The sequence below is a fragment of the Cecembia rubra genome, assembly GCF_003014575.1.
Classification (GTDB): Bacteria; Bacteroidota; Bacteroidia; order Cytophagales; family Cyclobacteriaceae; genus Cecembia_A; species Cecembia_A rubra.
In genome coordinates, this window is sequence record NZ_PYGF01000017.1 from 1 (window position 1) to 57671 (window position 57671).

At 38.9% G+C, this 57671-nt stretch carries 53 protein-coding genes (1 of these 53 running past the window's edge); 34 read left to right on the plus strand and 19 right to left on the minus strand.

The features are described 5' to 3' along the window. Nucleotides 1–752 precede the first annotated feature (752 nt). Both CLV48_RS19120 and CLV48_RS19125 read left to right on the plus strand, forming a co-directional pair. Complete coding sequence (locus tag CLV48_RS19120; protein WP_106568905.1) at nt 753–2186, plus strand: aldehyde dehydrogenase family protein; 1434 nt, start codon at nt 753–755, stop codon at nt 2184–2186. A 19-nt stretch (nt 2187–2205) separates the two neighbouring features. Continuing rightward, nucleotides 2206–3339 (plus strand): DmpA family aminopeptidase, encoded by a 1134-nt coding sequence (locus CLV48_RS19125; RefSeq protein WP_106568906.1) that lies wholly within the window; start codon nt 2206–2208, stop codon nt 3337–3339. 2 nt (nt 3340–3341) lie between these two features. Here the strand turns inward: CLV48_RS19125 and CLV48_RS19130 are convergent, their stop codons facing one another. The 4 genes from CLV48_RS19130 to lysA all read right to left on the minus strand — a co-directional run bounded on the left by CLV48_RS19130 (nt 3342) and on the right by lysA (nt 9484). After that, nucleotides 3342–4871, minus strand: a complete 1530-nt coding sequence (locus tag CLV48_RS19130; protein ID WP_106568907.1) for a cryptochrome/photolyase family protein — start codon at nt 4869–4871, stop codon at nt 3342–3344. Between the two features lie 74 nt (nt 4872–4945). Further along, complete coding sequence (locus tag CLV48_RS19135; protein WP_106568908.1) at nt 4946–5974, minus strand: PorP/SprF family type IX secretion system membrane protein; 1029 nt, start codon at nt 5972–5974, stop codon at nt 4946–4948. 4 nt (nt 5975–5978) lie between these two features. Continuing rightward, nucleotides 5979–7811 carry a T9SS type B sorting domain-containing protein gene (locus tag CLV48_RS19140; protein WP_245889618.1) on the minus strand — a complete coding sequence of 611 codons (1833 nt, stop codon included), beginning with the start codon at nt 7809–7811 and terminating at the stop codon, nt 5979–5981. A 440-nt stretch (nt 7812–8251) separates the two neighbouring features. Continuing rightward, on the minus strand, nt 8252–9484 hold the full coding sequence (lysA, locus tag CLV48_RS19150; RefSeq protein WP_106568911.1) for a diaminopimelate decarboxylase: 1233 nt from the start codon (nt 9482–9484) through the stop codon (nt 8252–8254). 234 nt (nt 9485–9718) lie between these two features. Between lysA and CLV48_RS19155 the strand changes: the two genes are divergently transcribed. Genes CLV48_RS19155 through CLV48_RS19165 form a run of 3 tightly spaced genes read left to right on the plus strand, consistent with a single transcriptional unit; the run spans nt 9719 to nt 13343 of the window. Beyond that, a complete protein-coding gene (locus tag CLV48_RS19155; RefSeq protein WP_106568967.1) occupies nt 9719–11407 on the plus strand; it encodes a sensor histidine kinase in 1689 nt (562 codons plus the stop codon). Next, nucleotides 11404–12096 carry a response regulator transcription factor gene (locus CLV48_RS19160; RefSeq protein ID WP_106568912.1) on the plus strand — a complete coding sequence of 231 codons (693 nt, stop codon included), beginning with the start codon at nt 11404–11406 and terminating at the stop codon, nt 12094–12096. Before CLV48_RS19155 ends, CLV48_RS19160 begins: the two co-directional genes overlap by 4 nt. Beyond that, entirely contained in the window at nt 12093–13343 is a 1251-nt protein-coding gene (locus CLV48_RS19165; protein WP_106568913.1) for a hypothetical protein, read from the plus strand. Before CLV48_RS19160 ends, CLV48_RS19165 begins: the two co-directional genes overlap by 4 nt. Here the strand turns inward: CLV48_RS19165 and CLV48_RS19170 are convergent. Beyond that, on the minus strand, nt 13330–14184 hold the full coding sequence (locus tag CLV48_RS19170; RefSeq protein WP_106568914.1) for a hypothetical protein: 855 nt from the start codon (nt 14182–14184) through the stop codon (nt 13330–13332). The genes CLV48_RS19165 and CLV48_RS19170 overlap by 14 nt on opposite strands. A gap of 206 nt (nt 14185–14390) precedes the next feature. Beyond that, complete coding sequence (gene rlmH / locus CLV48_RS19175) at nt 14391–14864, minus strand: 23S rRNA (pseudouridine(1915)-N(3))-methyltransferase RlmH (RefSeq protein ID WP_106568915.1); 474 nt, start codon at nt 14862–14864, stop codon at nt 14391–14393. Between the two features lie 218 nt (nt 14865–15082). On the opposite strand from rlmH, the gene CLV48_RS19180 reads away from it, so the two are divergent. Beyond that, nucleotides 15083–15583 carry a fasciclin domain-containing protein gene (locus CLV48_RS19180; protein ID WP_106568916.1) on the plus strand — a complete coding sequence of 167 codons (501 nt, stop codon included), beginning with the start codon at nt 15083–15085 and terminating at the stop codon, nt 15581–15583. Nucleotides 15584–15627: 44 nt separating this feature from the next. Here the strand turns inward: CLV48_RS19180 and CLV48_RS19185 are convergent, their stop codons facing one another. Further along, nucleotides 15628–16101, minus strand: a complete 474-nt coding sequence (locus CLV48_RS19185) for a YcxB family protein (protein ID WP_106568917.1) — start codon at nt 16099–16101, stop codon at nt 15628–15630. Nucleotides 16102–16271: 170 nt separating this feature from the next. On the opposite strand from CLV48_RS19185, the gene CLV48_RS19190 reads away from it, so the two are divergent. Then, nucleotides 16272–16502: a hypothetical protein gene (locus CLV48_RS19190; RefSeq protein ID WP_106568968.1), complete on the plus strand. Its 231-nt coding sequence runs from the start codon at nt 16272–16274 to the stop codon at nt 16500–16502. On the opposite strand, the gene CLV48_RS19195 is transcribed toward CLV48_RS19190, so the two are convergent. Continuing rightward, entirely contained in the window at nt 16499–16918 is a 420-nt protein-coding gene (locus CLV48_RS19195; RefSeq protein ID WP_106568918.1) for a Fur family transcriptional regulator, read from the minus strand. The genes CLV48_RS19190 and CLV48_RS19195 overlap by 4 nt on opposite strands. Nucleotides 16919–17089: 171 nt before the next feature. Beyond that, on the minus strand, nt 17090–19627 hold the full coding sequence (locus CLV48_RS19200; protein ID WP_106568919.1) for a zinc-dependent metalloprotease: 2538 nt from the start codon (nt 19625–19627) through the stop codon (nt 17090–17092). Nucleotides 19628–19742: 115 nt separating this feature from the next. Here CLV48_RS19200 and CLV48_RS19205 point away from each other — a divergent pair, with 115 nt between their 5' ends. Further along, complete coding sequence (locus CLV48_RS19205; protein WP_106568920.1) at nt 19743–20864, plus strand: NAD(P)/FAD-dependent oxidoreductase; 1122 nt, start codon at nt 19743–19745, stop codon at nt 20862–20864. Here the strand turns inward: CLV48_RS19205 and CLV48_RS19210 are convergent, their stop codons facing one another. Further along, nucleotides 20865–21755: a UbiA family prenyltransferase gene (locus CLV48_RS19210; RefSeq protein WP_106568921.1), complete on the minus strand. Its 891-nt coding sequence runs from the start codon at nt 21753–21755 to the stop codon at nt 20865–20867. An 89-nt stretch (nt 21756–21844) separates the two neighbouring features. On the opposite strand from CLV48_RS19210, the gene CLV48_RS19215 reads away from it, so the two are divergent. Genes CLV48_RS19215 through CLV48_RS19225 form a run of 3 tightly spaced genes read left to right on the plus strand, consistent with a single transcriptional unit; the run spans nt 21845 to nt 24513 of the window. Then, entirely contained in the window at nt 21845–22924 is a 1080-nt protein-coding gene (locus CLV48_RS19215; RefSeq protein WP_106568922.1) for a type III polyketide synthase, read from the plus strand. Continuing rightward, on the plus strand, nt 22921–23628 hold the full coding sequence (locus CLV48_RS19220) for a methyltransferase domain-containing protein (protein WP_106568923.1): 708 nt from the start codon (nt 22921–22923) through the stop codon (nt 23626–23628). Before CLV48_RS19215 ends, CLV48_RS19220 begins: the two co-directional genes overlap by 4 nt. 39 nt (nt 23629–23667) lie before the next feature. Beyond that, nucleotides 23668–24513: a mechanosensitive ion channel family protein gene (locus CLV48_RS19225; RefSeq protein ID WP_106568924.1), complete on the plus strand. Its 846-nt coding sequence runs from the start codon at nt 23668–23670 to the stop codon at nt 24511–24513. Nucleotides 24514–24554: 41 nt separating this feature from the next. Here CLV48_RS19225 and CLV48_RS19230 read toward each other — a convergent pair whose 3' ends face one another. The 3 genes from CLV48_RS19230 to CLV48_RS19240 are packed head-to-tail and all read right to left on the minus strand — an operon-like array spanning nt 24555 to nt 26378. Next, on the minus strand, nt 24555–24734 hold the full coding sequence (locus CLV48_RS19230; protein WP_106568925.1) for a hypothetical protein: 180 nt from the start codon (nt 24732–24734) through the stop codon (nt 24555–24557). Next, entirely contained in the window at nt 24734–25930 is a 1197-nt protein-coding gene (locus tag CLV48_RS19235; protein WP_106568926.1) for a GTP-binding protein, read from the minus strand. The genes CLV48_RS19230 and CLV48_RS19235 overlap by 1 nt, the downstream gene beginning before the upstream one ends. A gap of 1 nt (nt 25931) precedes the next feature. Next, the gene (locus CLV48_RS19240) at nt 25932–26378 is read right to left on the minus strand and encodes a hypothetical protein (protein WP_106568927.1); all 447 of its coding nucleotides are present in this window, start codon (nt 26376–26378) and stop codon (nt 25932–25934) included. 360 nt (nt 26379–26738) lie between these two features. On the opposite strand from CLV48_RS19240, the gene CLV48_RS19245 reads away from it, so the two are divergent. The 5 genes from CLV48_RS19245 to CLV48_RS19265 all read left to right on the plus strand — a co-directional run bounded on the left by CLV48_RS19245 (nt 26739) and on the right by CLV48_RS19265 (nt 30583). Then, the gene (locus CLV48_RS19245) at nt 26739–28307 is read left to right on the plus strand and encodes a MutS-related protein (protein ID WP_342748310.1); all 1569 of its coding nucleotides are present in this window, start codon (nt 26739–26741) and stop codon (nt 28305–28307) included. Nucleotides 28308–28376: 69 nt separating this feature from the next. Beyond that, nucleotides 28377–28529 carry a lmo0937 family membrane protein gene (locus tag CLV48_RS19250; protein WP_106568929.1) on the plus strand — a complete coding sequence of 51 codons (153 nt, stop codon included), beginning with the start codon at nt 28377–28379 and terminating at the stop codon, nt 28527–28529. 113 nt (nt 28530–28642) lie between these two features. Then, entirely contained in the window at nt 28643–29782 is a 1140-nt protein-coding gene (locus tag CLV48_RS19255; protein WP_106568969.1) for a 5-(carboxyamino)imidazole ribonucleotide synthase, read from the plus strand. 5 nt (nt 29783–29787) lie between these two features. Next, nucleotides 29788–30303: a 5-(carboxyamino)imidazole ribonucleotide mutase gene (gene purE / locus CLV48_RS19260; protein ID WP_106568930.1), complete on the plus strand. Its 516-nt coding sequence runs from the start codon at nt 29788–29790 to the stop codon at nt 30301–30303. Nucleotides 30304–30388: 85 nt separating this feature from the next. After that, nucleotides 30389–30583 carry a hypothetical protein gene (locus CLV48_RS19265; RefSeq protein ID WP_106568931.1) on the plus strand — a complete coding sequence of 65 codons (195 nt, stop codon included), beginning with the start codon at nt 30389–30391 and terminating at the stop codon, nt 30581–30583. 139 nt (nt 30584–30722) lie between these two features. On the opposite strand, the gene CLV48_RS19270 is transcribed toward CLV48_RS19265, so the two are convergent. Next, nucleotides 30723–31085, minus strand: coding sequence for a DUF3127 domain-containing protein (locus CLV48_RS19270; RefSeq protein WP_106568932.1), 363 nt, complete (start codon nt 31083–31085; stop codon nt 30723–30725). 390 nt (nt 31086–31475) lie between these two features. Here CLV48_RS19270 and CLV48_RS19275 point away from each other — a divergent pair, with 390 nt between their 5' ends. After that, nucleotides 31476–32078, plus strand: coding sequence for an RNA polymerase sigma factor (locus CLV48_RS19275; RefSeq protein ID WP_106568933.1), 603 nt, complete (start codon nt 31476–31478; stop codon nt 32076–32078). Beyond that, nucleotides 32053–32295, plus strand: coding sequence for an anti-sigma factor (locus tag CLV48_RS19280; protein WP_106568934.1), 243 nt, complete (start codon nt 32053–32055; stop codon nt 32293–32295). The genes CLV48_RS19275 and CLV48_RS19280 overlap by 26 nt, the downstream gene beginning before the upstream one ends. 38 nt (nt 32296–32333) lie before the next feature. Here CLV48_RS19280 and CLV48_RS19285 read toward each other — a convergent pair whose 3' ends face one another. Then, nucleotides 32334–33206, minus strand: coding sequence for an alpha/beta hydrolase (locus CLV48_RS19285; RefSeq protein ID WP_106568935.1), 873 nt, complete (start codon nt 33204–33206; stop codon nt 32334–32336). A 114-nt stretch (nt 33207–33320) separates the two neighbouring features. Between CLV48_RS19285 and nth the strand changes: the two genes are divergently transcribed. The 3 genes from nth to CLV48_RS19300 are packed head-to-tail and all read left to right on the plus strand — an operon-like array spanning nt 33321 to nt 37012. Further along, nucleotides 33321–34007: an endonuclease III gene (gene nth, locus CLV48_RS19290; RefSeq protein ID WP_106568936.1), complete on the plus strand. Its 687-nt coding sequence runs from the start codon at nt 33321–33323 to the stop codon at nt 34005–34007. After that, nucleotides 34007–35788 carry an asparagine synthase (glutamine-hydrolyzing) gene (asnB, locus tag CLV48_RS19295; RefSeq protein ID WP_106568937.1) on the plus strand — a complete coding sequence of 594 codons (1782 nt, stop codon included), beginning with the start codon at nt 34007–34009 and terminating at the stop codon, nt 35786–35788. The genes nth and asnB overlap by 1 nt, the downstream gene beginning before the upstream one ends. Then, on the plus strand, nt 35789–37012 hold the full coding sequence (locus tag CLV48_RS19300; protein ID WP_106568938.1) for a glycosyltransferase family 4 protein: 1224 nt from the start codon (nt 35789–35791) through the stop codon (nt 37010–37012). Here the strand turns inward: CLV48_RS19300 and gldB are convergent. Beyond that, the gene (gldB, locus tag CLV48_RS19305; RefSeq protein ID WP_106568939.1) at nt 36981–37985 is read right to left on the minus strand and encodes a gliding motility lipoprotein GldB; all 1005 of its coding nucleotides are present in this window, start codon (nt 37983–37985) and stop codon (nt 36981–36983) included. The genes CLV48_RS19300 and gldB overlap by 32 nt on opposite strands. A 297-nt stretch (nt 37986–38282) precedes the next feature. Between gldB and CLV48_RS19310 the strand changes: the two genes are divergently transcribed. The 10 genes from CLV48_RS19310 to CLV48_RS19355 all read left to right on the plus strand — a co-directional run bounded on the left by CLV48_RS19310 (nt 38283) and on the right by CLV48_RS19355 (nt 51625). Continuing rightward, nucleotides 38283–39239 (plus strand): fasciclin domain-containing protein, encoded by a 957-nt coding sequence (locus tag CLV48_RS19310; RefSeq protein ID WP_106568940.1) that lies wholly within the window; start codon nt 38283–38285, stop codon nt 39237–39239. 82 nt (nt 39240–39321) lie between these two features. Continuing rightward, the gene (locus CLV48_RS19315; RefSeq protein ID WP_106568941.1) at nt 39322–40326 is read left to right on the plus strand and encodes a radical SAM/SPASM domain-containing protein; all 1005 of its coding nucleotides are present in this window, start codon (nt 39322–39324) and stop codon (nt 40324–40326) included. 243 nt (nt 40327–40569) lie between these two features. Further along, nucleotides 40570–43203: an SLBB domain-containing protein gene (locus CLV48_RS19320; RefSeq protein WP_106568942.1), complete on the plus strand. Its 2634-nt coding sequence runs from the start codon at nt 40570–40572 to the stop codon at nt 43201–43203. Next, complete coding sequence (locus tag CLV48_RS19325; RefSeq protein ID WP_106568943.1) at nt 43203–44276, plus strand: GumC domain-containing protein; 1074 nt, start codon at nt 43203–43205, stop codon at nt 44274–44276. Before CLV48_RS19320 ends, CLV48_RS19325 begins: the two co-directional genes overlap by 1 nt. Nucleotides 44277–44288: 12 nt before the next feature. Next, nucleotides 44289–45605 (plus strand): oligosaccharide flippase family protein, encoded by a 1317-nt coding sequence (locus CLV48_RS19330; protein ID WP_106568944.1) that lies wholly within the window; start codon nt 44289–44291, stop codon nt 45603–45605. Then, on the plus strand, nt 45562–46500 hold the full coding sequence (locus CLV48_RS19335; RefSeq protein WP_106568970.1) for a glycosyltransferase family 2 protein: 939 nt from the start codon (nt 45562–45564) through the stop codon (nt 46498–46500). Before CLV48_RS19330 ends, CLV48_RS19335 begins: the two co-directional genes overlap by 44 nt. Next, nucleotides 46491–47879 carry an O-antigen ligase family protein gene (locus tag CLV48_RS19340; RefSeq protein WP_106568945.1) on the plus strand — a complete coding sequence of 463 codons (1389 nt, stop codon included), beginning with the start codon at nt 46491–46493 and terminating at the stop codon, nt 47877–47879. Before CLV48_RS19335 ends, CLV48_RS19340 begins: the two co-directional genes overlap by 10 nt. A gap of 4 nt (nt 47880–47883) precedes the next feature. Next, nucleotides 47884–49035: a glycosyltransferase family 4 protein gene (locus tag CLV48_RS19345; RefSeq protein WP_106568946.1), complete on the plus strand. Its 1152-nt coding sequence runs from the start codon at nt 47884–47886 to the stop codon at nt 49033–49035. A 296-nt stretch (nt 49036–49331) separates the two neighbouring features. Then, a complete protein-coding gene (locus CLV48_RS19350; protein WP_106568947.1) occupies nt 49332–50495 on the plus strand; it encodes a glycosyltransferase family 4 protein in 1164 nt (387 codons plus the stop codon). After that, nucleotides 50465–51625 (plus strand): glycosyltransferase, encoded by a 1161-nt coding sequence (locus CLV48_RS19355; RefSeq protein ID WP_106568948.1) that lies wholly within the window; start codon nt 50465–50467, stop codon nt 51623–51625. The genes CLV48_RS19350 and CLV48_RS19355 overlap by 31 nt, the downstream gene beginning before the upstream one ends. On the opposite strand, the gene thpR is transcribed toward CLV48_RS19355, so the two are convergent. Then, nucleotides 51609–52160, minus strand: coding sequence for an RNA 2',3'-cyclic phosphodiesterase (gene thpR / locus CLV48_RS19360; protein WP_106568949.1), 552 nt, complete (start codon nt 52158–52160; stop codon nt 51609–51611). The genes CLV48_RS19355 and thpR overlap by 17 nt on opposite strands. A gap of 128 nt (nt 52161–52288) precedes the next feature. Between thpR and CLV48_RS19365 the strand changes: the two genes are divergently transcribed. Beyond that, nucleotides 52289–53200, plus strand: coding sequence for a universal stress protein (locus CLV48_RS19365; protein ID WP_106568950.1), 912 nt, complete (start codon nt 52289–52291; stop codon nt 53198–53200). On the opposite strand, the gene CLV48_RS19370 is transcribed toward CLV48_RS19365, so the two are convergent. Beyond that, nucleotides 53197–54123, minus strand: coding sequence for a class I SAM-dependent methyltransferase (locus CLV48_RS19370; RefSeq protein WP_106568951.1), 927 nt, complete (start codon nt 54121–54123; stop codon nt 53197–53199). The two genes, CLV48_RS19365 and CLV48_RS19370, sit on opposite strands and share 4 nt — an antisense overlap. Beyond that, nucleotides 54113–55483, minus strand: a complete 1371-nt coding sequence (locus CLV48_RS19375; protein WP_106568952.1) for an exopolysaccharide biosynthesis polyprenyl glycosylphosphotransferase — start codon at nt 55481–55483, stop codon at nt 54113–54115. The genes CLV48_RS19370 and CLV48_RS19375 overlap by 11 nt, the downstream gene beginning before the upstream one ends. A gap of 201 nt (nt 55484–55684) precedes the next feature. Between CLV48_RS19375 and CLV48_RS19380 the strand changes: the two genes are divergently transcribed. Together CLV48_RS19380 and CLV48_RS19385 are read left to right on the plus strand one after the other, a co-directional pair. Further along, entirely contained in the window at nt 55685–56356 is a 672-nt protein-coding gene (locus tag CLV48_RS19380; protein ID WP_106568953.1) for a class I SAM-dependent methyltransferase, read from the plus strand. A gap of 427 nt (nt 56357–56783) precedes the next feature. Beyond that, nucleotides 56784–57671, plus strand: the beginning of a protein-coding gene (locus CLV48_RS19385) for a ligand-binding sensor domain-containing protein (protein WP_146140125.1). The gene runs 1788 nt beyond the window's last position; only the first 888 of its 2676 coding nucleotides appear in the window; it begins with the start codon at nt 56784–56786; the stop codon falls past the right edge of the window.

The following is a 57671-nucleotide window of genomic DNA, read 5'->3' on the forward strand; positions in this document are numbered from 1 at the left end:
GGCAGCTGCTGGCCCTCAACCATCAGCGGCATAAACAATGCCGACAAAATCAAAATCCTAAAAATCCTTTCCATCTTTCTATTCGGTTTATTTGACTTGAAATCCCGACAGGTCAATTGAATTTTTTCCTGCTTAAAAATGAGGGGATATTACATCGAGTTATTTTTTGGCCTTCAGTAAAACTTCCTCATTTAATCGGTTTTTAGATTTATGTTTTACATTTTTTTCACAAGTATTTGATAATCAAATTTGTCAAATACTTAATTATGCCGTAAACATACATCTTTTTGTTTTTCATGTCAAGAAAAAGAAAGAAATATTTTGATTTATAAAGCAATTTTTTTTATTTGAAATACATTTTATTTGTTTCTAAGTTAATTTCTGCAGGTGGTTTTTTATCAAAAAATCCCAAAATTTAAAAAAATACGTGTTTTGAATAGATTGAAAGCCTATGGGAAAGGTGCAAAAAAATAAAGGAGCGTTTAGCTCCTTTTGGTTTTACTAAGTTTTTCACTTTTAACTTTTGTGAGGTATTCTTTAATCAACCTCATCTTCTGATTATCTCCCAAAATCCCTTGGGGAATAATCCTTTCCAAACTCCACTGCATAATAATTTTAATTTGGGGCGATGCAATTATAACGGGTGAAAATTGCTAATGGTTTAAATTAAGCTTTACAATTTGCTGAAACTTTTTCAGCTTTCAAAATATGTGCTTAATTTAATCATCCATAAACCCTTTAATTTTCAAACGATGCAAAAGGAAAATATAGATATAAATGCCACACTCATTGATCAGGTTTTTGAAATGCAAAAAGCACAGGCCATTAAAATGAGAATGAGCTCAGTAAATCAGCGCATAATTTTATTGAAAAAATTATTGGATTGGATAAAAAGCCATCAAGTTGATATCAGGAGAGCAATCCATGCTGATTTCAAAAAGCCATATCCTGAAATTGATATTTCGGAAATTTTTGTGGTTACCTCAGAGATCAAACATGCCATCAATCACTTGGAAGCTTGGATGAAACCCAAAAAGGTGAGCACACCTATCACCATGCTGGGAAGCAGTTCCTATATCCATTATGAACCCAAGGGGGTAAGTTTGATCATCGCTCCATGGAATTATCCCTTTAATTTGGCCTTGGGACCATTGGTCTCTGCCCTATCTGCAGGCTGTACAGCAATAATCAAACCATCTGAGATAACACCTCATACTTCGGCATTGATTAGACGATTGGTAGATGAAACTTTTGACAAATCTCAAGTCGCTGTATTTGAAGGAGAAATTGATACTGCACAGAAATTATTGGAAAAACCTTTTGACCATATTTTCTTTACCGGAAGTCCTGCAGTGGGTAAGATCATCATGAAAGCTGCAGCAGAAAATCTTTCTTCTGTCACTTTGGAATTGGGGGGCAAATCTCCCGCTATAGTCGATAAACAAGCAGACCTGACAGATGCAGCTACCAAAATCGTTTGGGGTAAATTTGTCAATTGTGGCCAGACTTGCATCGCTCCAGATTATGTTTTGGTCCACCAATCAGTCCAAATCCCATTTTTGGAAGAATTGAAGGCCCAAATCCAAAAAATGTATGATCCTTCCGAAAAAGGCATTGAAAAATCAAAAGACTATGCAAGAATTGTCAGCACCAAGCATCTCAAAAGACTAAAACATCTCATGGCAGATGCGGAATTAAAAGGTGCCCAATTGTTTTTTGGAGGATATGTGAATGAAGATGATAATTTCTTTGAACCTACTGTAATTACAAATGTGACTGATGAAATGGAAGTACTTCAAGAAGAAATTTTCGGTCCAATCTTACCAATAAAACCATATGATGATATTGAAGAAGCATTGGGTTATATCAACTCAAAGCCTAAACCGCTTGCTCTCTATGTATTTTCCAAAGACGAAAAACAAATCCAAGAAGTATTCAAAAATACATCTTCAGGGGGAGTTGTTGCCAATGACTGTGTTCTGCATTTCCTTCAAAACGAACTTCCTTTCGGGGGCGTAAACAACAGTGGAATAGGAAAAGCACATGGCCATTTTGGCTTTTTGGCCTTCAGTAATGAAAAAGCAGTATTAAAACAGCGGATTGGTTTTACGGCCTCCAAACCACTTTTCCCTCCCTATGGATTCACCTCCAAAAAAATCATCCAAAGTATACTTAAATGGTTATAACTAACCAAATACTAAAATAATGCTTCAAAAATCCTTTATTATCTTCTTCATTTCGCTTTCCATGAGCATTCAAGTCTATGCCCAACAAAGGGCCCGTGACCTCGGCATTCAAATTGGAGTTTTTCATCCAGGCCCTTTAAATAGTATCACGGATGTAAACCAAGTCACTGTTGGCCATAAAACCAAAATAATTGGAGAAGATATCCGAACAGGAGTAACAGCAATATTACCCCATGAAGGAAATTTATTTCAATTGAAAGTTCCTGCGGCAGTATTTGTTGGAAATGGTTTCGGAAAACTGGCAGGAAGTACCCAGATTGAAGAATTGGGAAATATAGAAAGTCCAATTATTTTGACCAATACTTTAGGTGTAAGTGCAGGCATACAAGGAATCATCTCTTTTATTCTTAAGCAGGATGGAAATGAGCAAGTACAGTCCGTCAATGCAATTGTTGGAGAAACAAACGATGGTTATTTGAATGATATCCGTGGAATGCATATTTCCAAAGAAGATGTGATGGAAGCGATTTTCGATGCAAAGTCAGGTATGGTTCAAGAAGGTAATGTAGGGGCTGGAACAGGAACGGTTTGCTTCGGATTTAAAGGAGGCATAGGCACGTCTTCCAGGGTTATTCCAACTGCTTTAGGCGGATATACGGTTGGAGTTTTGGTTCAGACCAATTTCGGCGGAGTACTCCAGATCAATGGTGTTCCTATTGGAGAAGAGCTAGGACAATACAGTTTCAAAAATCAATTGGAAACTGCAGACGGTTCCTGCATGATCATCATTGCCACTGATGCGCCTGTCAATGAAAGAAATTTGAAAAGAATGGCCCAAAGAGCCATGATGGGGCTTGCTAAAACCGGAGGAATTGCTTCCAATGGTTCAGGTGATTATGTGCTTGCCTTTTCCAATAATCCAAATAATCTCATACCACATGAATCGAAAAATCTTCAGTTAGAAGAAAAAAAATATCTCAGAAATGATGATATGACGGCACTTTTCCTTGCCACCATTGAAGCCACAGAAGAAGCCATCATCAATTCTCTTTTCGCTGCCCATGACATGAAAGGTAAAAATGGAAGAACAATTAATGCAATTCCCAAAGAAAAGGTTTTAGAGATTATGAAATCCTACAATAGAATTCGTTAAGATCAAAGGTCCTCCAGATTGGCCAGGTATACTTCTGCCTGATCTAAGATTTCCTTCCTTCCGTTCATCTTTTCCCAAGTACGGTACATCATACCAATCCTCGGATTCTTGGCCAATTTATCCTGATTCCTATGATAAAAATGCCAATAAAGAGTATTAAACGGACAAGCATTATCCCCTACTTTCTTTTGTTTATCATACTGGCAGGAACTACAATAATCGCTCATTTTGTCTATGTAGTTGGCTGAACATACATAGGGTTTGGTCCCTACGATTCCTCCATCCGCAAATTGGCTCATTCCACGGGTATTGGTGATTTCTACCCATTCAATGGCATCTATATAAACACCCAAATACCATTGGTCTACCTGATCGGGATCTATTCCAGCCAATAAAGCAAAATTACCTGTTACCATTAACCGTTGGATATGATGGGCATAAGCTTTTTCTAAAGACTGACCTATGGCGTGCTTCATACAGTTCATTTTGGTTCTTCCAGTCCAAAAAAAATCAGGGAGCTTCCTTTTATGTGTCAAATAGTTTAATTGAGCATATTCCGGCATTTTGGCCCAGTAAATGCCCCTCATATACTCTCTCCATCCGATTACCTGCCTGATAAACCCTTCTACTTGGGCTATATTTATTCTATCCTGATGCTCTAACCAGTATTTTTCAACTTTTTGGACTATTTCCAATGGAGAGATCATTTTGGTATTGAGTGAAAAACTCATTCGACTGTGAAAAAGAAAAGGATCACCTGTATACATGGCATCCTGGTACTTACCAAAATGGGGCAGCAAATATTGACAGAAATGCTCCAGAAGTTTCAAACTCTCTTCCCTGCTTACAGGCCATTCAAAATGCGTGGGTTCTATTTTTCCAATAGTCTTTATCCCTTCACTTTGGATCATGTGGATCAATTGAGATACGTCTTTTGCATAGGTAGGAGCGGGAAGGAGAAGTAAAGGGTCTTTCAGCTTATTCCTATTTTCCTGATCGTAATTCCATCTCCCTGTGAGAGGAGCTTCTCCATCCATCAGGATGTTGAATTTTTTTCTCATTTCCCTGTAGAAGGACTCCATTAGATAGCTCTTCTTACCATTAAAAAAATTGGCAAGATACTCCCTCTTTGTGAGAAAATGCTCTGTATCATATGCCCAGGACTGAATTCCTGATTCAATACAAAAATCACTGAGTTGCTTATCCAACCGGTATTCATCCGGAAATTGATATTCAAAAAGCTCAATATTTTCTTCAATGATGATCCTTTTGAGATTTTTTACCAAATCCTGTTGGTTGGCCAGATCATCCAACGTTATGTATAGGACTTTATGCCCTTCCTGTTTTAGAAAATCAGCAAAATTCCGCATGGCAAGGAAAAAAGCGACAATCTTTTGAATATGATGCCTCACATAATCCGTCTCTTGCCGGATCTCCATCATCAAGTACAATGTATCATCATTCTTATCCTTGAACCAACTATGATTGGAATTGAGTTGGTCACCTAAAATCAATCTTAACGTTTTGGGCATGGAAAAAGGGATTATGACATCATAATCCCTTTTACACTCCTTTGTTCAAAAAATCTAAATAAAAATAGCGTCATTTAATACTTGAAACATGGCAATATGCTTCCTTTCCTTCCTGACTGTTTTGCATCTCCTGTTAAAAATGATAATCTCATTGATACCTCATGGGCTCCTCCGGTATTGGCCTGACCCAATCTGGACAAGGTGAAGTCATAACTGTACCCTATGTCCAATCCGTTCCCTAATGAAACACCTACCAAACCAATCAAAGATTCGTTATTGGGTAAGGCATTTCCTATGTTAGGTAGGCCTCTGTACCAAATGCCAAAAACTATTGGCTGAAGGTTGACCTGGGTTCCAAGATCTAATTGATTGAAAGGGTCCTGATGCTTATAATTAAATGCCAAAACCAATTCCCTTTGGTTTTGGGTACTGTTCATATAATTTCGTACTGAGCCCCCAGAAAGGTCAAATTTCAAACCACCATGGGCAGAAATCTTCATTGGCCATCGGCTGATCTGATCATCAATAAAAGAAATATTGGGCTGTGTGATATGATGTGCTGAAAGACCCAACCAGCCAAACTCATTATTGAACAGCATACCAAAATGATAATCGAAATACCTATGTCTACTATCTAACCCCATTTGCTCACCACCAAAATCGCCTATGGCACCACTCCCCCGATCTATCTGACTTTCAAAAATAAACTGGTTCATATTGGCATCCCGTGAGAAATAGCTTGCCTGGCCTCCAAATCTCAAAAAACTGTTGAAGCCCAATTGAACCCGATAGGAATATGCCAATCCGATTTCTGTGGTACTCAGACCGGCAACTGTTTCATTCATACCATTCACTATTACCCCTATTCCAGAATTCAAGTTGAACAAATAATGGTCAAAATATGCTGAATATGCATTTAAGCTATGGTCAAGACCAGGCCATTGGTTTCTATAATTTACCCCAAAGCGGCTCATTTCCGAAGAACCAGCAAAAGCAGGATTCAGGAAGATTGGCGCTGCATAAAATTGGGAAAACTGAATATCCTGTGCTTTTCCTAAAATCACAATAGCCATAAAACAAAAATAAAAAAGCATCTTTTTCATAAGCCTAACGAATTAGGGTAACTGTACCGGTCTTTTGGACAGTTTCTCCGCTGATGGTTGAATACTTAACCTTATAGATATAATTGCCCCTAGGTAAAAGTCTACCTTTATTGGTACCATCCCAGCCACTGTTTTCCAATCCACTAGAAGCAAAAATGTGTTCGCCCCAATGGTTGAATATGTCTATTTCAAAATTTACCACTCCTTTCATTACCGGTCTAAAGACATCATTAAGACCATCACCATTTGGAGTGAAAGCATTGGGGATGGTCACCCATTCATCTGACTCCAAAACCTTAATTACCCTGCTTTGCAAAGAGGAGCAGCCATAAATATCAAATCCGCGAAGGATGACATCAAACTCTCCTGGACTCTTGAAGACATGGACAGGATCTTTGTCTGTGGTGGTGGAGCCATCTCCAAAATCCCATTCCCAGGCAATAAAATCTTCACCTATTTCACTTTCAAAAACCAAAGGCTCCAATACCTGCACTTCCGGTTCTGAAGAGAATGAAAGCTTTCTGACATTAAAGTCTATCCTTGCAGCAATGCTATTATTATCAAATGGAAAATCTACCCTGATTTTTTCTACCACAGAACATCCTGAATTATCAATCACTTCGACTTGAATTTCTCCTGGACGCTTAAATTCAATTTCATTTCTGCCAGTCTCTCCAGTTCCCCATTTGATCTTATAAGGTGCAACTCCGCCCTGAATTTGAACCCATGCAAAACCGGTAGCCTCTCCTGATTCACAGTTCATATCGACGCTGGAATGCAGTTTTGCCGTCAACTTTTGAGGTTCCTGTACTATCACCTGAGTGTTTATTTCACATCCTGATGCATCTTTCACCTTAAGTGTATAAGTACCGGCCTTTAATCCTTTCAGATTTTTTGTAGTCGACCCGTTATTCCAATTAAAAAGCAATGGAGGCTGTCCTCCCTTGACTTCAACATCTATTTCACCATCAGCCAAACCATGACAAAGGTTATGCTGTATCCTGGTTACCATCACCTCAACTGTGGATGGAGACTTAATCTCAAAAGTTCTATTGATAGTACAGCCAGCTTGATCTTTGATCATCACATCATATTTACCGGCTTCCAATCCAGCAATATCCTTTGTGGTCATTCCATTGGACCAAGAAAAAGTATATGGAGCCTTACCTCCAGTAATTTCCAATGAAATTTCCCCCTTTGAATTGTCAGCGCATGAAATTTGCTTAATGTTTTCTTTCACCTCAAAAGATGCTGCATTGGATTTAATCTCAAAAGACAGGGTAACATCACAATTGAACATATCAATGACTTTCACACTGTAGGTTCCTGGCATCAAATTTTTGGCATCCAACTCATTTTCTAATCCATGGCTCCATAAAATTTTGTAAGGCTCACCTCTCCCAAACCTGATTTTAACACTGGCACTTCCATCAGCAATTCCAGAACAGGAGGCTGCTTGGATCTCTGCCATTTCTACAATCAATGGGAATGGCGGCTGAATAACTATCCTTTCTTCGTGCCTCCTTCCTTGACTATCTGTGATAAATACCGTGTAAGTACCTGCAAAAAGATTATGCCTGTTTTGTGTCCTTTCCTGGTTATTCCAAAGAAATGAATAAGGAGGTACCCCGCCTGAAACCTCAAGAATAATATGTCCCCTATCCAAATGGTGGCATAGGGCAAGTTTTCCGGAAACCTTTACCGAAAGCTGTTCAGAAGGCTGAGCCTGATCAATCCAATCCAGGCTGTGGGATGATGGGAAGTACCCCCAAAAAGATTTAGGTGCAGACAAAGCAAATGCCTGCTGCCAATAGATCAGCATGATAATCATGCCCATTATTTTCCTAAACCCTGACATTTTTCAGATAAATGACGTTCTCTCTCAATTAATTCAGCATAATTTGCTTTTTAAATTCACGAAATTGAATTTCATGATTTAAAATTAAATTTTATGTATTTCAAACAATTCAAAATGATATTTCTTATATCACCTATATTTGTTTAATTTATAAAACAATATACCGAAAATGCAAGTGTATGGAACTTGCCTTTAAAAATGAAATACTAGTTGAAAAAGTGATATTTTTCTCAAAATTGTACAATATTCAAAATTCCATAAACCACCTGCTTTTTTTATTATCTGAAATAGGGATGGAGTCGAAAACAGGAATAAAAAAATTTTTTCCTCAATATGGATTTTTTTTAAGAATGACCCGAAAAGCCATAAAAAAAGGCCGGGGATCAATTTCTCCGGCCCAAATATTATTCGGAAATAGACTAAAGTCCGATATCAATCTGATGCTTCAGTATATCATCGAAAGTTTCCCTTTCCCTAATCAAATGGGCTTTGCCATCAAGCAAGAGTACCTCTGCAGGTCTTAGTCTAGAATTATAATTGGAAGACATGCTGAATCCATAGGCTCCTGCATTTTTAATTGCAAGAATATCGCCTTCCTGAACTTCCTTGAGTTTTCTGTCAGCTGCTATGGTGTCCGTTTCACAGATATAACCGACTACGGTATACACCCTTTCAGGACCATCCAATTTGGAGATATTGACCACCCCATGATAGGCATCATACATCATTGGCCTAATGAGGTGGTTCAGCCCGGAATCAACTCCCACGAATGTGGAAGCCGGTGTGGCTTTAATTACATTCACTTTCACCAAAAGATACCCTGATTCGGAAACGAGGAATTTTCCGGGTTCAAACCAAATTTCCAACTCAGATCCATATTCCTTGCAGAAATCCTTGAATGCTTTAGAAACCTTATTGCCCACTTCTTTGATATCAGTTGCTATATCACCTGGCTCATAGGCAACCTTGAATCCTCCACCAAAGTCCAAAAATTTGAGCCCTTTGAATTCCCTCGCTGCGTCAAAAAGTATTTCAGCTCCTTTCAGAAACACTTCAGCATCTAAAATATCAGAGCCGGTATGCACATGAAGCCCTACAACCTGCAGGTCATAAGCCTCTACCACCTTGAGTACATGCTTTAACTGCAAAATTGAAATTCCAAATTTACTATCTATGTGCCCAACCGAAATTTTGGCATTTCCCCCCGCAAGAATATGGGGATTGAGGCGGATACAAACCGGAACCTTATTGCCATAATAGGTGCCAAAATGTTCCAGCATTGGAATATTATCTATGTTGATCATCACGCCCAACTCAACTGCCTCCTGAAATTCTTCAAAGGAAACGCTATTTGGGGTATACATGATCTCATGGGGCTCAAAACCCGCATGCATACAAAGCTTCACTTCTTCTATAGAAACGGCATCTACACCAGTACCAGCCTTTTTAACCAACTTAAGTATATTGATATTTGACAATGCTTTGGTAGCATATTTGATTCTGAGCTTTACATCTGTAAATGCATTCTGTAACACTTTGACCTGGTCCAAAATTTTCTGACCATCATATACATACAATGGTGTACCATATTGCTTCGCCAGTTCTGTCAAAGCAAGCCCCTGAATCTGATACTGTTGGTTAATAATTTCCATGAATCTTTAATTTGAGCGCAAAGATAAGGATAGGCGCCCAATAAAAAAGGGAGATTTCCACCCCCCTTTTGTATTTGTAAAGTATTGCTAATTTAAGAAACCAATCATCGGGCCAAAAGTAGGGCAACAGATTTGTTCTTTCAAATTCCCAAGGCACCATGACCTGTTAAAAATTGTTAAGCCACTGAGCTTGCTATCATTATCCCCTAAATTTGTGATATGTCAAAAACCCAAATGAAATTAATCATCCTTTTGATGTCCATAGCTAGCCTTGGACTCATTGGATTCCAATACTATTGGGTTAATAATGCTTTACGCATTAATGAGGAAAATTTTGAGCAGAATGTTTATCAATCACTTTCCTCTGCGATCGAGCAATTGGAGAAGGGAGAAACCAGTGACATATTTTTATCTTACCTGGCGAAAGATACCCTTGCCCAGCAATTGCTATTTCAGAAGATTGAACCCATTGAGGTACAGGTTAGACAAAGACCGATCAATCGCAGAAGGCCTTCTTTGACAGATTCCATGATGCGGCAACCCATTCCCACAGTCAGTCAGCGGTTCAGGAGATTAGTTGAATCAAGGGGTGTGGACCCTTCCGTTCTTAATGACCTTGATAATTTCTTCACTTATCTTACTCCTCAAATTGCCTCTTCCATGTTTACTCCAGATGAAATGGAAATCCTGCTCCAGGAAAGGGAGAGGCAACTACAGTATTTCAATCAAATGGAAAGTTTCGGCAGGAACCGTTTTGGATTGGAGCAGGAATTTATTGAAGAATACAATATTCCGATAGACGCCTTGGAAAAAATCAGGTTCACCAATATTAAAATTGAGGCCATGAACCAAGCTTGGGAGGAGTTATTGGAAGGTCAGAAAGACATTTTGGAAAGGGTAGATACCACTCAGCTAAAAGCCTTGATCAAAAACCATCTAAAAGAAAGAGGTATAGAACAGGCTTTTGACCTTGCCATCCTGAATGACCAAGGAATTGTCATCCCATTGGGACCTCTAAACCAACCCGAAAAATTATTGCCAGGCATACAGGCCAAACTTTTCCCCAGTGATCTTCTGGGCAAAGAGAACCTGGTTCTCATCAATTTTCCTGATAAAAAAATATTCATCCTTCAGCAAATTTGGTTACCCCTTCTGAGCTCTATGCTCTTTATTGCCATCATAATATTTTGCTTTATTTACGCCATCAAAGTTATCATCCGTCAAAAGAACTTATCGGATACAAAGAATGACTTTATCAATAACATGACCCATGAGTTCAAAACACCTATCGCCACTGTAAGTCTTGCAGTAGAAGCGCTTCAGGATCCGGATTTTTTAAACCATGATTCCTTTAGAAACAGGTACATAGGTATCATCAAAGATGAAAACAAAAGACTTGGCCAACAGGTGGAAAAAGTCTTGCAAGCTGCGACTTTGGATAAAAAGGATTTCAAGCTCAAGTTGGAAATACTTAATATTCAGGAAATTCTTACACATGCCAGAGACCTAATTGCTTTACAAGTCGAAAATAAGGGAGGTAAAATCCAACTGGAAACTAAATTATTTGATCCTTATTTAGAAGGAGATGCTTTTCACCTGACTCATATTATCAACAACTTATTGGACAATGCCATCAAGTATTCCAAAGAAGCTCCTTATATTCGTTTGAAAGCATGGGATGAAAACGATCATATTCTCATCTCAGTTACAGATTCTGGAATAGGTATGTCCAAGGAAGCTGTAAAGAAAATATTTGATAAATTTTACAGGGTTCCTACCGGAAACCTTCACGATGTAAAAGGATTCGGATTAGGTCTGGCTTATGTGAAAACCATGTTGGAAGCCCACCATGGTGAAATCCAAGTAAAAAGTGAGCCGGGAAAAGGAAGTATGTTTACTTTAAAATTACCCAAAAAACAATGAGCAAAGCAAAGCTTTTAGTAGTAGAAGACGATCCCAACCTAGGTGACATATTGCAGGAATACCTGAATATGAAAGGTTATGAAACCACACTTTGTAGGGATGGGGAAGAAGGTTGGTCAAAATTCAAAAAGGACAAATTTGCACTGGCAATTTTAGATATCATGATGCCGAAAAAGGATGGCTTTACGCTGGGCAAAGAAATCAAAAAAGTCCAGGAGGACCTTCCCATCATTTACCTTACCGCCAAAAACCTAAAAGAAGATATCATTGAAGGCTTGAAAATCGGTGCAGATGATTACATCACCAAGCCTTTCAGTATGGAAGAATTATTACTGAGAATAGCTGCCATTTTGAGAAGGACGCAAAAAAGTGGAGAAACCCAATCTCTCAAGATTTACCAATTCGGGGATTTTGAACTTCACTATGATGAACAATATATCAAAAGTCCCTCCGGTGACCACAAACTCACTTCCAAAGAAAATGAGTTGCTGAGGCTTTTGGCCTCAGAAACAAACAAATTGGTCAACAGAAGCCATGCTTTGAAGCAGATTTGGGGGGATGACTCCTATTTTAACGCAAGAAGTATGGATGTTTACCTCAGCAAAATCCGGAAGATCTTAAAAGAAGATCCAAAAGTCCAAATCATTACGGTCCATGGAGAAGGCTTCAAATTAATCGTATCAGAATGATCTTTAGGAATAATATAGCAATCCAATTGTACTCAGGGCTTTTGCTTCTAAGCATTGGCCTTTTTTCATGCCAGGAAAAAAAGGGAGAGCAAACAACTTCGATTAACCAGCCAATTCCTGGGCCTTTAATTCAAGCCGGAGAAAGTAATGCATTTCTACCGTATTTAACAAACCATAATGGGAAGACATACATTTCCTGGGTAGAACAATCGGAAAATACCAATCGCTTATTTTATGGCCAACTGGATCAGAACGAAGTCCAGTCCATCCAATTGATTACTGAAGGAAATGACTGGTTTGTCAATTGGGCGGATTATCCCCAAATACAATTTTTTCAAGACGGAAGCATAGTTGCATTTTTTTTGAAAAAGAGCGGACCAGGTACTTTTTCTTATGATATCATGGTCACTTTATCCAATAATGGAAAAGACTGGACATTGCCCAAAAAGCTTCATGATGATGGCACACAAACTGAACATGGATTTGTTTCAATGAGCCCCTGGGGAGAAAATATGCTTATCACCTGGCTGGACGGAAGGAATACTGGTGGAGGGCATAATCATGACCATGGACATCATGGTCAAATGACATTAAGGGCTGCTGTCATGAATTCCAATGGAGAAAAGCTGGAAGAATGGTTATTGGATGACAGGGTATGTGATTGCTGCCAGACCGGATCTACAATAAGCAGTTCAGGACCCGCTGTAGTTTTCCGTGATAGGTCAGAAACGGAAATCAGGGATATAGGAATCATCAATTGGGAAGGCAGCCAATGGAAGGAAACAAAAATCATCCATATGGACTTATGGGAAATACCTGCTTGCCCAGTTAATGGGCCAAGGATTGCATCTTTTGGAAAAGACCTTGCGATTGCATGGTATACTGCTGCACAGGATAGGCCAGAGGTGAAAGTGGTTTTTTCTGAAGATAATGGAAATTCATTTGGAATACCCATCAGAGTTGGTTTAGGAAAGACATTAGGAAGAGTTGATCTGGAAATAATTGATAATCAACATGCTTTTATCACATGGATGGAGGAAGGTAAAATCTTGGGACGCAGAGTCAATAAGAATGGTAAGCTTGGCAGCCCAATAGAAATTGCAAAAAGTTCAGAAAAAAGATCCAGTGGTTTTCCCCAGATGACGAACACAGATGGACAAATTTGGTTAGCATGGACTGATGATTCTCAAGATCTGAAAAAAATACAAACAGCAAGCTTAAAATTAGATGAAGTTATTTCAGACTAACTTGCTGCATTTGAAATTCAACCGAAACGACCCCTAATAACTCCATCATTTTCGATTTGAGATCATTGATTCTTGGAGACGGATAAAGATAGGCTGCTTTGATCAATTGTTTATAGGCATTCTGATACTCCTTATCATCAAATTTTTTGATGGCATCATTGTAATACTGAAGGCCCGCCAATTCCTTTAATCCTATGTAATTGAGGTACATTTTTGAAGAATGAGGGGATTCATTCAATTTTCCAAGGCTTAAAGTAGAAATGCCTTGGTCGGATTTGTTCCCGTTTGGTAAAAACTGGCGCTCAAATTTCATAATCTGTTTTGCCCCGGTAATAAGCCCATTCTTAGGAAATGTACTTTCTATAATAAAGGGCATTTTATCTAATAGTCCTTTAATATAGACATGTTCGTCTGTCTCAACAATATCATATGGAATTTGATAACGGTCCAGAACTAATGCAAATAATCCTGTTCCAGTGACGCAGTCATAAACCCCATCAGTCAATGTATTTGAAAAATTAGCATGCTTGGCATAATCCTTTAGCATCAACTGATGGGTAGTAAAAAACAATTCGTACAGCATGCGAACATCTCCAACCTCTCTTTTCATTTTTTGATCCAAAACTTTGGTCAATTCTTCCCAATTTTTTGTCACCCTGACATCTTCAAGAATATTTACAGCCTGAAGTAAAAAAAATGGATCATCCTGATTTTCCATTAAAATCAACTTTTCCTTTGGATCTGAAAAAAGGTTGAGTTGGTAATAGGCAAAACTGTCCTGAGACTTTACCTGAAAGCCTACTAGCCAAGTTGCAATCGCTATCAACAGTACCTTTTTCAATGTGGAATTAACACGTCAGGAAATATTCGCTTAACCCAAAGTTAACAATTATTTAACATTGCAAAAATGAAACACAATTTTTGTTAACATTAGCTTAACAACACAGATTCAAAAATTCAATTCACAAAAAAGTCAAACCTATGCCCTCATTTTTTGAGGAACATTGGCATTAAATAGTATTCACTGCTGTTCTCCTCAACACTGGTTTATTGATGATGATACGGTTCATTTCTTAATATGGTATAAGCCCTATAGAGCTGCTCAATAAAAAATATACGAACCATCTGATGGGAAAAAGTCATTTTTGAAAGTGAAAGCATGCCATTGGCACGCTGGTAGACTGCATTGGAAAAGCCATATGGGCCCCCAATCACAAAGATCAATTGCCGTAGTCCTGAGTTCATTTTCTTTTGTAATAATTGCGAAAATTCCACCGAACTGAACTGCTTCCCAATTTCATCCAAAAGAATAAGTTCATCAGAAATTTGCACCTTTTTCAAAATCATCTCCCCCTCCTTTTCCTTTTGAACAGATTCGCTCAGGCTTTTGGAATTCTTGATATCCGGCAAGATTTCCAAGTCAAATTTGACATAAAAGCCCAGTCGCTTCACATATTCCTCAACTAGCTGCTGAATGGAAGCCTGATCAGTTTTTCCTACGGCCAACAATTTGATCTGCATGATTCAAAAATACGCTGTTATTATGAATTCCTGTTAACAAATCTATTAAGCAAACCTACCGTTCATCAATTTTTCAAAATCAAACTGGACCTATCTGTGTATCAATCTTAAGTTAAAAGACACCAATGACAATTCTGCAGAATAAGTTAAAAATTTGAAAAACAATGCCTTACAAATTAGTCTTTAAGATTGTGAACATAACCTTAACTATTATAACCATGAGAAAACTACTTATTTTTGCAGTCTTGGTTGCATTTTTTGTGACCTCTGCATTTCAAGTTAATCCAAAACATGCTTCAATTCTGGAAAATGACATTGTGGATTTAGCAGTACAAACTGATATTTTATCCACCCTAGTAGCCGCAGTAAAGGCAGGAGACTTGGTGGATGTTCTGAAAGGCGACGGCCCTTTTACTGTATTTGCACCCACAAATGAGGCCTTTGCCAAGCTACCTGCAGGCACAGTTGAAAACCTGCTCAAGCCTGAAAACAAAGCACAATTAGTGGCAGTTTTGACTTACCATGTAGTTCCTGGAAAAGTCTATTCCAAAGACCTCAAGGACGGTATGAAAGCCAAAACTGCACAAGGTGGAGAGCTGACCATTTCTCTCAAAAATGGAAAAGCTATGGTAAATAATGCTACAGTAGCTGCAGTTGACATTGAAGCTTCCAATGGAGTAGTACATGTCATTGATACGGTTATCCTACCGCCAATGTGAAAAGCCCATAAACAGAAAAGCCTGCCGAAATTGGCAGGCTTTTTTTATTTGATCAGCTCTTTCCTCTTCAGAATTGTTTCCAAAAATTTCTTCTCATTATCTGAGTTGAAAATTTTATAAGGTAGATGAATGAACTGTGCCTTTGACATGGTCAGGATAAACGCATCTTTTGTCATTTCTGCTCTCTTGATCATGTCCCATTTTATGGGCATTCCCTGCTTGGTATTCAATTTCATCAGGATCTGCCTGCTGTCTATTTCATAGGACATTTTTTCAAATATCACTTTATTCTGTTCCATTTGGGTAACTCCGGCAAATTGGATCAGCCAAAACACCCAGTACAAAACATAAGCCAATAGTGCCATACTGATCCACCACCAAGATGCAATCCAAAAATATCCACAACCAATGGCAATAGCGATAAGAGCTACCCACCATTGTTCTTTCAGAATATTGAATAGTCCTAACTTAATGTATGTTCCAGTCTCTAATTGATATTTTTTAGTCTTTACTATCATCACATAAAATTTTCAGAGCGCAAATATCCTATTATATCCACTATTTCACAAATAAGAGCAGCATGCTAAAAAAAATTTCTGACAATATTTCAATCAAAATGGTATGTTTGAGAGTTAATTCATTGACTTCTAAGCTCAAATGTCTTAACTTAAGGAGAAAAATCAATCTTATGAGTAGCCTGGTTATTGATTTGGTATTGTGCGGTTTCGCCTATGTGGTGCTGATATACTTTGTGGCTACCTTGACGAAATCAAAAATTTCCCGTAAAGACAGCAATAATGATGACGGGGATGGTGGAATCGAAGATTTATCCCCACCAAAAATAGATCTTCCACCTGGTGTCATTTGGCCCTCTGATGTTCCAAAAAACAAAAAAACAGTTGAGCCTTTAGAACTTTAACTGCATTTATTACAGATCCCTGTCACCAGTAAATTCACCTCTTTCCCCAAAAATCCATCTGGAAGTTTAACTTTTGGCAGACTGATTTCATCTATACATATCGTCCTGCCGCATTTTTCACATTTAAAATGAACATGTTCATGATCGTGGGAATGATGTCCGTCATGGCCATGTGCACAAAGGGCATATTTAGTAGCACCACTGTCATCCAACACCTTATGGATAAGATCCGTTTCAAGAAAGGTCTTTAAAGTTCTATAGATGGTAACCCTATCAAAAGATTCTTTTAAAATGTCCTCAAGATCGGAATGAGAGAGGGCTGATTTCTTGTACAAGAAGGTCTTCAAAACTTCTTTTCTACAGCTTGTGATCCGCAATTTGTGCTCCTGTAGGATTTTTGTCGGGCTTTTGGCCATAAATTCAATATTACTCTTCAGCGTAAAAATAAATATATTTTCCTGAATGAAAAGGGATTATAAAAATTGGGTGTAATAGGAGTTAAATAGAAAGGCCCCTTGATTTTGGTAAATCCCCATTTCATGAAAAAAAGGAATTTACGTAAATAAAGGGGCCTCAATCTCAATTAATTATTTGGGATCAAGAATGGTTTTGATTCTTTCCAAAACATCTTCTAAATGGGCTCTAGACATCCTATCTGCTGCATTGGGAAGTGCTGCAGTAACCTGCCTTTGCAGGGTCCTCAACTCTGCCCTGGCCATAGGTCGAATATCAGACTGGGAAGCATTGATCTGAGGGCCTACCCTTGACCTGAACTGGGCAGGTACCATGGGCTCATTACCAGTCAGCAGCAATTCCAACCTTTCGATATGGGCACGTTGTAAACTTCTCCTATGCACATCAATTCTTTTACCGCTGGACAATTCTGACCATATTCCTCCGCGCAGGTCATCAAACAATTCTGCCATACTGTAGGCACTCCTACCATTAAGAACTTCATTTTCAATCATTCTTCCTAACCTTCCCCATTCCAATATGCCATTTAAGGTAGTTACCTGGACACTACGTATTCTTTCCAAATGGCCAAAATCCCCAATTCTGGAAAGAATGGTTTCATCCATCAACCAGGAAGGAGTAGCAAATAGCTCTTTATTCAGGAACTGCACAGCCCTTTTCTGGGTCGCTTTGTCCACATGAATATAGACAGGGTCACCTTGACCGGCAGACTTATACATTTCATATACACCACCCACATTGGTTCTTACATGGCCCATGTAGCGGTTGTATTGTCCGATTACCTGTCCGTACATCTCATTCAGGTCACTGTAATCCTTGTATGGTTTATCCTCTTCTGCAGTCCAGGCCATCAGATTTGGTAGAATGACTTTTAGGTTTTTGATACCATAATCAGAAGCTTTCATTGCATCATCACCCAAATCTTCACTCTGTGAACTTGGATCAAATGGATTGCCCTGCCTTCCAAATCTGTAAATAGGATCATCCTGTTTGGCCAAGATCCACTCATCAAGTATTGGCTGCTCCTCCTCTGGAGTTTTAGCTTCCAAAATTGGCCTATAACCCCACATGACAGAGTATTTGTCATAAGGACCAACATTTGGCATCAGGGAGACATCCTTGTCGCCAGGCTGCGCAATATAATTGAACCTGGCATAATCCATGATTGATGGTGCTGTGCCAAACTCTCTGGTAAAAGTCGCTGAACGTAAAGAATCAACTGGATAGGCATGGGATGAAGCAAAATTATGTGGCAAGCCCAAAGTATGACCAACCTCATGGGCTGATACAAATCGTATCAATCTTCCCATCACTTCTTCTCTGAATTTCACCCCTCTTGCTTCAGGATTTACCGCTGCAGTTTGGATGAAGAACCAGTTGCGCAATAAATTCATTACATTATGATACCAGCCAATATCTGACTCGATAATTTCTCCTGATCTTGGATCTGATACATGCGGACCATAAGCATTTTGGATATCTGAAGCAAAATACCTAATAACCGAATACCTAGCGTCTTCAGGACTCCAATCAGGATCTTCTTCCTTGCTTGGAGGATCTTTTGCCAAAATCGCATTTTTGAATCCTGCTTCCTCAAATGCTGCATTCCAATCTTCTACTCCTTGCTTCAGATAAGGCCTCCATTTTTCAGGAGTAGCGGGGTCGATATAGAATACAATAGGTTTTTTAGGCTCAACCAATTCTCCTTTCCTGAACTTTTCATAATCCTCCTCTTTGACCTCAAGTCTCCACCGGTTGAGGTAAGTCCTTTGAGTTGCCTTTTGCTCGTCCAAACCATAATCTATTACTGAACGGGTAAACCACCCTACCCTTCTATCTGCCAGACGTTGCATCATCGGTTCTTTCGGAAGCAAGACCATTGATGAGTTCATCTCTACTGTAATCAAACCTGTGCTACCGTTTGAAGGTGGTTCAGTGGCAGCATAAGTCATCACATACCTTGCCTCAATATTAATTGGATATGGGCTGATTCTTTCAATGTAAGAGCGCTCATTATCCAACCTTGTGACCTTAAATTCTGTCCTGCGGTTTCTTGGCAAACCCAATGCCTGAACATCTTTGTTAAATAGATCTGTGACTTCGATAACCGCTCCATTGCCATCTTTGGATTTGGATTTAATATCAAATTTCTGAAGGATTGGCTCCAAGTTTGAGCTTCTTACGGCAGTGAAAATTGGAAGAGAATCCGCGGCTGTATTGCTGTAAGAGACAACTTTCAGAAGGATATTGTCTCCATTTTTGTCCCACCTTACCAATAGGGTGTTGGTTCTTTCTCCCCCGTATCCGATTCCATCAGCAGTTTTTGCGATTGTAGTTACAATCAACATTTCCCTGCCCATCAATGAATCAGGGATTTCATAGTAATATTTCCCTTCTATCTCATGGACTTTAAATAGCCCCTCTTTGGATTTGGCCTTAGCAGTAATAACTTCTTCATAGGGTTTTATCCCATTCCTTGCAGGTGCTGGCCTAGAAGCTGGCGGTGTAACCGTGGCTGGTGCAGCATTCTGGCTAGGAGTATCTTTTTTCTTTTTTTTCTGTGCAAAGGCATCCTCAGACAAAATTGAAATGCCCATCAACAGTAAAAAAAGTACTCCCGTTTTTAATCTCATTTGGGTAAACTTCTTCATGTTTTATTAGTTGACTTGAAAATTAACTTTTGAAAATAACCAGTTGAATGAGCTTATTCTTAATTTAATCAGTGGAAATTTGATAAGCGGTATATCCTACAAATAAAAGGCTGTTATGGCAGAGAAATTTAGGGAAATTATTATCATCGGTGGCGGTCTGGCTGGATTGGTAGCAGCCCATCAGCTTTCCAAATCAGGCAAAGAGGTCCTATTAATAGAGAAAAAAAACTATCCCTTTCACCGGGTATGTGGAGAATATATTTCCAATGAAGTCCGGGATTTTTTAATCAGAGAAGACCTTTTTCCTTTTGAATTTGCTCCTTCTGAAATCAGTAAATTCAGGTTGACTTCGGTAAATGGTAACATGGCTGAGATGAAACTAGACCTCGGTGGATTTGGGATAAGCCGTTATGTTCTGGATCATTTTCTTTTTGAAAAAGCAAAAACATCAGGAGCGGAATTTCTTCTTCAAGCTCAGGCAGAAACAATCGATTACTTAGCAGACGAGGACAGGTTCAGGGTAGTGCTGATTGATGGAACGACATATTACAGCAATTATGTATTAGGGGCATTTGGGAAAAGGTCCAAAATTGATAAATATCTCAACAGAGCTTTTATTAAATCAAGATCCCCCTACATTGGTGTCAAATACCATATCCATTTGAACTATGAAAAGGATCTGGTCGCCCTGCATAATTTTGAAGGAGGGTATTGCGGTATCAATATCATTGAGGAAGGAAAATTCAATCTTTGTTACCTTGGATCCAAGGAACACCTTCGGAAATATGGCAATATCCCCGAAATGGAAAAAGAAATCCTCTATAAAAACCCACAACTGAAAGCCATTTTCGAAAATGCTGAGTTCCTTTTGGAAAAACCAGAAGTAATCAACGAAGTTGATTTTTCACCCAAATTACCCGTAGAGGACCATATACTCATGTTAGGAGATGCTGCAGGTCTTATCACTCCATTGTGCGGTAATGGTATGGCAATTGCCATTCATTCAGGAAAACTAGCCGCGGACATTTTGACCAAAAACCTGAAGCGTCAAGAAACTGAAAATACGTACCGGTCAGAATGGACTAGACATTTCAAAACTAGGTTATGGTTTGGTAGAAAGGTCCAATGGCTTTTTGGACGCAATAGAGTTTCTGACTTGGCGGTCAACCTGGTTCGTAATTCGAAATTTATTTCCCGGACAATCATGAAAAACACCCATGGACAAGTCATCAAATAATCAAAAGACCTGCAAGATTTGTGTGTTTTCCAGAAAGTACCAAATGAAAAATGCATTCAGGGCTATTCCAGAAACCCTGTTCATCCACATGGCCCATGTGTAATTGGCATATCGCTTTTCATCCTTACGGACAAAGGAAAACCAAATAACAAAATATAGAACAACTGGCACCATGGCCAATAGAAACCCATAAAGTGCATTTACTTGAGACCTCTGTATAAAAAACCAGGCGAAGGCAATTCCTGACACCAAAAACCAAAGTGCTGCAAAGGAAAAAGTACCCCTAACCCCCAATTTCAAACTCAAAGTTTGATCTCCCCTTTTGGCATCTTCCTCATGTTGGTACACTTGAGTCAGGGGATAGGATCCCCAAAGCATCAGGGAAGTCAAGATTCCCGGGATAATCACATGCTGCCTGGAGAAAATTTCCCAACCAAAATCACTCAATCCTGCATAGGCCATACAAAAAGTGAAAAAACCTTGAAAAAAGCCAGCGATAAACCAGCTCAAAAAGGGATGTTTTTTCAACCGGATTGAGGGATGGCTATAAGCCATGGACACCAACCCATAAACTAACACCATAGAAGCAAATTGCCAGTTGATAAGATAAGCTAAACCCAGTGAAACTAAAAAAAACAATAAGGATAGATAATAAAGCCCCAAAGTCACCTTGGGTGGGTTTCTAAGTCCTCCGATACTTTTTTCATCTTTGTCAAAGTAGCTATTGTATCCATTGCTGGAAGGATATAAGAATAAGTGTAAAGTTATTAATACGATCAGAATCCTTTCACCATTATGATTTGGCGTCATGGCCAAAGCAAAAAAGAAAACCGGCATAAGGTAAAAGGAAAAGGGAATACGCAAATGCTTCCAGTTTGACCACTTCAACATACTAATCAATTTAATTTTTTTAACTTTTGGCTTGAGGATATGTTTAATCTCAGGTACTCAATTTAGAAAAATTAGTTTAACTTCAATCAATGAACAGCCATTTAGTTAGCATAGGCACCGCCAATCCGGGAGAAGGCATACCTCAAATGCAGATCAGCAATTTTATGAAAATTGCCCACGGACTGGATGAAGCGGGATCTAGAGTCCTGAATTATATCTATAGGCAGTCTGGTATCGAACAAAGGTTCAGTGTGCTGGAAGATTTCAGGTATGACAATCCTGAACACTTTGAATTCTTTCCCAAAAACAAATACCTAGATCCATTTCCGGGAACAAAAAAAAGAATGGAGGTCTTTCAGCAAACGGGTTTTAATCTTGCCCAAAAAGCTATCACCCAATGCCTTCAAAATGCCATGCTTTATCCAAATGAGGTGAGCCACTTGATCTTGGTTTCCTGTACTGGGATGTTTGCCCCCGGACTTGAACTTAAAATCATCCACGAGCTGGGCTTAAGAACAGATATTGAGCGCTATACCCTTCATTTTATGGGCTGTTATGCTGCTTTCAATGGCCTTAAGCTAGCTGATAAAATCTGTCAATCCAATGCGAAAGCCAAAGTGATTGTCGTTTCAGTGGAACTATGTACCATTCATTTTCAGAAAGAATATACAGAGGACAATTTACTTGCCAATGCCATATTTGGTGATGGAGCTGCCGCAGCTTTAGTCACACGATCAAAACATGGACTTGATATTAAAAAATACGATACCCAATTGTTCAAAAGCGGGGAAGATGACATGGCCTGGTCTATTGGGGATTTCGGATTTGAAATGAAACTGAGTAAATATGTACCTGAACTACTTCACAAAGGCCTTGATCAGATACATTCACATTTAGAAAAGCTATTTAATATTTCACAAATAAAGAATTTTGCCATCCATCCAGGAGGCAAGCAGATTCTCCAAAAAGTTGAAGAAGCTTTTGGAATTGGGATGTCTGCTAACCGCCATTCCCATGAAGTGCTGAGAAATTCGGGAAACATGTCTTCCGCATCAATCCTTTTTGTACTAAAAAAGTGGTTGGAAGAAGAAGCAACTTCAGGACCATTATTGGCTATGGGTTTTGGTCCAGGACTGACTTTAGAAACCATGTTGCTGGAAAAAAGATGAAAAAATTTGCCCAAAGAAGTTTCGAAAAGGAATGGATGGACGATTTTGAGTCTAAGGGTCAAGTCTTGGAGCAAACTCTAAAAGAACTGAAGACTATTAACAAATTTTTGGGTGGAAACTATGTAACCACTTCCGCCCTTAGCAAGATTATGCATCGATTTCCCCAAGAGGCCTACCAAATAGCTGATTTAGGATGCGGGAGCGGTGACATGATAAGGATTATGGCAGATTGGGCAAAGATTAATGCTCATAATTGCCAATTTGTGGGAATTGATGCCAATCCAAACATCATTGAATTTGCCAAAAATAATTTATCTGATATTCCATCCGCCACTTTCCGATTCCAAAATGTCTTTGACAGGGCGTTTGAAAAAGACAGTTTTGACATTATTACTTGTACTTTATTTACCCACCATTTCACAGATCAGGAACTAATCAAACTATTTAAGGCTTGTATTATCAAGGCCAAATTGGGTATTGTTATCAATGATCTTCATAGACACCCGATTGCCTTTGCAAGTATCCGCCTGCTGACAAAAGTTTTCTCCAAGTCGGAAATGGTCAAAAATGATGGGCCATTATCTGTAAAAAGAGCTTTTACCCGAACAGATTTGGAAAGGATTTTGCAGGCTTCAGGAATCAGTAATTATCAGTTGTCATGGCATTGGGCATTTAGGTGGAGATTGATTATATTCTGTCGATAAATGCCTTTTTTGAATCAGAAAATCAAATTTTAATCATTTATGGAACCCAACTTAAACTTACAGGAAATCAACGTCATCAAAGAAAAAGCCATAGAAATGGCATTTGAATTTGGGCCTGTTTTGCTGAAAGCCATAATTTTATTGGTTATTGGTAGACAGGTCATCAAATTTTTGACAAGGCTTCTTTCTAATGCCTTGGAAAAATACGAGATCGACCCATCTCTTTCAACATTCTTTAAAAGCTTCCTTTCTGCAGTACTTTGGGTAGTGCTTTTGATCAGTGTGGCCACAACTTTGGGCATGCAGATGGCTTCTTTTGTAGCGATTCTGGGTGCCGCAGGTCTTGCTGTAGGCCTGGCGCTGCAAGGATCTTTATCCAATTTTGCCGGAGGAGTTTTGATTTTGGTCTTCAAACCGTTCAGAGTGGGAGATACGATCGAAACCCAAGGACAATTAGGTTCAGTTGAGAGTATTGATATCCTTTATACTAAAATCAGGATTTTTGATAACAGGGTAGTAACTGTACCCAATGGAGCATTGGCCAACAATATGATCATCAACCTTTCCCAAAAACCAACCCGAAGAGTAGAAATGAAGGTGGGAGTGGCCTATGGAACAAACCTGAAAAAAACCAGACAGGTAATTTTGGATACTTTAAAAAAAGATGAAAGAATCCATGAAGATCCGGCTCCAGTGGTTTATTTCACAAATTTTGGGGACAGTTCTTTGGACTTGACCATTCGTTGTTGGGTAGATGCTGCCGACCTATGGCCAGTTTATTGGGACAATATGGAGGCGATCAATGAAGCGTTTGAAGCAAATGATATTACAATTCCTTTCCCTCAAAGAGATGTGCACCATTTTTATCCGGAAGGAAAAAAATAATGGAGTATGATAAAAAGTTAAGGCCGGTAATTTAACCGGCCTTAATTATTATCACTCTTGTGGTTATTGGGAACAATTGGTTTTTGTTTCTTTTTTCCGTCTGAAGCACAACCAATGTTCTTGGTAAGCTCCAGCTCTTGGGGAATTCCTCCAAATCCTTCGCTGAAATCCCATTCTTCTGCTAATTTTTCCTTCACGATTTTTGATTTTTTCCTGCTCATCAGATGGGCCAATTATCAGTGAATTTTTCTCCATTCAAAAAATCTGCCAATTCATAATCATCCAACAGACAGTTCTCTAATTCAGAAGTAATTTGATCTTTGTCCAAATCTTGTCCTATGATTACCAATTCATTGAGTCTATCTCCGAAATTTTTATCCCATTTGGATTCAATATACTCCTGATTTTCCATGTAGGAAGCATAGTGCATCCTCTCCTTAAACGGCATACTTGCCCACCATACTCCTACGGGCTCCGCTTTGAGTGATCCTCCTGCCTGGGACCATGACAGGGCCTGATCTTTCCGGGATGCAATATAAAAAAGCCCCTTGCTTCTAATGATTCCCGCTGGCCAGTTCTCCGCTAAGTAGGTCCAAAAACGCTGTGGATGAAAGGGTCTCTTATTTCTGAAAACAAATGAAGAAATCCCATATTCTTCTGTCTCAGGCACATGATGGTCTTTTTCAAGCTCTGCCTGCCATCCTGCTGAATTGGAAGCCTCATCAAAATCAAAAAGACCCGTATTCAAGATTTCTTTGGGATCCACTCTGCTATTTGAGGTTACAATAACTTTTGCAGCAGGATTAAGCTTCCGGATAATGGCTTTTAACTCCTCTACCTGCTCTCTGGTGACAAGATCTGCTTTATTGATTAGGATTACGTTTGCAAACTCAATTTGATCAGTAAGCAAGTTGACAATGGATCTTTGGTCTTCAGGGTCTTCATTCAACTGTTTTGAATAAACAGTATCCGCTGAACCAAAATCCCTAAAAAAATTAAAAGCATCTACAACAGTAACTAGGGTATCCAAACGGCTGAACTTGGAGAGATCAATGCCTTTTTCCTCATCTACAAAACTAAAGGTCTGTGCAACTGGCAAGGGCTCTGATATCCCTGTACTTTCTATCAATAAATAATCAAACCTGTTCTCCTTTGCTAAACGCTCCACTTCCAACATAAGATCTTCTCTCAGGGTACAACAAATACAGCCATTACTCATTTCTACCAGCTTTTCCTCTGTGCGGGAAAGGGTATTCTGATTGAGCACCAACTGAGCATCAATATTGACCTCACTCATGTCGTTGACAATTACAGCTACTTTCAGACCCTCCTTATTATGTAAAACATGGTTCAAAAGCGTGGTTTTCCCAGCCCCCAAAAATCCACTCAAAACTGTAACTGGAAGTTTTTTTCCCATATTAATTCAAAATTATTTCAGCATCCAAAAGGATAAAATTCAGTTCATCTATATCCTCTTCATTCAACTTGAGTTTGCCTCTTATCTTGACTATTTCATCCATTTTAATCTTTCTTGAAGGCTTCTTTTTCAAATAACCTACCAGAATACTTTCAGGACCAGCGCCTCCACAAAAAAAACACTCCGCATTTGGGAATTTGGACACTACTGCAATATCAGAATTGTTCATATCCAATGGAATATAAAACCCTGATACAGTTACTATCTTTCCCTCCATTGCCTTTAGTTCATCTGGGAATTTCGGATACAGAAAATACATCCCAAACTCTCTATTTAGCTTTTCGATAAACCTCGTTTTGGCAAATAGTGCCCAAATATTATCCTCTCTAATAGTGGCAGAGCTCGCTAATATCATGACTGTTAGGAAGGCGTATATTATTTTTCTCATTTTTAATTGATCAGGTTATTAGAACAACGTCGGACTTGTTGCTTATTATTGAATCCAACCAGAAAAACGCCGCAGAAATGATATAGTTCAAAGTTAAGGTTATTTCTGCTCTAAATGCAACATAATTGCAAAAATAATTCCTTCCCTGTTATTGCCCTTAGTTATATTTAGCAGATGAAACTAGATGAAAACATATACCCATTATCAAAGAAATTGCAGAGCCTAAAGAAAAAAACAGCTCTTACAGCCATTTTTCGTGTGTTGATTTTTATTTTACTGTTGATTTTTTTGATTCTGGGGCTGGCAGAAAATGGTTGGTATTTACTTGGTATACCGGTTTTAAGCATAATTTTCATTGTCTTGATTAAGCATTTCAATACGCTAAAAGATACAGAGTCATTTATATTCGAACTTCAGGCCATGGAAAAGGAACAACTGAAACGCAGTTCCAGAGAATTGGGCAGTTTCGATTCCGGTGAAGAATTTTTGGATAAGGGCCATCCCTTTTGCAATGATCTGGATCTATTTGGGCAACATTCTTTATTTCAGCTGATCAACCATACGGTTTCAAAAACAGGCAGAAACTTACTGGCCATGCAGATGAAAAAGCAAATAGATCAAAATATGGCTAAGGAGAAATATAAGGCTGTAGAAGAACTGAGATGCAAGCCTGGACTAATCCGTAATTTTGAAGCCCTTGGAAGAGCATTCCTCAAGAAAGAGAAAGAAAAAGGCCAGTTTTACGCTTGGTTGCAAAAACCTGAATCCTGGCAAAAGCATTATATTTTTCCAATGGTCCTTGGTCCAATAGGTGGAATCGGCATCCTGCTTGCCAGCTTCTTAGGCTTAATAGCAAATGCCTGGTTAGGGCTTTGGGTATTGATGGGAATGTTTTTCCTTTCATTGATATTTAAAGACCTGCAAAGGGCATCTCGGATTTGGCCAAATGAAGGGGATATCAAAACTTTCAGAATCTGGTCTGAATTATTGGAACAAGAAAAATTCGAGGAATCCAGCCTTCAAGCTATCCACTGTCATTTTGAAGATGGCCAATTTTCCAAAGGACTTCGCACTTTGGAACAGGTATCTTTTCTGATTCAGAATAGGATGAATTTTGTTTATTTTATCCTAAATCTTTTATGCTGGACAGACTTTTTTCTATTATGGAAATTAGACCGATGGAAGAAAGCTTTTGGTGCTGACCTTGCTGAATTGGAAAAAGTATTTGACCAGTGGCAGGTATTGATATCTTTGGCTGCCTTTTCCAACCAAATGTCTTTAAACGGAGAGGTCTTCTGGAATGGAAGCGACTTGATTCATTGTAAAGAAATCAAACATCCATTATTAAAAAAAGAAGTTGCCGTAGGCAATGATTTCCACCTAGAGGATAAAAAGAAGACTATACTGCTTACTGGTTCAAATATGTCTGGAAAAACCACATTCATGAGAACTTTAGGCATCAATTTAGTGATGGTAAACTTGGGTCTGAGACCAATGGCTGAGAAGCTGAGTGCGGGGAATTTCCAACTTTATACTTCCATGAGAAATGCAGATAATCTAGGAGAAAGTGTGAGCTCTTTCTATTCTGAGCTATCCCGAATCCGTAAAGTGCTGGAGGCAGTGAAAGAGAGTAAGCATGTATTTTTCCTGATGGATGAAATACTAAAAGGGACCAATACCAAAGACAGAATTTTAGGGAGTGAGGCATTGATCAAGCAACTGGCCGATGGCCAAGCCAGAGGAATTATTTCCACCCATGATATCGAGTTGAGCGAACTGGAAAAAACTTTGCCTTACTTGGCAAATTTCAGTTTCCATTCTGAAATCCATGAAAATGAAATCCATTTTGATTATAAGCTGAAAGCAGGTTCATGCCCCAGTTTCAATGCACATAAACTCATGGAATTGATGGGAATTAAATTTGAATAAACTTTCCTTTGGCACAATCATTGATTTATTAAGCTCAAATTCAATTGTTTAACCAAAACAAATAAAGTTATGAGCTCTCTATTGTATTTAATCGCAATCATATTGATCATAGGATGGATTTTCGGATTCTTTGTATACAGTCTTAGTGGTCTGATCCATATTTTGTTGGTATTGGCCATTATTTCTATCCTTTTGAGGTTAATTGGGGGTAGGACTGTTTAAGCTCCGCGAAATTTATTCAATTAAGCTCCTTTAAGGAACTTGTGCCATAATCCTTTTAAAGTTTCCTGAAGCTATATTTTTCTGCTATTTTTGGGAAAACAATGCCTTTTCCTGTGCAGAAAAACTACCAGCAAAAAACTTTGGGAATTCTGGGCGGTGGTCAGCTTGGCCGAATGGTCATACAATCTGCCATCAACTACAACATTGATATCCATATCCTAGACCCGGATTCCAACGCTCCCTGTAGATCCATTTGTCAGCGCTTTGTCCAAGGAAGTCTAACTGACTTTGATACTGTGTATGCTTTTGGAAGGGACTGTGATGTCATTACCATCGAAATCGAAAATGTCAATACAGATGCACTGGCAAAGCTAGCCAAAGAAGGCAAGGAAGTTTATCCCCAACCACATTTGATCAAGCTTATCCAGGACAAAAGACTACAGAAATCTTTTTACCAGGAAAAAGGTATACCAACCGCAGAATTTATTCTTACAGAAAACAAGGAGGAAGTTCTTCTTCAAGAGGATTTCCTTCCTGCTGTCAATAAATTGGGAAGAGAAGGTTATGACGGTAGGGGCGTACAAGTCCTTAGAAATAAGGAGGAACTTGGTAAGGCCTTTGATGCACCGGGACTATTGGAAAAACTCATCGATTTCGAAAAAGAAATTTCTGTGATCGTAGCGAGGAACAAGAGCGGGGAAATCATTAGTTATCCCTCTGTAGAATGCTCTTTTCATCCAACAGCCAACTTGGTTGAGTTTCTTTTTGCGCCAGCGGATATATCTTCAGAGCTGGAACAGAAGGCCCAGGAAATTGCCAGAAAGGTCATCATAGAATTAGACCTGATAGGAATATTGGCTGTGGAAATGTTCGTGACCCCTGAAGGTGAAATCCTGGTCAATGAAATTGCACCAAGACCTCATAATTCAGGGCATCATACCATTGAAGCCAATTTTACCTCACAATTTGAACAACACTTAAGGGCCGTACTTGATATGCCATTAGGTAATACGGACTTAAGAAGCCCTGCCGCCATGGTCAATTTGTTAGGAGAAGATGGCTATAGTGGAGAAGCATTTGTGGAAGGTTTGGACCAAGCCATCAGCCAAAAAGGAGTTTATATTCACCTTTACGGTAAAAAGTTGACCAAACCTTTCAGAAAAATGGGGCATGTAACGCTTCTGGATGAAAACTTGGAGCACCTAAAGGCAAGAGCAAAGGAAATCAAAGAAGTAATCAAAATAAAAGCCTGAACACCATGAGTGTACATGTAGGAATCATTATGGGCAGCCAGTCAGACTTACCTATTATGTCTGAAGCTGCTCTTGCTTTGGAAGAATTGGGGGTTAACTATGAATTGACGGTTGTATCTGCTCATAGAACTCCCGATAGGATGGTGGAATATGCCAAAACTGCCAGAGATAGGGGTTTGAAAGTTATCATTGCAGGAGCCGGAGGTGCGGCCCACCTACCAGGTATGGTTGCCTCTATGACCTCTATACCTGTCATAGGAGTTCCTATCAAGTCTTCCAACTCAATTGACGGTTGGGACAGCGTCCTTTCTATTCTCCAAATGCCGGGAGGAATTCCTGTTGCTACCGTAGCCCTCAATGGAGCCAAGAATGCAGGAATTCTTGCAGCTTCAATTGTAGGTGCATTTGATAAAAAGATTGGGCAAAATCTGGATAATTATAAGGAGACACTAAAAGAAAAAGTTGAAGATTCCGCCAAAAAAATTGAAACAAATGGTTGGAGAAGTGCGTTAGAAAAATAGACATTAATTGAAAGTTTACTAGATTGATTGGTTAGCGGGCCTTATTTTTGCCCGCTTTTCTTTTTGTTGCTCAATCCAAACAACCATGAACCTTAAAAAAAACATCAGATTCAAAATCGGTTCCGAAGATTGGGAAATTCCCTTGGGTGTCTTATTGCTTTTGATTTTGATTACTATTGTATTGATGATTGGAGGAGCCTATTTAGGCTATAGATTTGGAGAAAGGATGGCTGGCGGACCACAGTTGACCATAGTCTTGGGAAACCCTATTTACCTTTAGGACAAAAAAGCACTCTTTATTGTTCTTCTCCAATTGTGGGGGGAAAAGATCAATAAAGAATGCTAGCTTCTTGGATCAAATTCCATTTTTTAAAAATTGGATATTCCTTCGGAGGAACCCTTCGTTTTCATTCTATTCCTTAGAAAGGAAGGATATCATCTGCGCTTTCATCCGAAAAACTGGTAACATCAGGAATGCTGTTTTTTGAAGCGACATTTGCTGTTGCAGCTCCAGCAGCGCCAGCCTTTTCGATTTTCCATGCTTTTACATCAGTATACCATCTTCCATTATATTCCCTACTTTCAATATCAATGGAGGCATTTATATGATCTCCTTGTTTCAAAGCAAACTGATCAATGCTATCTCCCCAGACAGTCATGCATACTTTTTTTGGATAATTTCCTGCTGTTTCCAAAATATATTCTTGCTTTCTCCATTGACCATTTCTTCCATTGCCATTGATTTCAGGCATAATCTGAACAATTCTTCCACTTATTTCCATATTACTGTTAATTTCCAAAAACGAAGGTAAGGAATTAGCCCTGAAATGCCTTACCAAGTACTGTCAAAATCAATAACCAAAAAAAGCCTGGATTATTTTAGCACTTGGCACAATAAATGCAGTATTTCTATTCGTTGAATACATGGATTTTTTTGTTTTATAAATCGGGAATTTTACCGTTTATTGCGGAATTTTATTTTATAAAAAAAAGGTTAAGTGCAATTCTATTCCTTTATTCATTACTTTGTCAAAATATGTTTAAAAAAATTTAATAATTTTTTGCATGTATGTTTCTGAATCAATACATTTGATTAAAGTAAAAATTTTAATTGTTTCACCCCAAATATATACTATGGCATAGACCTCTACGTTATTTTAAAGTCCATAAGTATGAGTAAAAAGTTAGGTCCAAGGGACTCTGAACTGATTTCCCAGTACAGAAGCGGCAGTGATGCTGCATTTGAAAAATTGGTAGACCGATATAAATCAAAAGTTTACACTACCATTTACCTAATTGTAAAAGACCAAGGCGTTGCTGAGGATTTGTTACAGGACGTTTTTGTCAAGGTAATTCATACATTAAGTGCTGATGGCTACAACGAAGAGGGGAAATTCCAACCATGGTTGATGCGTATAGCGCACAATCTTGCTATAGATTATTTCAGAAAGACCAAGCGTTACCCAACAATCATAATGGAAGATGGGGAGAATTTGTTCAATACGCTGAAATTTGCTGATAACAATATTGAAGACCATAAAGTCAAGGAGGATACCCTTGAACTCGTCCGTAGATTGATAGATGAGTTGCCAGAATCTCAAAAACAGGTACTCATTATGAGGCATTACATGGATTTGAGTTTTCAGGAAATTGCAGAGCAAACAGGTGTAAGTATCAATACTGCACTAGGCAGGATGCGGTATGCACTGATTAATATGAGGAAAAAAATGAAACAGTTAAATTTTGCCTATGACAAAACCTTTTACCCCAAATGACCTGATCAGATATATCTATCAGGAAATGAGTGAAAATGAGAATGAACGATTGGTGCAGGCCTTGCGCGAAGATGGGACTTTGATGCAAGAATATCTGGAATTGCTGAGCACCATCGATCAATTGGACCAACTCATTCTTGAACCTTCTGAGAAAATAGAAAAAGGCATTCTTAGAAAAGCCAGATCTATAGAGCGAGAAAAAATAAAGTCGTTTTAGTTTCCCGGTAACCTGAAAGTATAAGCTTTCAGGTTTTTTTATAAATGCACTTGAATAAAATCTTCTGTCATTTGGATAATCTCCCTGTAAATTGATTCAGGAAAACCATGCCCTAATCCAGGATAATATTTAAATGTCTTGGGGACACCGTTTTTGATTAGTTTCTCTTCCAACAAATAACTTTGACTTATAGGGACAATATCGTCCTGATCTCCATGAAAAAATGCAGTAGGAACAGAATTGGGTCTAATAAAATTGACTGGTGACCCATTTTCATACTTTTCCTTGTCCACTTGAGGGTCACCAATCATGTTCCTCAACAAAAATTCAATTAATGGATTACCGTTTCCCAAAGTCAGCAGGTTTGTGGGAGGGAAAATGCCAACTGCTAATTTCACCAATCCATCGTTGTTTTTATAACTATGCAACAAACTCAAATGCCCCCCAGCACTTCCTCCTGCAAGTATTACCTTTTCTGAAACATTCCATTCTTTAAGTTTTGATCTTATAAATGCCAAGGCATTTTGAATATCCTCTTCTTGTCTTGGAAATGGATTAGACCTATTGGCAGCATTGAACAAGCGGTAGTTCAGGGATACATAGGCATAATCTTGCTGCACCGCCTCAAACCAAGGCCTGAAATTTCTAAACTCGGCTTTATCACCATCTATCCATGCTCCACCATGAATCCATATCAGTAGCTTGGTGTTTTGGCTTGTCCTATTGGCAGGTAAAAACACATCCATTTTTTGCCTTGAATCATTACCATAGGCCACATCTAACAAATCATAAGGGACACTGGGATCAAGCTTGGAATCACTTAAATCATCATCCTGGCAAGAAGTAACGAAAATGACAAGGGCCACTAGAAAAATACTCCGTAATTGTTCAAGGCGAAAGTGAAGTTTCATATAGGTAAAGTTTAAATTCCAAATTGCAGTCGTATTTAGTACAAATACTTGTGACAAATGGATTGGAAAAAGGTTTAAATCTTTAAAATTGTAAAATCTAATTTAACAAGAATCATGCTCAAAAAAGAACGGTACGCTGCTTTTATTGAATACTTTTCGAACCACATGCCTGTGGCCGAGACGGAACTGATGTATGAAAACCCGTTCCAACTCCTTGTTGCTGTAGTCCTTTCGGCACAATGTACCGACAAAAGGGTCAACATGCACACCCCTGCTATTTTCAGAGATTTCCCTACCCCCCAACACCTTGCAAGTTCTAATTTTGACGAACTGTTTCCCTATATCAAATCCATATCCTACCCCAACAACAAAACAAAACACTTGCTTGGCCTAGGGAAAAAACTGGTGGAAGAATTCAATTGTGAAGTGCCCTCAACTGTAGAAGAATTGATCAAACTACCCGGAGTAGGGAGAAAAACAGCCAATGTGATCACCTCGGTGGTCTGGAACCAGCCAAATATGGCTGTGGATACCCATGTCTTCCGTGTTTCCAAAAGACTTGGATTGGTGAATCAAAACGCCAAAACCCCTCTGGAAGTCGAAAAAGATCTGGTAAAAAACATACCCAAAAAGCATATCCATATTGCCCATCATTGGCTGATCCTTCACGGTAGGTACATTTGCTTGGCCAGAAACCCCAAATGCCTGGAATGCCCTATTACAAGTTTCTGTAGGTACTTTGAAAAAAATAAAAAAATAATCATTGATCAAGCAAATGCCTCACCGGCTTCCAAACCTTAATGTGCGGGATAAATGTCATATTAGGCCAAGATCCCCAAAACCGGATCCAATCCATGATGGATGCCACTGCACATCGTGGACCTGACCACTCTGCTTTTTGCCAAGTTGAGGAAGGATTGTTTTTTGCAGGAAACCGACTAAAAATCCTTGATCTGAGCGATAAATCCAACCAACCGCTTTGGACAGAGAAAAAGGATGCCGTACTTATTTGGAATGGGGCCATCTATAATTACCAGGATTTAAGAAATCAACTTATCGATTGGGGTTACCATTTTAGCACCCACTCAGATTCTGAAGTCTTACTATATTGGCTACAACATCATGGAGAGCAAGGCATCAAAAGCCTCAAAGGCATGTTTGCCCTGGCGTTTGCAGATTTGAAAAAAAACTCCCTGATCATTGCAAGGGATCCATCGGGTGAAAAACCCCTTTATTATACGCAGGAAAATGAAACTTGGCTTTTTTCTTCAGAGTGCAAGCCTATTCAAAATGTCTTGCAGTCCAAGTCTTCAATAAATATTGGACAATTCCCTTTTTATTTCTATCTCCGCCATACGCTTCCTGATCAAACGTTCTTTAGAGGAATCCAACAGTTTCCTATTGGAACTAGCTGGACTATGGATTTGAAAGGAAAAAACTGGAAAGAAAATTCACTGTCCCTCAGCAAAACCCTAAAAGGCAATATCAGCCATACACATTTTGAAGAATTGCTTAAAGAGGCTGTACTTAAAAACTTTCATGCTGATAGTAACATTGGGGTCATGCTTTCGGGTGGGGCAGATTCCAGCCTCCTTTACGCGCTTTGGTATGAAGAAACAGGCATTCAACTCCCGACATTTACGGTTCATTTTGAAGAAAAACTGCAAAAAAAATATGCAGACCCTCTTTTTGTGGGTAAATATTTCAAGAAATATCCTTCGCTTCAACATACCATAGATATTTCGCTTCAAAGCATTCAGGACAATTGGAAAAAATATATCCAAAGTCTGGATCAACCTATTGGGGATAGTGCAGGAATGCTAACTTGGATGATTGCCAAAGAAGCATCAAAGGAGGTAAAAGTCCTGATATCCGGGGCTGGGGCAGATGAGCTTTTTGGTGGTTACAACAGACATAAAGCCTACCTTGCATACATTCAGCATCCAAAATTCTGGCTCAATTTAAAAAAATCAAATATTGCCAAATTCCTCCCTGCCAACTGGCGCAAAATGATCCAAAGTATTGAAGAGGACCCGAGGGAAACTTATTTTCAAATGGCTGCTTTGGTGAGCATGCCGAAAGAGTTAATTCAAAAACTCGAATTAATTTATCCAAAGGAAGAAGGTTTACTAAAAAATGCTCTCTCTTGGGACAGGAAGTTCTATCTGGTAAACGATATCCTAAAAATCCATGACAATGCCTGCATGGCTCATGGAATTGAAGGCAGGTCTCCCTATCTGGATACGGAAATTGTAGAATTAAGTCAGCAACTCAGTGAAACTGAACATAGAGAACTGATCGGCAAAAAATGGATCAAATTGTCACTTGAACAAAGAAATCTCGGTTTTATTGGCAAAAGACAAAAGCTTGGTTTCGGCTTACCTTTAGAGGAATGGTTTTTGAGGAAAGAATTTAGGAACTGGGTGTTTGGGCCTATCCAAGCAATGGAAAAAGAGTGGGGGAGTTTTTTTCCCAAGGAAATGCGTAATTTGGCTTCCAATCCGTCTAAGGCAAAAGGAAGGCAGTTTCTTCAAATCTGGAATCTCTTCCTTTTGGCATCATGGCTTGAAGAGAATAATTAAATGAGAGTAATTTATATCCATCAATATTTTTTGACTCCCGGCGAAGGAGGAGCTACCAGATCTTATTACCTGGCCAAGGGAATGGTGGATCATGGTATAGAAGTGGAAATGATTACTGCCCACAATAGACCCTACTATGATCTTAAAGTCATACATGGCATCAAGGTACACTACTTACCTGTAAGCTATGATCAGGAATTTGGTTTCTTCAAACGGCTATGGGCCTTTTTTACATTTATAAAAATTGCAAAAAAATGGATCAAAAAACTCTCCAGGCCGGATTACCTCTATATCACTTCTACTCCTTTGACTACTGGCCTGATTGGCTTATGGGCTAAGCGCAGATTTGCACTTCCTTTCATTTTTGAAGTGCGCGACCTCTGGCCAGATGCACCCATTCAAGTAGGGGCCATCAAAAATCCAATCCTTAAGAAATTCTTGTACGCCCTTGAAAAGCGGATTTATCACCATGCCTTAAAAGTCATCGCACTTTCTCCGGGAATTGCTGACAATATCAGAAAAAAATGTCCCGAGTGCGAAGTACAAATTGTGCCAAATTTTGCTGACACAGAGATCTTTCAGCCTAAAGAAAAATCACCTGAATTAATGGAAAAATATGGACTTCAAAATGTCCTTACCATTAGTTATGCCGGTGCTATTGGTAGGGTCAATGCTGTAGAAGAAATCCTAGTTCTTGCTAAAATGGCTCAGGAAAATGAACTGGATTTTCAGTTCATTGTTATGGGAAAGGGTTCTTGCCTGCCTGATTTACTTAAAAAGGCGAAATGTCTGAACCTAAATAATTTCAAACACATTACATTTGGGTCTAAAAATAAAGTAGCTGAAATCCTGAGCATTTCAGACATTGCATTTATAAGTTTTGATCATTTGCCAGTATTAAAAACCAACAGCCCCAATAAATTTTTTGATGGCCTGGCTGCAGGAAAAGCCATCATGGTCAACCACAAAGGCTGGGTATATCATTTGGTAAAAACTTACAATCTTGGTTTTTACTTTAATCCCAAAAAACCAGTAGAAGCCTTAAATAAACTGGAATTTCTTTCCAAAAACCCCAATCAGTTAAAGGAAATGCAACAAAATTCCAGGAATTTATCCGAAAAGTATTTTACCAAAGAAAAGGCAGTTGGACAGGTACTTCACCTGTTAGATCCAGTTAAATTTGGAAGATCCACTACCGACGGGGTTTATACCCTGACTGCCTGAAAATTTTCTCTGTATCAGACTCCATCATTAATTCCTGTAAAGAAAAATTATTGTTAAAGCGATAATCATCCACAATATTCCAACCTAGCCATCGTCCCAGTCTTCCTGGTGCATCAGGACTGATGGCATCTGTAAATGGCGCCTCACCTATATACTTCCTGATTTCAAAAGGGTTGGTGGTAAAGAGCAGGTCATTTTCCACAAAATGGGACCAAATCAATTCCTCATGGGTAAAACAAGCAGCTACTTCATCTGAAGTATAACCGATTATAAATTCATCAGGAGTACAGGGAAGAATACTTTTGGTAAAATGATAAGCTTTCCCATAATAAATCATTTCGGCCAATAAATTATTCTGGCCCATATTCGTTCTGTTAAACTGTGAACTGAAAGCCATGGCTACCATAGGGACCAGGTAATCTTTTTGGTACCGTTTGGTTATATACTGCGGTAGATCCGGTGGTTGAAACCTGTGTTCAAAGGGTAGATAGTAATCCAATCCTATTACCAAAACCTCTTTATCTAAGTAAATATCTGAGCCAAAGCCAGTCACGAAGGTATAAACTTTAGGTATCCGAAATTCCGGGTAATAGTATTTGATATGTTTGAAAGCTACTTTCAACTGTTCTTCAAGATCACTCAAATCTGAAAAATACTTTTGAACCTCATCAAAAAGTTCCATCATCAGGCTATCCTGATTGACCAAAATCAATTCTTCAATCAATTCTTCTTTTGAGGAATACAGGTCAACTTGAAGATAGTTTTTAGCAAATTCAGGATAATTATCAAGCAAGTTCAGAAATTCATCCTCTGTCTTTGCCTGGAAAAACTTATCCTCTAGACGAACCAATTGAAAATCTACCTCTATTGCCAAAATTTCATCATCTACTGCACATTCTTGCCCCTTTTTTTGGCAAGCCTTGGTCATTAAAAGAACCAAAATCCAAATGGAAATTCTCCGGAAATATTTCATAACAATCTTACTTAATCACTGTACCATGACAAGGATTTACAAATTAATGCAAATCCTAAAGATACATAGCTAACTCTTCTAAGATTTAGGAGGCTTTTTATTTTGATCATGCTTAATATCAGAAAAAACCCCCATCAATAAATGTCTATACAATAATTTTTTTTTACAAAAATCTTTCATTGATACCTAATTTGACTGCATACACAACAAAAATCTTAATTGATTTAAAATTGATAAAACCTTACTGTCCAAGTAGAGTTTAATATCTGTCCATCTTTCACTAAACCAACAAAAATTATGAAAAAGAAAGGTATTTTGAGATCGATTTTCACATTTCCACTACTTGGATTTGTATTTGCTTTCGGAATGACATCATGTAATGATGATGATCAGGCTCCAGTACAGGAGGCACCAACCATTGTAGATGTTGCTGCTTCTACCAATGATTTTTCCACACTTGTAGCAGCGGTTGATGCTGCAGGTTTGGTAGAGACACTATCAAGTCCAGGTCCCTTTACAGTTTTTGCCCCAACCAATGATGCGTTTGCAAGATTTCTGGAAGACAATAATTTAGAAGCTTCTGCTCTATTGCAATCACCGGCTCTTGCTGATGTATTGACTTACCATGTCCTTGCATCTTCTGTCCCTTCTTCTTCAGTAACTCCTGGGAGAGTAAATACAGTAGCTGGAGTTCCCTTCTTTGTGAGCCAAGCTCCAAATGGTAATCTTTGGATCAACGGAAATGCTCAGATTATCCAAACTGATGTTTCTGCTTCCAATGGTATCATTCACGTATTGGATTATGTAATTACTCCTCCTACACAAAGTATCGCTGAAATTGCAATTGCAGCTACGGAAGCTGAAAGTCCACAATTTACTCAATTGGTTGCTGCCTTAGTGAGGGCCGATTTAGCAGGCGCTGTATCAGGGGGATTGGATGATGACCTTACTGTATTTGCACCGACTGATGCTGCATTTGAAGCCCTATATGAAGCATTGGGTGTGAATGGAATTGACGATATTCCTTTGGAAACTTTAACCAACGTTTTATTGTACCACGTAGTACCGGCGAGAGCATTTTCTCAGGATTTGAGAAATGGAGCTCAGCTACCGACGCTTCTTGAAGGTGCAAGTCTTACTGTCAATTTAGGTTCATTGCAGATCAATGAGTCAAATCTGTTGGAATCTTTATTGAATATCCATGCAACAAATGGTGTCATCCATGTAATCGACAGTGTCTTGTTACCGGAATAATTGAATTTGGAATTAGTGTAGAGGTCCAACCAAATCGGTTGGGCCTCTTTTTATTTTCAGATTCTTTTGATTATTTTAATCTGTGAAAAATAAGTGGATAAAAGCAAAGGCCTATTTTAGCCATCTAACCTTAAAAAAAGCTGTTAACTTTTTATTGCTGTACCTCTCTTTTGTCCTGAGCAGGGCTATTAAAAAGCCTGTCCTTTGGGGGTATCCCACTACCTTATCTATAGAACCTACAACCAGCTGTAACCTGAGATGTCCAGAGTGTCCAAGTGGATTAAGAAATTTTTCCCGGCCTACTGGCATGTTGTCAGAAAGTCTATACGAAAAGGTTATTTCGGAAACCAAGGATTACCTAACCTATCTGCATTTATATTTTCAAGGTGAACCCTTTTTACATCCTAAGTTTACAGATTTGGTGTCATTGGCAAATCAGTCAGGAATCTTTACCTCCACTTCTACCAATGCCCACTACCTGAGTGAGCAAAACATAAAAAAAACCCTGGATTCAGGACTGAAACAGCTCATTATTTCTATGGATGGCATAACACAAGAAGTCTATGAATCCTACCGTGTGGGTGGTAAGCTTTCCAAAGTACAGGAAGGATTGGGCCGATTGCTTCAGATCAGAAAAGAGAAAAAACTTCTTTACCCTAGGGTAGTACTTCAATTTCTGGTTACAGGAAAAAATGAGCATCAGATTCCAGAGCTCAAGGATTGGGCAAAAAAGATGGGAGTGGATGAACTCCAATTAAAGAGCACACAGATTTATAATTTTGAAAATGGATCCGATTTGATTCCAAGTGAGCCCCAGTATTCAAGGTATGTACCTGATGGAAAAGGGAAATGGAAACTGAAGAAAGAAATAGAAAACAAATGCTGGAGGATGTGGCAGGGAGCAGTGATTACCTGGGACGGACGTGTGGTCCCCTGCTGCTTTGACAAAGATGGCAGTCATGAAATGGGGAAAATCGGGGAAAATAATTTGGAAAAAATCTGGAAAAACAAAAAATATCAGACTTTTAGAAATCAACTTTTGGAAAACCGTAAGCAGATAGAAATCTGCAAAAACTGCACGGAATGATCCCAGTCCATGTAATTTAATTCTTGGACTATTTCTTTACTGCTCGGAATACTTATCTTTACGCTGATTTTATTCTGTTTAAAGTAGAAAAATGCCAATAACCCCTTTTGCTGGCGTTTAAATCGTTAAAGAAAAGGCGGGGAAAATCCTATGAAACTGAGCTTGGTAGTGACTGTCTGCCTCTAAGGAGACAATAACTCTAAAAGTCAGTTTAGGCAAAGGCAAAAAATCAATTAAAAACACATGAAAGACCATTCTTCCAGAGCAAATAAAAAACACTATTCTGCTTTAAAATTACTTGCCTTCTTTTGCTTGGGCCTGTTTTTTATTATCTACCATCCTACATCCTCACAAGCCCAAAATATACCTGATATTGCAAATATCAATGTAGATGAACTTACCGATGAACAGATCAGAGAATTGATCAGAAGGGCCGGTGAATCAGGAATCACAGAATCAGAATTGATTCAGATGGCCAGATTAAGAGGTTTGCCTGCAAGAGAAGCAGAAAAATTGCAAAAGAGGATTGAACAGCTGGAAATTTCAAGTACAGGCACTAGGTCACGAACAAGTGCTTCAAAAAGAGAACCACGAAGGCAAACTGATTTTAATGAAATCAGCCAGGGAATATTAAAGGTACAGCCGGAAATGGAAGATTCCAGTATCTTAAATTCCCCAATTTTTGGACTGGACCTTTTTTACAACAAAAACCGCAGACTGAGTTTTGAGCCCAGTATCAATATGGCTACGCCAAAAAATTATATCCTCGGACCAGGCGACATGGTTTATGTGGACATCTACGGTCAATCTGAGCAATATTATGAAGCCAATATCAATGCGGATGGTTTCATGATTTTGGATAATATCGGTCCTATCAGCGTATCAGGAAAGACTATAGAAGAAGCTAGCGGCATCATAAGAAACAGACTCGCATCTTATTATCCAGGTATCAGAGGCAGTAATCCCAACACTTTTGTTCAGGTGACATTAGGCAATGTAAGGACTATAAAGGTTCATTTGGTCGGTGAACTTCGTTTACCGGGAACATTTACCTTAAGTGCTTTTAGCACCGTATTCAACGCTTTATATGCCGCTGGTGGTCCGAATGAGAACGGCACCATGCGTAACATCAAAATCATCCGCGCAGGGAAACCGGTTGCCAGCGTAGATGTCTATGATTTCCTAGTGAACGGAAAAGCCAATCTTGACCTTCAATTGCAGGATCAGGATGTAGTATTGGTAGAACCCTTCATGTCAAGAGCTAAAGTTTCGGGAGAAGTGAAAAGACCAAAAACTTTTGAGGTGAAAGAAGGAGATACTTTTGATGATCTTTTACGCTATGCGGGAGGCTTTACAGATGAGGCTTTTAAAGAACGAATCAATGTAAGCCGCGTTACAGGGAAAGAAAAAGCTGTTTCTGATATTTATCAAAATCAATTTGGTTTGTTCTTGGTAAAAGGTGGTGATGAATACCAAGTTGGCAGAATTCTAAACCGGTATACTAATAGAGTGCAGATCAAAGGTGCGGTATTCAGGGAAGGTAATTATGCACTGAATGAGGGTCTCACACTGAGCCAGCTGATAAAAAATGCAGAGGGACTGAGAGGAGATGCCTACCTGGAAAGGGCAAGTATCCTGAGAACCTATGATGATTTCAGCACCGAAGTACTCACTGTCAGCCTAAAGGAAATCATTGAAGGAAGAACTGCTGATATTCCTTTGAGGAGAGAAGATGTCATCCGGATTTCAAGCATTTATGACCTTCAGGAAGAGTTTTATGTTCAAGTTAATGGAGAAGTAAGAAATCCGGGGACCTATCCTTTTTCCAAAAACATGACTGTGGAAGAATTGATCATAATGGCAGGAGGTTTGAGGGAGGCTGCCAATATAAGAGATGTGGAGATTGCCCGCAGATCCAATGAAACTGCCAAGGGGAATTTTTCTGATATCATACCCGTAGAAGTAAACGAAAAACTGATTTCAGGCAATAATTCTGTTACCCTTGAACCTTATGATATGGTTGTGGTAAGGAGAAAGTCGAATTTTACTTTGGACAAATTGGTAAAAGTGGAGGGCCAGGTCAATTCACCAGGAATTTTCCCTATAAAAAATGCTGAAGAAAGGATTTCTGATGTTATTAAAAGAGCAGGAGGATTGACTAATTTCGCCTATCCAAATGGTGCTACTTTGATCAGAAGGACAGAATTTTTTGAAACAGAATCCGAGCAGTTACGCAGACAGAGAAATTTAATGGACCTTCAGCAGAAGTTACTTATGGACCCTAACAACTCCGAAGCTCAGGAACTTTTATTAGAAAGGCTGTTCAAAGACTTGGGAACAGCTCCAGTGGAAGGTGGAGAAGGCCTGGCAACTGCCGCTACCAAAAGGGAAACAATTACTGGTATCACGGAAACCAAAGCAGGTGTTGCTCCTGTGAAAATCAGACAAACCGAAGCAGTAGCCATAGACTTGGAGGCGATTATCAAAAATCCAGGTTCTGACCTTGACCTGATCTTAGAAGAAGGAGACATCATTTCCGTTCCGAGACAACTTCAGACGGTCAGAATGAGAGGAGATGTAGTTTACCCTGCCACTGTCAGGTTTGAAAAAGACAAAGGAATGAAATATTACATCAATAGATCCGGAGGATTCGATATTCGGGCTAATAGAAAAAGGACCTATATTGTATATGCCAATGGAGAAGTAGCCAGGACCAAAAGTCTATTTGGCCTTCGAAGCTATCCTAATGTAAGACCAGGCTCAGAGGTAATCGTTCCCACCAAAGGCCCAAGGGTTCCTGTTCGTCCAGGTGAGCTGGTAGGTATAGCAACCGGAATTGCTACTTTGGTACTTGTGATCACCCAAATCAATCCCTAATGGCCGAGCAAAAACACATTATAGATGATAAAATCACCTTGAAAGAATTGGTGGAGCGCTTCCAGTATTGGCTTATGTTTTTTGTCGGAACGTGGAAAGTTTTATTACTTTCAGGAATCATTGGAATTGGATTGGGTGCTTTGGTTTCAATTCTAAAAAAACCGGTTTTTCAAGCAGAAACCACTTTTGTGTTAGAAGAAAACGATATGTCGGGCCTCAGTCAAATGTCCGGATTGGCTTCATTGGTTGGGGTAAACCTGAGTTCTTTGGGGGCTTCAAGCGGACTATTTCAGGGGGACAATATCATGGAGCTTTACCGTTCTGACAACATGCTTGGCAAGACCCTTCTCAGCCCATTTGATGGTTCCACACTTTTGATCGACCGGTATATAGCCTTCCATAAGCTGGAGAAAAAATGGAAAAGAAAAGTGGATTTATCCAGCATGGATTTTTCAATTGACCGTGAAGCTTTTTCGGTGAAGCAGGATTCCGTGGTCAAGGAAATTGCCAAGCTCATCAGAGAAAAACATCTTTCCGTAACCAAACCAAACAGGAAACTTACCATTATACAGGTCAACGTCTCCTCTAAGGATGAGCCCTTTGCCAAAGCTTTCAATGAAACATTGGTAGAGAATGTAAACACTTTCTATTTTGAGACCAAGACAAAGAAAACTGCAGAGAATGTTGCCATTTTACAGTCCCAAGCAGACAGCGTTAGGGCTATTTTGGATCAAAGCATATTGGCTTATGCGAGCAGTTCAGACCGGGTACCAAATCCTAACCCCATACTTCAGGCTGCCACCGTGGAAGCTAGAAAGCGGCAAGTAGATGTGCAGGCATCTACGGCAGTTTATTCAGAAATTGTGAAAAACCTGGAAATAGCAAAGGTCAACCATAGAAATAATTCCCCATTGATACAAATTATTGATGCACCGAGACTTCCACTTAAAAGATCTGAGATCAGATTATTAAAGGGTATGGTTATTGGAGCTTTAATTCTGGGTGTTTTGACTTTGATTTATTTGTATATAAGGCAATTGTACCGTCTACATGTCAGTAGGACTGAAGCATAGCCTTTTTGGACCATGTTCGATAAAATCCTTTCTTTTTCTTCCAACAATCTGATAAGGAACAAATCCATTCAGAACTTTATTTTTTTGGGCTTTATTCAAGCTTCCAATATCCTGATTTCACTGATCTCAATGCCCTTGCTCATTGAATCCATAGGAGTGGACCAATTTGGCTTAGTGAACCTTTCCCTTTCAGTCATCCTTTTGTTCAACATTTTGGTGGGTTTTGGTTATAATCTTAGTGGGCCAAGAGAGGTTGCCATCAACCAGAAAAACACCGAAAAATTGTCCCGAACCATTTCAAAAATCATTTCCAGCAAGTTGGTATTGGCAGGTATTGCCACAAAGATCATCTTAATAGCTGCCTATGGTTTCAATCTTTTCAGTGAATACAGAACCATTTTGGTATTTTCGGTGCTCTTGCTTTTCTCCGAAGCTACCCTTCCTCTTTGGTTTTTCCAGGGCTTGGAGAAGATGAAACTGATTTCTGTGGCCAACATATTTAGTAAGCTACTTTACTTAGTGGGTATTGTATTATTTATCCATGAACCTGATCAGGCCAAATGGACTAATTTTATCTTGGGTGGCACAGCATTTCTGGTCAATTTGATGATAGTGGTTTATATACACTATGCTATGAAAATCAGTTTCTTCTTGCCCAAAATATTGAATATTCTGCAGTCCTTAAAAGACAACCTCCTACTATTCCTCTCCAATCTGGTTTCACACATCTCTATTAATGGCGGCTTGATAGTTCTGAGTTTTTTTGCGAATGCAGAAACCTTGGGAATGTTTAGTTTGGCAGAAAGGATTACTATGGTATTGAGGATGCTTCCTTCTTTGATAATACAGGCCATTTATCCAAATGCATCCAAACTTTTTGAAACAGATAAACCTTCTTTCTTTCAGTTTTTGAAAAAGGCTTATACCTGGGCCCTTTTATTTGGATTATTCCTTGCGGTCTTTACAAATTTGGCTTCACCCTTAATTATTAAAGCATTGGCAAGAGAAACCTTGGAGGATTCGATAAGTTACCTAAGGATTTTATCATTTGTTCCCTTTTTGGCATGTCTTAATATTGCCAATGTGCTGGGACTATTGGTCAAAGACAAAAAACGTCAGATTTTCCACTCCTCTTGGCTCATGTGTGCATTTATGCTTACAGTTTCCATAGCCTTGACTTCCATATATGGAGGAATTGGTCTATGCTATGCACTTGTTGCTACAGAGGTGTTTATTTTCATTATCAGTTCATTTTTGATTTATTTCAAAAACAAAGACTTATTCTATGGATTCAAAAACTCACTCTTCGGTAGCAGTCATTCTGGTTAACTGGAACGGCTATGCATTGACCAAAAGGTGTCTGCATTCCCTGGAAAAAGTAAGTTTTACGAATTTTTCTGTGATCGTGGTAGATAATGCCTCTGAGGACGGATCTTATGAAAAGCTGAAATCTGAATTCTCTTTTCCTGTTTTTTTGAAAAACAATAAGAACCTAGGATTCACAGGAGGCAACAATCGGGGAATTGCATATGCCATGGAGCAGGGATTTGACTATATCCTCCTGCTCAATAATGATACAGTAGTCGATCCTGGTTTTATAGAAGAACTGGTGTTGATAGCAGGTAATAAACCCGATTCCGGAATGGTACAGCCATTGATTTTATTCATGGATTCACCAGAGCGCATTTGGAGCGCAGGCGGGAAGATGGCGAACAGTCTTGGTATATCAAAGACTCTTGGAGACCGTGAAAAACTTTCCGATTATCGTCTAAAAGATAGAGAATTGGATTGGGCGACCGGTTGCTGCATCCTGATTCCAAAAGAGGTTATCCAAAAAACAGGAGCCTTGGAAAATTCCTTTTTCGCCTATTTTGAAGATGTAGACTGGTCACTTAGGGTCCGAAAGGCAGGTTATACTATCTTTCTTGCCTCCAAAAGCATCATTTTCCATGAAGGCAGCGCCTCCTCCAAAAAGGCACATGATGAAGGTACGCTAAGCCCAAGAGTCTTTTACCTACATGCGAGGAATCAGCTTTTTATTCTGAGAAGACATTTTGGTTTTCCATATGGCCTCTTGGCATGGCCTTATCATCTATTCAAGTATATAGCCTGGATGTGCTATTTTTGCCTTAGAGGAAGATTCAAAAAAATGAAAGCTGTAGCCAAAGGGATCCGTGATGGAATATCTTTGGATCACCATAATCCGGAGCCCCTATGTCCCTGATTATTTTTGCCATCATCGCTATTATTAGCCTGGTACTCATTTCTTGGGTACTCAGAATGGTACTTTTTGAGGGAAAATGGGAATATGGAATCTATTTCCTTTTGCTTTTCCTTCCCTTTTACATCACAATCTTGAGTGTAACCTATTTGGCCACAGGCTCTTCCCTAGCTGTGAATGCCTTCCAATTTTTGAAGGAAATTGTCGTCTTGGCCTCGGTTTTGGGATTTGTCTTGTATCAAAAAAACATCTTCGAATATCCTTTCCGCCTTCACCGCGTGGATATCCTGTTTCTGGCTTTCCTCACATTGGCCTTGGTTTTTCTGATACTTCCTCTTGGGGAAGCCAGCCTGCTTAACAAAGCACTTTATTTCAAAAATATGCTCATCCCTGCGCTGGTATATTTTTTGGGAAGAAATACCAATTTCAGCAATAAGGAAATAGAACGCCTCTTCAAAGGAATTTTCATGATCGCCATCGCTGCTTTTTTGGTGAATGTCTTCGAAAAAACCATTGACACCCACCTTCAGTCCCTGACAGGTTATGCTCTGTTCAATGAAGAAATCAATGAGATTGAACCCACGGGCCATTTCGGTCTTACCTGGACTTTTGAAACCCAGGCAGTAACCAAAAGATTGGCCTCCTTTTTTTCAGATCCCCTTGAACTGGCAAGCTCAGTCCTTTTGGGTTTTTCGGCAGGTCTGATCTGGTTTTTGACCAGCAAAAGAGAAAATTGGTTCTTTTATACCATGGTCATGCTTTGTTCATTGGCCAGTCTTTTTTTTGCATCATCCAGAGCCGCCTTTCTGGCTTTCTTTATCATGATCTTTTATGTGGCTGTAATATTCAAACTTTATAGATTGATCTTATCAGGTTTTGCTTTAGTATTAGCTTTTATCATATATGTATTATTCTTTGCCTCTGAGGATTTTTACTATTTTATCGTAGATACCATCACTTTCGAAAACACCTCAAGCATGGGCCACTTGGTAGAATGGCTATTGGCTTTGGATTCCATGATAGCCAATCCTTTGGGGATAGGTTTGGCCATGAGCGGAAACGTGGGCAGTGTAGAAGACGAATTACGGGTGGGAGGAGAAAACCAGTTTTTGATCTATGGGGTGCAAATGGGCTGGTTGGGCATGATTCTATATATCCTAATCCTTGCCTATAGCATTAAAACCTCTCTGAAGGTATTCAACCGTACACAAGAAATCATGACGGCAAGAATAGCCTTTGTGGCGGCTTCTGTAAAATTTGGCTTGCTGCTCCCTTTGTTTACTGCCAATGCGGAGGTCTATACCTATGTGTCCTGGATTACCTGGTGGATGGTAGGCTATAGCGTTCATGCCTATCAACGTATAATCTCCCAAAAAAGATGAAGGCATGAAAAAGAAGGTATTTGTAGATCTTTTTTATCTAAACACGGCTCTCACTGGCATCAAAACATACATGCTGGAGTTTTGTGAGGCGGAAAAAGAATTCTCATCAGAGGAGGTAGAATATATTTTTTCGCATGACCCCAAAAAACAGGCTGAAAGTGGTTTTTACAGAGGGAATGTACCTTACTGGAGAAAAGTACTCTACCATTTTTATTACTTTATTTGGAAGCAGATTTTATTGCCATTACGGGTGAAAAAATCAAAAGCAGATGTCCTGATCTGTTTCGATTACATAGCCCCGGCAATTCCAATGAAGGCAAAAAAACTGGTGGTGATTCATGATGCTTTCTTCTGGCAAATGCCCCAAAATTACAATAAATATTGGCGAAAATATTTCATACCAATGATCCATGCAGGATTGAAAGGCAATACGGTGGTCATCACTACCTCTGAATATGCCAAGCAGTCTATCATCCAATTCACAGGAATCAAAAACCCTATAGAAGTAATTTATCAATGCCCAAGGTTGCTTCCTGAAATGGCTGATGAAAGTATTTTGGAAGATCTGGGACTTCAGCCAAAAAGCTACTTCCTTCATGTAGGTAGCTTTGATAAAAGGAAACTGCTTCAGGTTTTGGTTGAGGCATTTTCAAAGATAGAAACCAACTTTCCGGGAAAATTCAAACTGGTCTTGGTGGGAGAAAGGGGGCTGAGTTCCGCATTGGACGATTACGATCAAGTCAGAAATTCTGTCTATTCTTTAGGTTTGAAAGAAAAAGTATTGTTTCCAGGCTTTTTGAGCGATTCAAAATTAAAAAGCCTTTACAATGCTGCATTTGCTTATGTCTTTCCGTCATCCAATGAGGGTTTTGGCATTCCAGTCATAGAAGCTATGAGGAGTGGGATCCCTGTTATTATTTCTGAGCAACAAGCCTTATTGGAGGTAGCAGGTGGGGCAGCCCTAGTCCATCCAATAGGAGACAGCCAATCCCTGTCAAAATGCATGGAAAAACTCATCCTTTCAGATCAATTGGCTAAGAAATTGATTGAGTCTGGAAAAAGGAGAAGTGTTGATTTCAGCAGATCATCTTTTATTCGGAATTATCAGAAAATTCTGGATATACCGCTTGATAAGCAGCACAATTTCAAGCAATGATTTGCTTTTCTGAGCATTCTTTGGGGGGAAAATGCCCAAAATAATCAATTCAATTGCAGGTTCATGAATTAACACGCGCTAAAAAGACAGGCATTAAAGAAGAAAATGGATATTTTTCAATACTTTTTCATAGATTTGGGGGTTTATTTATAAAAATGAAACATCAGGCCTTTAGCAAAGCCAAATACAAAGGATGAGATTGTTTGTTTAGGTCTTTTTTAATAAGGCAGATAATCAAAAATTTTTGCCTTGGAATTTCATAAAAATGGGGTTTCAAGGCGATAATAATATTAATCATGAATCATAAAGGTAGGGTCATTTTTTTGCATAGTAATTCAGACTTGTACGGATCATCCAAGATTCTCATCTATGTGATTGAAATTTTTCAAAAAATGGGTTATTCGACTCTCCTGGTTCTACCTGGTGAAGGTCCTTTCAGGGTAGAGGTAGAAAAAAGAGGGATAGAAGTAGCTATAGTCAACTTGGGAATTCTCAGGAGGAAATATTTTAACCCCTTAGGAATCCTAGATAGGGGAAGAAAATTCCTGAAAGCCTATAAATTCCTGCACAAGCTGAACAAAGAAGAACCTATCACTTTGTTGTATTCCAATACCTTGGCTGTAATTGTTGGCGCAATCTTTGCCAAGAGAAATAAAATTACACATATTTGGCATATCCACGAAATCATCAAATCACCAAGATTTTTGGTGCGGTTTTTGGCTAGACAAATAAATGGAATTGAGAGAAGGCCCATTGTGGTGTCAGATTCAGTGGCCAAACATTGGGAAAACCTATTAGATATTCAGCCTGAAGTAATCTATAATGGAATAGATTATAAGCCTTTTTTGGCGGAAATCGAAAGTCCTTTTGAAAAAAGCGGATTACCGAAAGGCAGGAAGATCGTGACCATGGTAGGAAGAATCAATCCGGGTAAAGGACAGATGTCATTTTTAAAAATGGCAAGGGAAGTTATCAAAGAACATCCTGATGCACTTTTCCTACTTGTAGGGGACCCTTTTCCTGGATATGAAAATTTATTGGAGGAAATCGGAACATTTATCCAGGACAATGGACTTGGCAAGCATGTACTGGATTTAGGATATAGATCAGACATTCCGGAAATCCTGGATTGTACACAGGTTTTTGTCTTACCTTCTGTAATGCCTGATTCATTTCCAACCGTAGTGTTGGAGGCTATGGCTTCTGCCCTGCCTGTTGTGGCCACCCGCTCTGGCGGTGCAGTAGAAATGGTAGATGACGGCAACACAGGATATCTGATAGGTATAGATGATGTGCATACAGGCAGCCAAAAAATAAACCTATTGCTAAAAGATCCTGAACTGGCCCGGGAAATGGGAAAAAAAGGAAGAGACCGAGTATTAAGTAATTTTAGTTACGGGCAATTTGCCCAAAAAATGGAAGATTATATATGCCAGATATTCCCGGAAACGAAAAATTAAAAGTAGCTATTCTTGGCGCAAAGGGATACCCTTATGTGTATGGAGGCTATGACACCTTAGTTAAAGAATTGGGAGAAAGATTGCAGAAAAGAGGTGTTGACCTAAGGGTGTACTGTCACCGGGCACTTTTTAGGGAAAAACCGACCATAGTCAATGGCATAAAACTGATTTATACACCAGCTATTGAAACCAAAAGCCTGACCCAGCTGACCCATTCCTGCATCTCCATGGTACATGCTTGCCTTTCTGATGTGGATGTAATTTTTGTGGTGAATAGTGGAAATGGCCCATTTGGTATTATTTCAAGATTTTTCAGAAAACCAACAGCCATCAATGTAGATGGGTTGGAATGGCTGCGTCCTAAATGGAGAGGATTTGCTTCAAAATATTTTATCTGGGCTTCCAAAATGGCCACCAAATATTACGACCGAATTATCAATGATTCTGACGAGATGCACCGGATATATAAAGAAATGTTTGGGGTAAATTCCACAATCATTGCTTATGGGGCCAATCCGGCAGAAACAGGAGATATAAGAAAAATTGAAAAATGGAACTTAGAGCAAGGTGGCTATTTTCTGATTGTAGGAAGGCTTGTTCCAGATAATAATGCCGATCTGATTGTGGACGGCTTCCTCAAATCCAATTCAAATAAAAAACTGGTTATAGTCGGGGATGTTCCTTATAAAGATGAGTTTGAAAGTAAACTGAAAGAAATCCCAGATAAACGCTTGCTTTTTACAGGATATGTAACCGACCCTGAAGAACTCAAGTCGCTTTATATCCATTCTTATGCGTATTTCCATGGCCATGAATATGGAGGTACAAATCCAGCGATGCTGAAAGCTCTCGGTTATGGCTGTGCTGTTCTGGCATTGGAAACGGTATTCAATAGGGAGATGCTTCAGGACGGGAAACACGGCTGGTTCTTCAAAAAAAATGTTGAAGCTGTAACAGAATGTATCAATAAAGCAGAAGCACAGCCAGAGGCCATGAGGTTTTTAAGAGAAACTGCAAGAGAAGGGCTCATTGACCGTTACAATTGGGATTATGTTACGGACCAGTATTTACAGGTTTTTGAGGAATTAAAAGAAAGAAAAAAGAAAACCAAGCTTATTCTTTCAAAATAAAGCGATATACAACAATCCACTTGCCCTCAAGCCTTTTCAATAAAGCAACATTCCGGACCGGATACAGGGCATCAAAGCGTTTGCTTTGAATATGCTGCCAATAGATGTCAAAGTCTTTAGGCTTAATATCCTTAAAAGCAATTGTCATATGAGGGTGAAACGCTCTATCACTGAGTTCATTGATCAGTTTCAATTCCGTTTTGCAGAATTTGTTGAGGTCTTGCTGTAAGCGCTCAAGTTCCTTTGAAGGCTTCACGTCTACAAAAATCACTCTCCTTCCAAATCGGCCAAAACCTTTAAGCTGAAGGTCAAAAGAATGATAATTTTCAAAAAATTTGCCCAACCTGCCTTTTAAACGCTCTTCTTTGAGTTCATTATAGATAAAGGGCATTTTTATGGTAATATGAGCCGGAGATTTTAGGGCATATTTTATATTAAATAAGTCCCGCATTTCCTCCTTAAGGTTGCTTGCCTCATCTTGAATTTTACCTTCAGGAACCAAGGCAATGAAATATTTTGCAGGTTGTGTAGCCATTTAACACAAATTTAGCTGTTTTGCATCCTTTTGTCTTTATTTCAAAAAGCTTTGTATTAAATTACAGGGAGAATTTTCCAAAGATTATTTTTAACCCATAATTTAAAGCAAATATTGACCACAGTAATATGAAGCATTTCACCAAAGCAATGGTCGGACTTGATTTGAGCAAAATGGATGAAATCCTTGTCCAAAAAGTAGCCCATTTAGCAGAAGTATTAGGAATAGAAAAACTATATTTTATCCATGTAGCCAAGGACCTTTCCATACCCGAGGATGTAAAAAGATTATATCCTGACCTGGTGGCCCCTACGGACGAAACCATTAAATCGGAAATTCGAACCTTGGTAAAATCCCATGACTTCCCCGACAAAACCGAAATTGATATAATCGTGGAGGAAGGTAAACCAATTGATACCGTACTTCGCTGGGCTAAAATCAAGGATGTGGATGTCCTCATCATGGGCAGGAAACAAGATTTGGAGGGCAGCGGTTCTCTCTCCAAAAATATGGCACACAGGGCTCCCTGTTCCGTACTGTTTTTTACAGAAAAGAGCCCGGTAAAAACACCACACAAGCTCCTAGTTCCCATGGATTTTTCAGAGCACTCCATGATGACACTAGAATTTGCAGAGCGCTTGTCCCATGAAATCGGTGCAGAAATACTCGGTCTGCATGTATATTCCATTCCATTGGGATATTACAAAACCGGTAAAAGTCATGCGGAATTTGATCAGATTATGGAGAATCTGGCCAGAAAAGACTATGAAAAATTCCTTAAAAAGCACAATCTCCCTGAATATAATTGCCTATTTCTCCTAAAACAGGAAGGAAATGAAGGTAGGTTTATCATCAAAGTTGCCAAAGAAAATGAGGCTGACATGATATTAATGGGAAGCCGGGGAAGAACTGCCTCAGCAGCTGTGCTTTTGGGAAGTATTGCCGAAAAACTTGTCAATGTCAACAACGAGGTACCAACCCTGATTTTCAAGAAAAAAGGAGAAACCATGAATTTCCTCGATGCCTTGATGAAAATTTAATTTCTACGTTCCAAATAAAAACAAGCTTGGTCCCCAAGGCCCTTCTGATTGAACAGGAGGGCTTTGTTTTGAAATTCCTTCTTTAATTTCTTAGAAAAATTATGGCTTGAAGCATCTTTCAAGGGAATGCCCATTTTGTAAAGCTCTGTTCCCCAAAACTGGAATTCAGTACTGTCAAAGTCTATCCTTTTGACATTAAAGCCTATCTTCTCTGCCAAAACCTTCAAACCTTTTACAGATGGAATATGCAGATGTCTGGGAACATCCAGCTGTACCCAATTTACACCATCTTCCTTCCAGACTTGGGCATCCGCAAGGGGTATCCTGACAAGTAAGCAGCCTCCTTTAGCCAATAATTCATAGCATTTGGACAGTACCTGCTCCGGATCAGACATGTGTTCCAAAGCATGGTGCATCATCAGCAAATCATATTCCCCCTCAGCATCATATATGGACTTCTTGAATAGTCGAAACCCTTGGGTCATTTTATTTTCCTTTTCCATAAAAGGATCAAATCCATCGAGCTTTTTAAATCCGGCAGCATGCATTTCGTAAAGCAATTGTCCGTTTCCACAACCAATATCAGCAATCCTGGATTTTAGTCCTGCTCCAGACCAACGTACCCATTCCCCAAAAACCGGTTTCAAAAACCGAAAGCCGGAAGCAAACAATGCATATCTCAAACCTTTTAAAACCTTCTTTAATGGTCCAGATATAACAAGCTCCTGCAAAGAATAATAAGTTGCTGGATAATAAATAGAAAGATCAGATGGAGGATTCAGCAATTGAAGACTGCCACAGGAAGTACATTCAGAAAGCTCAAAGCACTCGCCGGTACCAAACATCATTTCCTTAGCTTGATACTTTTCGGGAGTTTGCTTGTCGCCACAGTAATAGCAGGAATAGCCGGAATCAATAGACATTCTCCCTGTTATAAATCAATTCATGAAATGTCCCAAAACAAATTTTCAGATCCAGCCAAATTGACCAATTTTTGATATAAAAGTAATCCAGTTTGAACCGGGACCGAATCTGAAAAGGATGCTCAATTTCTCCTCTAAATCCTCTTACTTGAGCGAGTCCTGTAATTCCAGGCTTGATCTGATGCCTTGAATTGTATTTTTCTATCTGGGACTTGAAAACCTGATTCATGGGAACAGTATGAGGCCTTGGGCCTACTATTGACATATCACCCATTAACACATTTATAAACTGTGGCATCTCATCCAGGGAAGTCCTTCTCAAAAATGCCCCGATACGGGTTACCCTAGGATCATTCTTGGTAGCCTGAATTTGATCAGCGTAATCATTTGGGGTCATAGAACGGAACTTCAGACATCTGAAGATCTTGTTGTTTACACCATTTCTTTCCTGAATAAAAAAAATAGGTCCCTTGGATTCCAATTTAATCAGTAATCCGACCAAAGGAATCATCCAGCTCAGAATAAAGACAGTTACCAATAATGAAAAAATCAAATCGAAAGATCTTTTCAGAACCCTGTTAACAACATTGTCCAATGGTATCTCATTCACATTGATGACAAAAAGATCACCATACCTTGAAAAAGTAAGGTTTTTTTCCAACTGTAGGGAGTTTCCTGGAATTACTTTTATCTTAATGTAATGTTCATCTGCTAAGTCTATCAGCTTCTTGACGACATCTGAATTTGTAAGTTCATTGATATATATGATGTCAATCTCATTGGAGACTGCTTCTTCAAAAAAATTCCTCAAAGTAGCTTTATTATGCATGATTTCTGAATTGAAATCATATTGCCCCATATATCGTATCCCAAAATCTTTTCTCCGCTCCAGAACCTTAGCCAATTTTTCTCCTATCTCACTTTTACCCAAAATGACTGCATTTCTGAAATTGTAACCTTTGGCCCTGTATTTTTTCAATAACAAAAAAGTCCCTATCCTATATGAGGAAACAGAAATAAAAAGAGACAATGACATCATTCCAAAATAAATGGTTCTATTGGCCTCCATTAAAACAGGAACCCATAGAATGGCCACAATGACCAAAAACCAAACCAAAGAACCGATCAATTTCCCAAAAAGATTGTCATAGCGGGAAGTCCTTTCCCAACGGTAATCCTTTCTTAAAATAGTAATGACCATCCATACCAGTACAAAAACCAAAAAGTAAGAAGAATCAGGTCCATTATATTCTCCGATATTCCCCATCAAAAACGAGGTAGAAATGATGGAGAGACTCATGACTGCAATATCTCCAAAAACGAACAACCATGGAAATATTCTATCGAAACGCTTTTTCATTAAAAATACAGCCTAAAATACCAGAGCTTATACGATACTAATGGCTACATGGATGATTTTTTTTCCAAAATGGTTGAAAATTCATACATTTATGAGCCAATTTGAGCAAAAATAGCAAAGAATCCTTTTTCCCCATTAAATTTGTTGGATTATTTTAAATTCTTCTGATCATAAGTGCCTGTCGCATTCTTTCGTTACATTATGAGTTATGTAAAAGCCATTCTGGCTCCTTCCGATAATCCGGACTCCTTTGGCTTTGCCATGAGGGAAAAAAGATTTCAAATTTTCGAACAACTAATCAACCGTAATTTTGCATCGGATAAGGTAATCCATGTGCTTGATGTAGGAGGTACGGCTTATTTTTGGAAAGATAAAAACCTTGTCAAAGAAGGTAAGCTTAAAGTTACGCTCCTCAATCTGGAGAAAGAAATCGGTGTACCAAAGGAAATGGAGAGCATTGCAGGCGATGCAACAGACTTAAGCATGTTTGAAGATGGTCAATTTGACCTTGTTTTTTCGAATTCAGTAATCGAACACCTGTACACTTGGGAAAATCAACAAAAAATGGCCAAAGAATGCGTTCGGGTTGCTAAGAAATATTTTATCCAGACACCAAACAAACATTTTTTTATTGAAGCTCATTATGCCATCCCATTTATTCAATATGTTCCAAAAAAACTGACCTATAAGGTTCTGACCAAAACCAAATTGAGCAGGTTGAGAAAATGGAAACCGCAAGATGCACAACAATACCTGGATGAAATCCGACTGATAAATAAAAAAGAAATGAAGCGGCTATTCCCTAAAGCAACAATTTACAAAGAAAAAATGATGGGAATGACCAAATCCTTTACCGCTCACAACATGGACTGAAAAACAAAAAGGTGGGGTTACTGGGTGGTAGGTAACTGAAGTGTTGTGAGGATTTTATAACTTAATTCTGAAAAAAGGAGATGTGAAACTTGGGAGATGAGACTCAAGAAAAATTTTTAAATACATAAAGCAATGGTTCCAAAAACGGGATAGAATATTTGTATCTTGAGAAAAGATGGAAATAGCATGGGTTTTTTACCTATTATCCTATTTTTTCTTGGCAATTAATACATTTTCGGCATTATTTATGTACTGCTTACCTTTATGCCATTTATGTACAGTGACTATTTTTCTATATCGGAAAATTAGGGTGATTGAAATATTCATTGTCTAATATAAATGAATAGGGGCCTAAGCTAGGGCTATATTAAGATTCTAAAAAAGAATAAGATTATTGAACAAGCGTAAGGGAGAAAAAATCCTGGAAATGTATAATCCGAAAAAGAACCATAGTCTACTTATTTTACCGCTTGTTCTCCTCTTTCTGTTAGCGGGAAATCCCTTGTTTGCCGGAGAAGATGAATTTTGGACAAACAGGAACTTTAATCCTACAAATTATACTGTAAGCATTTGGAACAATACAAATGGCCTTCCCCACAATACTATCTACGCACTTGAGAAAGATCAATTTGGCTATACCTGGATGGCTACCGAAGAAGGCCTGAGCAGATTTGATGGAACAACAGCCGTAGTTTTCGAACCCAGAAATTCACCCGAACTGATTGAAACTTCTTATTATAACTTTTATCCAATTAATGGAAAAGGCATCTGGGCCGCAGGGGATTTCAGCTTGGTACTATTGAACAAAACAATCAAACAGGTCATAGATTGCCAAAGTATTACAGTTTCCTCCTGGCTTACCGCTTTATCAGAAGATGAAAATGGTGTTCTTTGGATAGGAACTAAGGAGGGAAAAATTTATTCCTTTCACAAGGGAACGTTTAAGCCTTTAGAGGCATGGCAAAATCATACAAATGATCCAATTAACAGCCTTTTCATAGCAAATAACCAATTACTGATAGGAACAGAAGCAGGTTTATTTGTGTACCACCTTATCAATCAAACCCTCGAACCAATTGTCAATGGGCCAAAGAAAATCCGGCATATCGCCTCTTTGGGTAAAGAAGTAATTTTTGGAGCATCCGGCTCTGGAATCTGGAAACTTAGCCCTGATCTGTACATTCAACTAATTGCTAGAGAAAAAGAACTCTACGCAATTAATTACAGGAGTATAAGGCCCGATGAGGAAAACAGGATCTGGGCGGGTACAGAAACAGGTGAAATCTTATTGATAGAAAATAAAGAACTTAAACAA

What these genes read in the sequence shown, in the direction of transcription:
- CLV48_RS19180 (WP_106568916.1), top strand. Translation starts at nt 15,083, where the DNA reads ATGAGAAAACTACTTATTTTTGCAGTCTTGGTTGCATTTTTTGTGACC.
- CLV48_RS19210 (WP_106568921.1), bottom strand. Translation starts at nt 21,755, where the DNA reads ATGTTGAAGTGGTCAAACTGGAAGCATTTGCGTATTCCCTTTTCCTTT.
- CLV48_RS19240 (WP_106568927.1), bottom strand. Translation starts at nt 26,378, where the DNA reads ATGAGAAAAATAATATACGCCTTCCTAACAGTCATGATATTAGCGAGC.
- CLV48_RS19190 (WP_106568968.1), top strand. Translation starts at nt 16,272, where the DNA reads ATGAGTAGCCTGGTTATTGATTTGGTATTGTGCGGTTTCGCCTATGTG.
- rlmH (WP_106568915.1), bottom strand. Translation starts at nt 14,864, where the DNA reads ATGCAGATCAAATTGTTGGCCGTAGGAAAAACTGATCAGGCTTCCATT.
- CLV48_RS19120 (WP_106568905.1), top strand. Translation starts at nt 753, where the DNA reads ATGCAAAAGGAAAATATAGATATAAATGCCACACTCATTGATCAGGTT.
- CLV48_RS19140 (WP_245889618.1), bottom strand. Translation starts at nt 7,811, where the DNA reads ATGGGCATGATTATCATGCTGATCTATTGGCAGCAGGCATTTGCTTTG.
- CLV48_RS19205 (WP_106568920.1), top strand. Translation starts at nt 19,743, where the DNA reads ATGGCAGAGAAATTTAGGGAAATTATTATCATCGGTGGCGGTCTGGCT.
- CLV48_RS19225 (WP_106568924.1), top strand. Translation starts at nt 23,668, where the DNA reads ATGGAACCCAACTTAAACTTACAGGAAATCAACGTCATCAAAGAAAAA.
- CLV48_RS19275 (WP_106568933.1), top strand. Translation starts at nt 31,476, where the DNA reads ATGAGTAAAAAGTTAGGTCCAAGGGACTCTGAACTGATTTCCCAGTAC.
- CLV48_RS19195 (WP_106568918.1), bottom strand. Translation starts at nt 16,918, where the DNA reads ATGGCCAAAAGCCCGACAAAAATCCTACAGGAGCACAAATTGCGGATC.
- CLV48_RS19340 (WP_106568945.1), top strand. Translation starts at nt 46,491, where the DNA reads ATGTCCCTGATTATTTTTGCCATCATCGCTATTATTAGCCTGGTACTC.
- asnB (WP_106568937.1), top strand. Translation starts at nt 34,007, where the DNA reads ATGTGCGGGATAAATGTCATATTAGGCCAAGATCCCCAAAACCGGATC.
- CLV48_RS19345 (WP_106568946.1), top strand. Translation starts at nt 47,884, where the DNA reads ATGAAAAAGAAGGTATTTGTAGATCTTTTTTATCTAAACACGGCTCTC.
- CLV48_RS19370 (WP_106568951.1), bottom strand. Translation starts at nt 54,123, where the DNA reads ATGTCTATTGATTCCGGCTATTCCTGCTATTACTGTGGCGACAAGCAA.
- CLV48_RS19265 (WP_106568931.1), top strand. Translation starts at nt 30,389, where the DNA reads ATGAACCTTAAAAAAAACATCAGATTCAAAATCGGTTCCGAAGATTGG.
- CLV48_RS19350 (WP_106568947.1), top strand. Translation starts at nt 49,332, where the DNA reads ATGAATCATAAAGGTAGGGTCATTTTTTTGCATAGTAATTCAGACTTG.
- CLV48_RS19285 (WP_106568935.1), bottom strand. Translation starts at nt 33,206, where the DNA reads ATGAAACTTCACTTTCGCCTTGAACAATTACGGAGTATTTTTCTAGTG.
- CLV48_RS19330 (WP_106568944.1), top strand. Translation starts at nt 44,289, where the DNA reads ATGTTCGATAAAATCCTTTCTTTTTCTTCCAACAATCTGATAAGGAAC.
- CLV48_RS19200 (WP_106568919.1), bottom strand. Translation starts at nt 19,627, where the DNA reads ATGAAGAAGTTTACCCAAATGAGATTAAAAACGGGAGTACTTTTTTTA.
- CLV48_RS19250 (WP_106568929.1), top strand. Translation starts at nt 28,377, where the DNA reads ATGAGCTCTCTATTGTATTTAATCGCAATCATATTGATCATAGGATGG.
- CLV48_RS19325 (WP_106568943.1), top strand. Translation starts at nt 43,203, where the DNA reads ATGGCCGAGCAAAAACACATTATAGATGATAAAATCACCTTGAAAGAA.
- CLV48_RS19185 (WP_106568917.1), bottom strand. Translation starts at nt 16,101, where the DNA reads ATGATAGTAAAGACTAAAAAATATCAATTAGAGACTGGAACATACATT.
- CLV48_RS19300 (WP_106568938.1), top strand. Translation starts at nt 35,789, where the DNA reads ATGAGAGTAATTTATATCCATCAATATTTTTTGACTCCCGGCGAAGGA.
- CLV48_RS19125 (WP_106568906.1), top strand. Translation starts at nt 2,206, where the DNA reads ATGCTTCAAAAATCCTTTATTATCTTCTTCATTTCGCTTTCCATGAGC.
- thpR (WP_106568949.1), bottom strand. Translation starts at nt 52,160, where the DNA reads ATGGCTACACAACCTGCAAAATATTTCATTGCCTTGGTTCCTGAAGGT.
- CLV48_RS19380 (WP_106568953.1), top strand. Translation starts at nt 55,685, where the DNA reads ATGAGTTATGTAAAAGCCATTCTGGCTCCTTCCGATAATCCGGACTCC.
- CLV48_RS19135 (WP_106568908.1), bottom strand. Translation starts at nt 5,974, where the DNA reads ATGAAAAAGATGCTTTTTTATTTTTGTTTTATGGCTATTGTGATTTTA.
- CLV48_RS19160 (WP_106568912.1), top strand. Translation starts at nt 11,404, where the DNA reads ATGAGCAAAGCAAAGCTTTTAGTAGTAGAAGACGATCCCAACCTAGGT.
- CLV48_RS19220 (WP_106568923.1), top strand. Translation starts at nt 22,921, where the DNA reads ATGAAAAAATTTGCCCAAAGAAGTTTCGAAAAGGAATGGATGGACGAT.
- CLV48_RS19355 (WP_106568948.1), top strand. Translation starts at nt 50,465, where the DNA reads ATGCCAGATATTCCCGGAAACGAAAAATTAAAAGTAGCTATTCTTGGC.
- CLV48_RS19130 (WP_106568907.1), bottom strand. Translation starts at nt 4,871, where the DNA reads ATGCCCAAAACGTTAAGATTGATTTTAGGTGACCAACTCAATTCCAAT.
- CLV48_RS19375 (WP_106568952.1), bottom strand. Translation starts at nt 55,483, where the DNA reads ATGAAAAAGCGTTTCGATAGAATATTTCCATGGTTGTTCGTTTTTGGA.
- purE (WP_106568930.1), top strand. Translation starts at nt 29,788, where the DNA reads ATGAGTGTACATGTAGGAATCATTATGGGCAGCCAGTCAGACTTACCT.
- CLV48_RS19335 (WP_106568970.1), top strand. Translation starts at nt 45,562, where the DNA reads ATGGATTCAAAAACTCACTCTTCGGTAGCAGTCATTCTGGTTAACTGG.
- CLV48_RS19320 (WP_106568942.1), top strand. Translation starts at nt 40,570, where the DNA reads ATGAAAGACCATTCTTCCAGAGCAAATAAAAAACACTATTCTGCTTTA.
- lysA (WP_106568911.1), bottom strand. Translation starts at nt 9,484, where the DNA reads ATGGAAATTATTAACCAACAGTATCAGATTCAGGGGCTTGCTTTGACA.
- CLV48_RS19270 (WP_106568932.1), bottom strand. Translation starts at nt 31,085, where the DNA reads ATGGAAATAAGTGGAAGAATTGTTCAGATTATGCCTGAAATCAATGGC.
- nth (WP_106568936.1), top strand. Translation starts at nt 33,321, where the DNA reads ATGCTCAAAAAAGAACGGTACGCTGCTTTTATTGAATACTTTTCGAAC.
- CLV48_RS19365 (WP_106568950.1), top strand. Translation starts at nt 52,289, where the DNA reads ATGAAGCATTTCACCAAAGCAATGGTCGGACTTGATTTGAGCAAAATG.
- gldB (WP_106568939.1), bottom strand. Translation starts at nt 37,985, where the DNA reads ATGAAATATTTCCGGAGAATTTCCATTTGGATTTTGGTTCTTTTAATG.
- CLV48_RS19155 (WP_106568967.1), top strand. Translation starts at nt 9,719, where the DNA reads ATGAAATTAATCATCCTTTTGATGTCCATAGCTAGCCTTGGACTCATT.
- CLV48_RS19235 (WP_106568926.1), bottom strand. Translation starts at nt 25,930, where the DNA reads ATGGGAAAAAAACTTCCAGTTACAGTTTTGAGTGGATTTTTGGGGGCT.
- CLV48_RS19165 (WP_106568913.1), top strand. Translation starts at nt 12,093, where the DNA reads ATGATCTTTAGGAATAATATAGCAATCCAATTGTACTCAGGGCTTTTG.
- CLV48_RS19230 (WP_106568925.1), bottom strand. Translation starts at nt 24,734, where the DNA reads ATGAGCAGGAAAAAATCAAAAATCGTGAAGGAAAAATTAGCAGAAGAA.
- CLV48_RS19215 (WP_106568922.1), top strand. Translation starts at nt 21,845, where the DNA reads ATGAACAGCCATTTAGTTAGCATAGGCACCGCCAATCCGGGAGAAGGC.
- CLV48_RS19310 (WP_106568940.1), top strand. Translation starts at nt 38,283, where the DNA reads ATGAAAAAGAAAGGTATTTTGAGATCGATTTTCACATTTCCACTACTT.
- CLV48_RS19280 (WP_106568934.1), top strand. Translation starts at nt 32,053, where the DNA reads ATGACAAAACCTTTTACCCCAAATGACCTGATCAGATATATCTATCAG.